Annotated in this window: 54 protein-coding genes and 1 other RNA gene (2 of these 55 only partly in view); 23 read left to right on the top strand and 32 right to left on the bottom strand. The window is 60.2% G+C overall.

Going from position 1 to position 55,920, the window contains the following annotated elements; genetic code table 11:
• On the bottom strand, window positions 1-958 hold the 5' portion of the coding sequence (locus tag BLV61_RS16715; RefSeq protein WP_047534712.1) for a glutamine synthetase family protein. Its footprint begins 401 nt before the window's first position; only the first 958 of its 1,359 coding nucleotides appear in the window; the start codon lies at window positions 956-958; its stop codon lies off the left edge, out of view.
• On the bottom strand, window positions 951-1,364 hold the full coding sequence (locus BLV61_RS16710; RefSeq protein ID WP_081997962.1) for a gamma-glutamyl-gamma-aminobutyrate hydrolase family protein: 414 nt from the start codon (window positions 1,362-1,364) through the stop codon (window positions 951-953). Before BLV61_RS16710 ends, BLV61_RS16715 begins: the two co-directional genes overlap by 8 nt.
• A 278-nt stretch (window positions 1,365-1,642) precedes the next feature.
• Here BLV61_RS16710 and BLV61_RS16705 point away from each other — a divergent pair, with 278 nt between their 5' ends.
• The gene (locus BLV61_RS16705; RefSeq protein ID WP_090466477.1) at window positions 1,643-3,019 is read left to right on the top strand and encodes a glutamine synthetase family protein; all 1,377 of its coding nucleotides are present in this window, start codon (window positions 1,643-1,645) and stop codon (window positions 3,017-3,019) included.
• A gap of 227 nt (window positions 3,020-3,246) precedes the next feature.
• On the top strand, window positions 3,247-3,879 hold the full coding sequence (locus tag BLV61_RS16700; protein WP_047534717.1) for a TetR/AcrR family transcriptional regulator: 633 nt from the start codon (window positions 3,247-3,249) through the stop codon (window positions 3,877-3,879).
• Window positions 3,880-3,935: 56 nt separating this feature from the next.
• Here BLV61_RS16700 and BLV61_RS16695 read toward each other — a convergent pair whose 3' ends face one another.
• The 9 genes from BLV61_RS16695 to BLV61_RS16655 all read right to left on the bottom strand — a co-directional run bounded on the left by BLV61_RS16695 (window position 3,936) and on the right by BLV61_RS16655 (window position 13,151).
• Complete coding sequence (locus BLV61_RS16695) at window positions 3,936-4,151, bottom strand: TOBE domain-containing protein (protein WP_007967989.1); 216 nt, start codon at window positions 4,149-4,151, stop codon at window positions 3,936-3,938.
• A gap of 107 nt (window positions 4,152-4,258) precedes the next feature.
• A complete protein-coding gene (gene ssuB, locus BLV61_RS16690; RefSeq protein WP_047534729.1) occupies window positions 4,259-5,065 on the bottom strand; it encodes an aliphatic sulfonates ABC transporter ATP-binding protein in 807 nt (268 codons plus the stop codon).
• Window positions 5,062-5,844, bottom strand: coding sequence for an aliphatic sulfonate ABC transporter permease SsuC (ssuC, locus tag BLV61_RS16685; RefSeq protein ID WP_090466475.1), 783 nt, complete (start codon window positions 5,842-5,844; stop codon window positions 5,062-5,064). Before ssuC ends, ssuB begins: the two co-directional genes overlap by 4 nt.
• Window positions 5,845-5,852: 8 nt before the next feature.
• Window positions 5,853-7,001 carry an FMNH2-dependent alkanesulfonate monooxygenase gene (gene ssuD, locus BLV61_RS16680; protein ID WP_047534736.1) on the bottom strand — a complete coding sequence of 383 codons (1,149 nt, stop codon included), beginning with the start codon at window positions 6,999-7,001 and terminating at the stop codon, window positions 5,853-5,855.
• A gap of 25 nt (window positions 7,002-7,026) precedes the next feature.
• A complete protein-coding gene (locus BLV61_RS16675; protein WP_047534739.1) occupies window positions 7,027-7,992 on the bottom strand; it encodes a sulfonate ABC transporter substrate-binding protein in 966 nt (321 codons plus the stop codon).
• A gap of 89 nt (window positions 7,993-8,081) precedes the next feature.
• Entirely contained in the window at window positions 8,082-8,675 is a 594-nt protein-coding gene (ssuE, locus tag BLV61_RS16670; RefSeq protein WP_090466473.1) for an NADPH-dependent FMN reductase, read from the bottom strand.
• Between the two features lie 291 nt (window positions 8,676-8,966).
• Window positions 8,967-9,605 carry a peroxiredoxin gene (locus tag BLV61_RS16665; RefSeq protein ID WP_047534746.1) on the bottom strand — a complete coding sequence of 213 codons (639 nt, stop codon included), beginning with the start codon at window positions 9,603-9,605 and terminating at the stop codon, window positions 8,967-8,969.
• Window positions 9,606-9,971: 366 nt separating this feature from the next.
• A complete protein-coding gene (locus BLV61_RS16660; RefSeq protein WP_090466471.1) occupies window positions 9,972-11,309 on the bottom strand; it encodes an OprD family porin in 1,338 nt (445 codons plus the stop codon).
• A 501-nt stretch (window positions 11,310-11,810) separates the two neighbouring features.
• Window positions 11,811-13,151 carry an OprD family outer membrane porin gene (locus BLV61_RS16655; protein ID WP_047534750.1) on the bottom strand — a complete coding sequence of 447 codons (1,341 nt, stop codon included), beginning with the start codon at window positions 13,149-13,151 and terminating at the stop codon, window positions 11,811-11,813.
• Between the two features lie 366 nt (window positions 13,152-13,517).
• On the opposite strand from BLV61_RS16655, the gene tauA reads away from it, so the two are divergent.
• Window positions 13,518-14,504 (top strand): taurine ABC transporter substrate-binding protein, encoded by a 987-nt coding sequence (gene tauA / locus BLV61_RS16650; RefSeq protein WP_167361842.1) that lies wholly within the window; start codon window positions 13,518-13,520, stop codon window positions 14,502-14,504.
• A 109-nt stretch (window positions 14,505-14,613) separates the two neighbouring features.
• Here the strand turns inward: tauA and argA are convergent, their stop codons facing one another.
• Together argA and argE are read right to left on the bottom strand one after the other, a co-directional pair.
• Window positions 14,614-15,912: an amino-acid N-acetyltransferase gene (gene argA / locus BLV61_RS16645; protein ID WP_047534756.1), complete on the bottom strand. Its 1,299-nt coding sequence runs from the start codon at window positions 15,910-15,912 to the stop codon at window positions 14,614-14,616.
• Between the two features lie 244 nt (window positions 15,913-16,156).
• Complete coding sequence (argE, locus tag BLV61_RS16640) at window positions 16,157-17,317, bottom strand: acetylornithine deacetylase (protein WP_047534759.1); 1,161 nt, start codon at window positions 17,315-17,317, stop codon at window positions 16,157-16,159.
• A 157-nt stretch (window positions 17,318-17,474) separates the two neighbouring features.
• Between argE and BLV61_RS16635 the strand changes: the two genes are divergently transcribed.
• A complete protein-coding gene (locus BLV61_RS16635; RefSeq protein ID WP_090466467.1) occupies window positions 17,475-18,842 on the top strand; it encodes a CYTH domain-containing protein in 1,368 nt (455 codons plus the stop codon).
• 108 nt (window positions 18,843-18,950) lie between these two features.
• Here BLV61_RS16635 and BLV61_RS16630 read toward each other — a convergent pair whose 3' ends face one another.
• On the bottom strand, window positions 18,951-19,415 hold the full coding sequence (locus tag BLV61_RS16630) for an Lrp/AsnC family transcriptional regulator (RefSeq protein WP_047534765.1): 465 nt from the start codon (window positions 19,413-19,415) through the stop codon (window positions 18,951-18,953).
• Between the two features lie 125 nt (window positions 19,416-19,540).
• Here BLV61_RS16630 and BLV61_RS16625 point away from each other — a divergent pair, with 125 nt between their 5' ends.
• The 3 genes from BLV61_RS16625 to BLV61_RS16615 all read left to right on the top strand — a co-directional run bounded on the left by BLV61_RS16625 (window position 19,541) and on the right by BLV61_RS16615 (window position 22,143).
• Window positions 19,541-19,879 carry a hypothetical protein gene (locus tag BLV61_RS16625; protein ID WP_047534767.1) on the top strand — a complete coding sequence of 113 codons (339 nt, stop codon included), beginning with the start codon at window positions 19,541-19,543 and terminating at the stop codon, window positions 19,877-19,879.
• A gap of 90 nt (window positions 19,880-19,969) precedes the next feature.
• Window positions 19,970-21,754 carry a type IV pilus assembly ATPase TfpB gene (tfpB, locus tag BLV61_RS16620; RefSeq protein ID WP_090466465.1) on the top strand — a complete coding sequence of 595 codons (1,785 nt, stop codon included), beginning with the start codon at window positions 19,970-19,972 and terminating at the stop codon, window positions 21,752-21,754.
• 71 nt (window positions 21,755-21,825) lie between these two features.
• Window positions 21,826-22,143 carry a DUF2388 domain-containing protein gene (locus tag BLV61_RS16615; protein ID WP_047534773.1) on the top strand — a complete coding sequence of 106 codons (318 nt, stop codon included), beginning with the start codon at window positions 21,826-21,828 and terminating at the stop codon, window positions 22,141-22,143.
• A 90-nt stretch (window positions 22,144-22,233) separates the two neighbouring features.
• Here the strand turns inward: BLV61_RS16615 and gcvP are convergent, their stop codons facing one another.
• Window positions 22,234-25,107, bottom strand: coding sequence for an aminomethyl-transferring glycine dehydrogenase (gene gcvP, locus BLV61_RS16610; protein WP_090466464.1), 2,874 nt, complete (start codon window positions 25,105-25,107; stop codon window positions 22,234-22,236).
• A 153-nt stretch (window positions 25,108-25,260) separates the two neighbouring features.
• On the opposite strand from gcvP, the gene BLV61_RS16605 reads away from it, so the two are divergent.
• Window positions 25,261-26,400 (top strand): DegT/DnrJ/EryC1/StrS family aminotransferase, encoded by a 1,140-nt coding sequence (locus tag BLV61_RS16605; RefSeq protein ID WP_047534775.1) that lies wholly within the window; start codon window positions 25,261-25,263, stop codon window positions 26,398-26,400.
• A 47-nt stretch (window positions 26,401-26,447) separates the two neighbouring features.
• Here BLV61_RS16605 and gcvH read toward each other — a convergent pair whose 3' ends face one another.
• From gcvH to BLV61_RS16560, 9 genes are all read right to left on the bottom strand, one after another.
• On the bottom strand, window positions 26,448-26,831 hold the full coding sequence (gene gcvH, locus BLV61_RS16600) for a glycine cleavage system protein GcvH (RefSeq protein WP_047534776.1): 384 nt from the start codon (window positions 26,829-26,831) through the stop codon (window positions 26,448-26,450).
• Between the two features lie 47 nt (window positions 26,832-26,878).
• Window positions 26,879-27,961 (bottom strand): glycine cleavage system aminomethyltransferase GcvT, encoded by a 1,083-nt coding sequence (gene gcvT, locus BLV61_RS16595; protein WP_090466462.1) that lies wholly within the window; start codon window positions 27,959-27,961, stop codon window positions 26,879-26,881.
• A 156-nt stretch (window positions 27,962-28,117) separates the two neighbouring features.
• On the bottom strand, window positions 28,118-29,734 hold the full coding sequence (locus BLV61_RS16590; protein ID WP_090466458.1) for an ABC transporter permease: 1,617 nt from the start codon (window positions 29,732-29,734) through the stop codon (window positions 28,118-28,120).
• A gap of 196 nt (window positions 29,735-29,930) precedes the next feature.
• Window positions 29,931-30,935 carry an extracellular solute-binding protein gene (locus BLV61_RS16585; RefSeq protein WP_047534780.1) on the bottom strand — a complete coding sequence of 335 codons (1,005 nt, stop codon included), beginning with the start codon at window positions 30,933-30,935 and terminating at the stop codon, window positions 29,931-29,933.
• Between the two features lie 174 nt (window positions 30,936-31,109).
• The gene (locus tag BLV61_RS16580) at window positions 31,110-32,327 is read right to left on the bottom strand and encodes a 2-octaprenyl-3-methyl-6-methoxy-1,4-benzoquinol hydroxylase (RefSeq protein WP_167361841.1); all 1,218 of its coding nucleotides are present in this window, start codon (window positions 32,325-32,327) and stop codon (window positions 31,110-31,112) included.
• 9 nt (window positions 32,328-32,336) lie between these two features.
• On the bottom strand, window positions 32,337-32,822 hold the full coding sequence (locus tag BLV61_RS16575) for a DUF4442 domain-containing protein (protein ID WP_047534783.1): 486 nt from the start codon (window positions 32,820-32,822) through the stop codon (window positions 32,337-32,339).
• Window positions 32,815-34,002 (bottom strand): 2-octaprenyl-6-methoxyphenyl hydroxylase, encoded by a 1,188-nt coding sequence (gene ubiH, locus BLV61_RS16570; protein WP_090466454.1) that lies wholly within the window; start codon window positions 34,000-34,002, stop codon window positions 32,815-32,817. The genes BLV61_RS16575 and ubiH overlap by 8 nt, the downstream gene beginning before the upstream one ends.
• The gene (pepP, locus tag BLV61_RS16565; RefSeq protein WP_047534788.1) at window positions 33,999-35,333 is read right to left on the bottom strand and encodes a Xaa-Pro aminopeptidase; all 1,335 of its coding nucleotides are present in this window, start codon (window positions 35,331-35,333) and stop codon (window positions 33,999-34,001) included. Before pepP ends, ubiH begins: the two co-directional genes overlap by 4 nt.
• Window positions 35,334-35,359: 26 nt before the next feature.
• Window positions 35,360-35,920: a YecA/YgfB family protein gene (locus BLV61_RS16560; RefSeq protein WP_047534790.1), complete on the bottom strand. Its 561-nt coding sequence runs from the start codon at window positions 35,918-35,920 to the stop codon at window positions 35,360-35,362.
• Window positions 35,921-36,113: 193 nt separating this feature from the next.
• Here BLV61_RS16560 and BLV61_RS16555 point away from each other — a divergent pair, with 193 nt between their 5' ends.
• From BLV61_RS16555 to BLV61_RS16540, 4 genes are all read left to right on the top strand, one after another.
• On the top strand, window positions 36,114-36,323 hold the full coding sequence (locus BLV61_RS16555) for a TIGR02449 family protein (protein WP_007982902.1): 210 nt from the start codon (window positions 36,114-36,116) through the stop codon (window positions 36,321-36,323).
• Window positions 36,320-36,637 carry a cell division protein ZapA gene (locus tag BLV61_RS16550; RefSeq protein ID WP_007899404.1) on the top strand — a complete coding sequence of 106 codons (318 nt, stop codon included), beginning with the start codon at window positions 36,320-36,322 and terminating at the stop codon, window positions 36,635-36,637. The genes BLV61_RS16555 and BLV61_RS16550 overlap by 4 nt, the downstream gene beginning before the upstream one ends.
• A gap of 30 nt (window positions 36,638-36,667) precedes the next feature.
• A non-coding RNA gene (gene ssrS / locus BLV61_RS16545) (6S RNA) lies at window positions 36,668-36,846 on the top strand.
• A gap of 86 nt (window positions 36,847-36,932) precedes the next feature.
• Window positions 36,933-37,538 (top strand): 5-formyltetrahydrofolate cyclo-ligase, encoded by a 606-nt coding sequence (locus BLV61_RS16540; protein WP_047539134.1) that lies wholly within the window; start codon window positions 36,933-36,935, stop codon window positions 37,536-37,538.
• Window positions 37,539-37,572: 34 nt separating this feature from the next.
• Here the strand turns inward: BLV61_RS16540 and BLV61_RS31325 are convergent, their stop codons facing one another.
• Window positions 37,573-37,728, bottom strand: coding sequence for a hypothetical protein (locus BLV61_RS31325; protein ID WP_090466451.1), 156 nt, complete (start codon window positions 37,726-37,728; stop codon window positions 37,573-37,575).
• Window positions 37,729-37,924: 196 nt separating this feature from the next.
• Here BLV61_RS31325 and BLV61_RS16530 point away from each other — a divergent pair, with 196 nt between their 5' ends.
• From BLV61_RS16530 to BLV61_RS16515, 4 genes are all read left to right on the top strand, one after another.
• Window positions 37,925-38,374, top strand: a complete 450-nt coding sequence (locus BLV61_RS16530) for an EVE domain-containing protein (protein ID WP_047534809.1) — start codon at window positions 37,925-37,927, stop codon at window positions 38,372-38,374.
• 133 nt (window positions 38,375-38,507) lie between these two features.
• The gene (locus BLV61_RS16525; RefSeq protein ID WP_090466449.1) at window positions 38,508-39,473 is read left to right on the top strand and encodes an HlyD family secretion protein; all 966 of its coding nucleotides are present in this window, start codon (window positions 38,508-38,510) and stop codon (window positions 39,471-39,473) included.
• Window positions 39,470-42,193 (top strand): ribosome-associated ATPase/putative transporter RbbA, encoded by a 2,724-nt coding sequence (gene rbbA / locus BLV61_RS16520; protein WP_090466446.1) that lies wholly within the window; start codon window positions 39,470-39,472, stop codon window positions 42,191-42,193. Before BLV61_RS16525 ends, rbbA begins: the two co-directional genes overlap by 4 nt.
• Window positions 42,193-43,311, top strand: coding sequence for an ABC transporter permease (locus BLV61_RS16515; protein WP_090466444.1), 1,119 nt, complete (start codon window positions 42,193-42,195; stop codon window positions 43,309-43,311). Before rbbA ends, BLV61_RS16515 begins: the two co-directional genes overlap by 1 nt.
• Before the next feature lie 88 nt (window positions 43,312-43,399).
• Here BLV61_RS16515 and BLV61_RS16510 read toward each other — a convergent pair whose 3' ends face one another.
• Entirely contained in the window at window positions 43,400-43,807 is a 408-nt protein-coding gene (locus BLV61_RS16510; protein WP_047534823.1) for a flagellar basal body-associated protein FliL, read from the bottom strand.
• A gap of 150 nt (window positions 43,808-43,957) precedes the next feature.
• Between BLV61_RS16510 and BLV61_RS16505 the strand changes: the two genes are divergently transcribed.
• The gene (locus BLV61_RS16505; RefSeq protein WP_090466442.1) at window positions 43,958-44,935 is read left to right on the top strand and encodes an NADPH:quinone oxidoreductase family protein; all 978 of its coding nucleotides are present in this window, start codon (window positions 43,958-43,960) and stop codon (window positions 44,933-44,935) included.
• Window positions 44,936-45,047: 112 nt separating this feature from the next.
• Here the strand turns inward: BLV61_RS16505 and BLV61_RS16500 are convergent, their stop codons facing one another.
• Window positions 45,048-45,716 (bottom strand): gamma-glutamylcyclotransferase, encoded by a 669-nt coding sequence (locus BLV61_RS16500; protein ID WP_047534829.1) that lies wholly within the window; start codon window positions 45,714-45,716, stop codon window positions 45,048-45,050.
• A gap of 374 nt (window positions 45,717-46,090) precedes the next feature.
• On the opposite strand from BLV61_RS16500, the gene BLV61_RS16495 reads away from it, so the two are divergent.
• Window positions 46,091-46,543, top strand: coding sequence for a sn-glycerol-3-phosphate transporter (locus BLV61_RS16495; RefSeq protein WP_425272102.1), 453 nt, complete (start codon window positions 46,091-46,093; stop codon window positions 46,541-46,543).
• 34 nt (window positions 46,544-46,577) lie between these two features.
• Here the strand turns inward: BLV61_RS16495 and BLV61_RS16490 are convergent, their stop codons facing one another.
• The 5 genes from BLV61_RS16490 to BLV61_RS16470 form a co-directional block, all read right to left on the bottom strand.
• Window positions 46,578-47,546, bottom strand: coding sequence for a CDP-6-deoxy-delta-3,4-glucoseen reductase (locus BLV61_RS16490; protein WP_047534833.1), 969 nt, complete (start codon window positions 47,544-47,546; stop codon window positions 46,578-46,580).
• Window positions 47,546-49,012 (bottom strand): 4-hydroxy-3-polyprenylbenzoate decarboxylase, encoded by a 1,467-nt coding sequence (gene ubiD, locus BLV61_RS16485; protein WP_090466438.1) that lies wholly within the window; start codon window positions 49,010-49,012, stop codon window positions 47,546-47,548. Before ubiD ends, BLV61_RS16490 begins: the two co-directional genes overlap by 1 nt.
• Before the next feature lie 142 nt (window positions 49,013-49,154).
• Complete coding sequence (gene rho / locus BLV61_RS16480; protein ID WP_017845130.1) at window positions 49,155-50,414, bottom strand: transcription termination factor Rho; 1,260 nt, start codon at window positions 50,412-50,414, stop codon at window positions 49,155-49,157.
• 248 nt (window positions 50,415-50,662) lie between these two features.
• The gene (trxA, locus tag BLV61_RS16475) at window positions 50,663-50,992 is read right to left on the bottom strand and encodes a thioredoxin TrxA (protein WP_003206727.1); all 330 of its coding nucleotides are present in this window, start codon (window positions 50,990-50,992) and stop codon (window positions 50,663-50,665) included.
• Between the two features lie 119 nt (window positions 50,993-51,111).
• Window positions 51,112-51,819, bottom strand: coding sequence for a FadR/GntR family transcriptional regulator (locus BLV61_RS16470; protein ID WP_047534860.1), 708 nt, complete (start codon window positions 51,817-51,819; stop codon window positions 51,112-51,114).
• A gap of 256 nt (window positions 51,820-52,075) precedes the next feature.
• Between BLV61_RS16470 and BLV61_RS16465 the strand changes: the two genes are divergently transcribed.
• The 5 genes from BLV61_RS16465 to ppx all read left to right on the top strand — a co-directional run.
• Complete coding sequence (locus BLV61_RS16465; protein WP_047534861.1) at window positions 52,076-52,861, top strand: transporter substrate-binding domain-containing protein; 786 nt, start codon at window positions 52,076-52,078, stop codon at window positions 52,859-52,861.
• Between the two features lie 22 nt (window positions 52,862-52,883).
• Window positions 52,884-53,564 (top strand): amino acid ABC transporter permease, encoded by a 681-nt coding sequence (locus BLV61_RS16460; RefSeq protein WP_090466436.1) that lies wholly within the window; start codon window positions 52,884-52,886, stop codon window positions 53,562-53,564.
• Window positions 53,561-54,211, top strand: a complete 651-nt coding sequence (locus tag BLV61_RS16455; protein WP_090466433.1) for an amino acid ABC transporter permease — start codon at window positions 53,561-53,563, stop codon at window positions 54,209-54,211. Before BLV61_RS16460 ends, BLV61_RS16455 begins: the two co-directional genes overlap by 4 nt.
• Window positions 54,198-54,935 carry an amino acid ABC transporter ATP-binding protein gene (locus BLV61_RS16450; protein ID WP_047534868.1) on the top strand — a complete coding sequence of 246 codons (738 nt, stop codon included), beginning with the start codon at window positions 54,198-54,200 and terminating at the stop codon, window positions 54,933-54,935. The genes BLV61_RS16455 and BLV61_RS16450 overlap by 14 nt, the downstream gene beginning before the upstream one ends.
• Before the next feature lie 128 nt (window positions 54,936-55,063).
• A protein-coding gene (ppx, locus tag BLV61_RS16445; protein ID WP_047539137.1) for an exopolyphosphatase crosses the window boundary here: on the top strand, window positions 55,064-55,920 show its 5' portion. The gene runs 646 nt beyond the window's last position; 857 of the gene's 1,503 nt are visible here — the first part of the coding sequence; its start codon is at window positions 55,064-55,066; the stop codon falls past the right edge of the window.

Genomic DNA, 55,920 nt, shown 5'->3' with positions numbered 1-55,920 from the left:
AGGTGTCCGGCAGGAAACGGCGGAACGAATTGACGTTGGGCGCAAACAGCGGCAACAGCTCAGGAATGAGTTTCTGCAAGCCACCGATGTGGTGCAGGAACAGCTGGCTCATGGTCCCGTCTTCATTGGAGAAGATGTTCTTGCCGGTCTCGATGTCGATGATGCTCTGGTGCAAGTGCATGGCACTGCCGGGCTCGCCGGTCATGGGCTTGGCCATGAAGGTCGCCGCCACGTTGTGCTTGAGCGCGGCCTCGCGCATGGTGCGCTTGAACACCAGGATCTGGTCGGCCAGGGACAAGGCATCGCCGTGACGGAAGTTGATTTCCATCTGCGCCGTGCCGTCCTCGTGGATCAGCGTGTCGAGGTCCAGCTCCTGCAATTCACACCAGTCGTAGACGTCTTCGAACAGTGGGTCGAATTCGTTGGCGGCTTCGATGGAGAACGATTGGCGACCGATTTCAGGGCGACCGGAACGGCCGATCGGCGGCTGCAACGGGTAATCCGGGTCATCGCTGCGCTTGGTCAGGTAGAACTCCATTTCCGGCGCCACGATAGGCTGCCAGCCCTTATCGGAATAGAGTTTCAGGATCTTCTTGAGCACGTTGCGCGGCGACAGCTCGATCGGGTTGCCTTGCTTGTCGTAAGTGTCGTGAATCACCTGCGCCGTTGGCTCGATGGCCCATGGCACCAGGAACACCGCGTTCTGATCGGGACGGCAGATCATGTCGATGTCGGCCGGGTCGAGCAGTTCGTAATAGATGTCGTCTTCGACATAGTCGCCGGTCACGGTCTGCAACAGCACACTCTCTGGCAGGCGCATGCCCTTTTCGGCGATGAATTTGTTGGTCGGCGAGATCTTGCCCCGGGTAATCCCGGTCAAATCGCCAATCATGCATTCGACTTCTGTGATCTTGTGGTCTTTCAACCAATCGGTGAGCTGGTCGAGGTTGTTACTCATAAATGCCTCTAGGCTTTGAGTTTCCTGACTCTTGCAGGAGTCGGGCAATGTTTGACGCATCGGCGCCGCGTTGAAATTCAGGTGTACGAAAGGCTATCGTGTTTTTATTGCACCACGCGGCAAATGCCGGGCGTGCAGAATCGCAAGCGGTGCCCAAGGCAATGGAGGCGCCACTATTATTGTGAATCGGTTCTATATTGAATGGAGTAACCGTAATGGGGGTGCCATCAAGGCCGTCCAGAATATCGGACGCAAAGGGTCGATTCGCCAGGGACGGAAAGATCACCGGCACGCCGGGAACCGCGAAGGCTGCGACGCTGACGTAGATATCGCCACTGATGTGATAAGCATGCAGACCGTTCTGCTGACCGCAGTCGGTGATGCCGATTAACGACAGGCGAGACATGTAGCACCCCGGTATTATTGCTGTTATGGGTTTGATTCGAGCTTAGCCTTGTTCATTTTTTTACACAACACCCCCGTAAAAAATACAACACGGCCCGCTCAAGCATGCAGACGGTATAGCGTTCAGGGGCATAAAAACGCCCCAAAGTGCCTCAAAAAAGCCGCATGAGCGCTTTTTTGGGGCAAAAACGGCCTCGCTTGACTTCGGCATGCCGTTCGGGTTGACTGGAATCCGAAGAGATCAATGATTGATATTTTTAACAACAAAGGTGTTGCATCATGTCGGTACCCCCGCGTGCCGTTCAGCTTAACGAAGCGAACGCGTTCCTTAAGGAACATCCTGAGGTTCTGTACGTTGACCTTCTGATTGCGGATATGAATGGTGTGGTGCGCGGCAAGCGCATCGAACGCACCAGCCTCCACAAGGTTTACGAGAAAGGCATCAACCTGCCGGCCTCTCTATTTGCTCTGGATATCAATGGTTCGACGGTGGAAAGCACCGGCCTGGGCCTGGACATCGGCGATGCTGACCGAATCTGCTATCCAATTCCCGACACCCTGTGCAACGAGCCATGGCAGAAGCGCCCGACCGCGCAACTGTTGATGACCATGCACGAACTCGAAGGTGATCCTTTCTTCGCCGACCCGCGCGAAGTGCTGCGACAAGTCGTCACCAAGTTCGATGAGATGGGCCTGACCATCTGCGCCGCGTTCGAACTGGAGTTCTACCTGATCGACCAGGAGAACGTGAACGGCCGCCCACAACCACCGCGCTCGCCGATTTCCGGCAAACGCCCGCACTCGACACAGGTTTACCTGATCGACGACCTCGACGAATACGTCGACTGCCTCCAGGACATTCTGGAAGGTGCGAAAGAGCAAGGCATCCCGGCCGACGCCATCGTCAAGGAAAGTGCCCCGGCGCAGTTCGAAGTGAACCTGCACCACGTGGCCGACCCGATCAAGGCTTGCGACTACGCGGTCCTGCTCAAGCGCCTGATCAAGAACATCGCCTACGACCATGAAATGGACACCACCTTCATGGCCAAGCCTTATCCGGGCCAGGCGGGCAATGGTCTGCACGTCCACATCTCGATTCTCGATAAAGACGGCAAAAACATTTTTGCCAGTGAGGATCCCGAGCAGAACGCCGCACTGCGTCACGCGATCGGCGGTGTGCTCGAGACCCTACCGGCGCAAATGGCGTTCCTCTGCCCGAACGTCAACTCCTACCGTCGTTTCGGCGCACAGTTCTACGTGCCGAACTCGCCGTGCTGGGGCCTGGACAACCGCACTGTCGCCCTGCGCGTGCCGACCGGTTCCGCCGACGCGGTCCGCCTGGAACACCGCGTGGCCGGTGCCGACGCCAACCCCTACCTGCTGATGGCTTCGGTCCTGGCAGGCGTGCACCACGGTCTGGTCAACAAGATCGAACCGGGCGCTCCAGTGGAAGGCAACAGCTACGAGCAGAACGAGCAGAGCCTGCCGAACAACCTGCGCGATGCACTGCGCGAGCTGGACGACAGCGAAGTCATGGCCAAGTACATCGATCCGAAATACATCGATATCTTCGTAGCCTGTAAAGAGAGCGAGCTGGAAGAGTTCGAACACTCCATCTCCGACCTCGAGTACAACTGGTACCTGCATACCGTGTAAGCGGTTGCAGTAAAAAGGAACGCCGTTGGCTGCTGAAGCCTGCGGCGTTTTTTTATGGCCGCCTGCGGCGGATCGCTGGCAAGCCAGCTCCCACAGTTGATCTCCAGTGAACATAAATTCCGTGTACACCGGAAATTTCTGTGGGAGCTGGCTTGCCAGCGATGGCGGCCGACGAGACAACACGCAACCCCGCTCGTACAATGCCCGCTGCCCCGCAGGAGACTTCAATGACACGCGTAGCCACCCCCCGCAAACCCCGCGCACGCAGCCAGGCCCGAATCGATTCGATACTCGATGCGGCGCGCACACTGCTGGCCGCCGAGGGCGTGGCCAGCTTGTCGATCTACAGCGTGGCCGAGCGCGCGGAGATCCCGCCCTCCTCCGTCTACCACTTCTTCGCCAGCGTTCCGGCCCTGCTCGAAGCCCTGACCGCCGACGTCCACGCTGCCTTCCGCGCCTGCCTGCAAGCACCCATCGACCACCAAGCCCTCACCGGCTGGCGGGATCTGTCGCGCCTGGTGGAGCAACGCATGCTCGAGATCTACAGCGAAGACGCCGCCGCCCGCCAACTGATCCTCGCCCAACACGGCCTGACCGAAGTTACCCAGGCCGATCGTCAGCACGACATCGAACTGGGCGACCTGATGCACAAACTGTTCGACCACCACTTCGAGCTGCCGAAGCTGCCGAGCGATGTCGATGTGTTTGCGCTGGCCATGGAGCTCGGTGATCGGGTCTATGCGCGTTCGGTCCAGCAGCATGGGCAGATCACACCGCGCATGGCTGAAGAAGGGATGCGGGTGTTTGATGCCTACCTTGGCTTGTACCTGCCGCCCTATCTGCCCAAGCGCGATCTTTAAAGAACAAAAACCCCGAAGGGCTAAAACCCTCCGGGGTTGTCGTTTACGCGCACGGCTTACAACTTGGCGATCGACACCTCGGTGGATTTCACAAATGCAATCACTTCGCTGCCCACTGCCAGCTCCAGTTCTTTCACCGAACGCGTGGTGATCACTGAAGTGACGATGCCGGAAGCGGTTTGCACGTCGATTTCCGACAGCACGTCGCCGAGCACGATTTCCTTGATGGAGCCTTTGAACTGGTTGCGAACGTTGATGGCTTTGATGGTCATATTGATTTCTCCTGAGGTCGAAATGAGCTGTAAGCGGCAAGCCACAAGCTGCAAGTCAAAGCGCTGTGCTTCTTCTCGCAGCTTGAAGCTCAAAGCTCGCAGCTGCCTTACTGAGCCCAACGCAACTGCGTAGGCAAGGGTGAAACAGGTTCCGGCTCCGGCGGTTGGCCGGGCAGTGACAGCACACGGTTGAGGACTTCGGTTTCCAGCGCCGCCAGTCGATGGGAACCGCGGACCCGAGGGCGCGGTAACTCCACATGCAGGTCGAGGCCGACTTCGCCGTCTTCGATCAGAATCACCCGATCGGCAATCGCCACCGCTTCACTGACGTCGTGGGTCACCAGCAACACAGTGAAACCGTGCTGTTGCCAGAGCCGTTCGATCAGTTGCTGCATTTCGATTCGGGTCAGCGCATCCAGCGCGCCCAATGGTTCGTCGAGCAAGAGCAGACGCGGTTGATGGATCAGCGCGCGGGCCAGGGCCACACGTTGCTTCTGCCCACCGGACAGCGCGGCTGGCCACTCATTGGCGCGATCCGCCAGACCGACCGCTTCCAGGGCTTCCAGCGCTTGCGGCCGCCAGTTGCCCTTGAGCCCCAGGCCGACGTTATCGATGATCTTTTTCCATGGCAGCAGACGCGCTTCCTGGAACATCAAGCGGGTGTCTTCCCGCGCCTCACTGAGCGGCGCGGCGCCGGCCAGCAGCTCACCTGCGGTGGGTTGATCAAGGCCCGCGAGCAAGCGCAGCAAGGTGCTCTTGCCGCAGCCGCTACGACCGACCACCGCGACAAACTGGCCTGCCGGAATGTGCAGGTCGATCTCACGCAACACTTGCCGCGAACCGAAGGTTTTTTGCAGATTGCGCACCACCAGCGGAATCCCGCGCAGCAGGCGTGGAGGTTGTTGAGCCGTCATGCAGCACCTCCCTTGGCGACTTGATAGGCCGGATGCCAGCGCAGCCACACACGTTCGAGCCCACGGGCGGCGAGGTCGGCCAGCTTGCCGAGCACCGCGTACAGCAGAATCGCCAGCACCACCACGTCGGTCTGCAGAAACTCCCGGGCGTTCATCGCCAGGTAGCCAATGCCGGAACTGGCGGAAATGGTCTCGGCGACGATCAGCGTCAACCACATGAAGCCCAGTGCGAAGCGCACGCCGACCAGGATCGAAGGCAGCGCCCCCGGCAGGATCACCTGACGGAACAGGCTGAAACCGGACAAACCATAACTGCGCGACATCTCCACCAACGCCGGATCGACGTTGCGGATACCGTGGTAGGTGTTGAGGTAGATCGGAAACAACGTGCCCAGCGCCACCAGGAAAATCTTCGCCGACTCGTCGATACCGAACCACAGGATCACCAGCGGAATGAGCGCCAGGTGCGGCACGTTGCGGATCATCTGCACCGAGCTGTCGAGCAGGCGCTCACCCCATTTCGACAGGCCGGTGATGAAGCCCAAAGTCAGGCCGATGCTGCCACCGATGGTGAAACCCAGGGCAGCACGCCAACCGCTGATCGCCAGATGCGTCCAGATCTCGCCGCTGCGCACCAGGCTCACACCGGCTTCGACCACGGCGATCGGTGCCGGCAGAATCCGTGTCGACAACCAGCCCGCCGACACCGACAACTGCCACACCGCCAACAACAACACCGGCAACGCCCAGGGCGCGAGGCTGTGGATGATTTTCTTCATGGCGCGCCTCAGCTCTGGGACGCGGCTTTGGGAAGAATGTCGTTGGCCACCATCTCACCGAACGGGCTGACGTAACCGGCGCTTTTCGGCAGTTCGGGACGTTCGATATCGAGGTGCGGGAACAGCAACTCGGCAACGCGATACGACTCTTCCAGGTGTGGATAACCGGAGAAGATAAAGGTGTCGATGCCCAGGTCCGCGTACTCTTTCACGCGAGCGGCCACGGTCGGACCATCGCCCACCAGCGCCGTACCGGCACCGCCGCGCACCAGGCCAACGCCGGCCCACAAGTTGGGGCTGACTTCCAGGTTGTCGCGACTGCCGCCGTGCAGCGCAGCCATGCGTTGCTGGCCCACCGAATCGAAGCGCGCCAGGGAAGCCTGGGCGCGAGCGATGGTGTCTTCATCCAGGTGCGAAATCAGGCGGTCCGCCGCTTGCCAGGCCTCGGCGTTGGTTTCACGCACGATCACATGCAGACGAATGCCAAAACGTACGGTACGACCGAGCTTCGCGGCCTTGGCGCGGACTTGTTCAATCTTCTCGGCAACGGCGGCGGGTGGTTCGCCCCAGGTCAGAACCATTTCAACCTGCTCTGCCGCCAGGTCCTGCGCCGCTTCCGAGGAGCCACCGAAATACAACGGCGGACGCGGTTGCTGAATCGGCGGATACAGCAATTTGGCACCCTTCACGCTGATGTGCTGACCGTCGTAATCAACGGTTTCGCCTTCCAGCACGCGGCGCCAAATACGGGTGAACTCCACCGAAGCCTGGTAGCGCTCGTCATGGCTGAGGAACAGACCATCGCCGGCCAACTCTTCCGGATCACCACCCGTCACCAGGTTGAACAGCGCACGACCGCCGGACAGGCGATCCAGAGTCGCAGCCTGACGCGCGGCCACCGTCGGGGAAATGATCCCGGGGCGCAGGGCGACAAGGAATTTCAAACGCTGGGTGACCGGGATCAGCGACGCCGCCACCAGCCACGAGTCTTCGCAGGAGCGACCGGTGGGGATCAGCACCCCGCCGAAGCCCAGACGATCCGCCGCTTGCGCGACTTGTTGCAAGTAACCGTGGTCAACGGCGCGAGCGCCTTCGGCGGTGCCAAGGTAATGGCCGTCGCCGTGGGTAGGCAGGAACCAGAAGATATTGAGGCTCATGGAGTGGTCTCCTTGGGGAATTGAATTACTGTGCTTTGGCAACGGCTGCCGGTGGCGTCCAGATCACGTCTTTGATGCTCAACGGTTTCGGAATCAACTTGAGCTGGTAGAAGCTGTCGGCGATTTTCTGTTGCGCAGCGACCACGTCCGGGGTCAGGAACAAGGCGCCGTAGCCCTGGCGTTTCACCGAGGTCAGGGTGATGTCCGCCGGCAGGCCGAGCAGTGGCGACACTTGTTGCGTCACCTCTTGTGGATTGGCCTTGGACCACTCACCGACGGCACGCACTTCTTCCACCAGGGTCTTGATCACCTCAGGGTTTTTCTGTGCGTAAGGCTTGGTCGCCAGGTAGAACTGATGGTTGTCGACGATGCCTTGGCCATCGCGCAGGGTGCGCGCTTGCAGTTGCTGTTCGGCGGCTGCCTGGTACGGGTCCCAGATCACCCAGGCATCGACGCTGCCACGTTCGAACGCGGCGCGGGCATCGGCTGGCGGCAGGAACACGGTCTGGATATCGGTGTACTTGAGGCCGGCGTCTTCCAGTGCGCGGACCAGCAGGTAGTGCACGTTGGAGCCTTTGTTCAGGACGACTTTCTTGCCCTTGAGGTCCGCCACCGATTTGATCGCCGAGTCCTTCGGCACCAGGATCGCTTCACTGTGAGGGGCTGGGGGTTCGTAGGCGACGTAAAGCAAATCAGCGCCCGCCGCTTGAGCGAACACGGGCGGGGTTTCGCCGGTGACGCCGAAGTCGATGGAACCGACGTTCAGGCCTTCGAGCAGTTGCGGGCCGCCGGGGAATTCAGTCCATTGCACGTCCACGCCTTGGGCGGCGAGGCGTTTTTCCAGAGTGCCTTTGGCTTTGAGCAGCACCAGGGTGCCGTATTTCTGATAGCCGATTCGGAGTGTTTCAGCTTGGGCTTGAGTAATGGCGCCGAAGGCTACAGCCGCTGCAAACAGAGCGACCAGACCACGACGCAAAATAACAGGGCGCATGGCGCTCTCCTTTTTGCAGTTGGGTTTTGGCTGCACCTGCTTGCCCGTTAGCGGGCGAGTAAGGCCAGTACATCAATTTGGGACAGGGCTTAAATGCTCCAGCGAGCACTCAACAAACGTTCATTCAACAGGTTCGGATCGAGCGGCTTGGGCCGTCGGGCCATGGCGCTGAAAAACAGCTCCAGCGATTCATTCAGTCGTTGCTCCAGCTCCGGCGCCAACTGCGCCAGCGCGCTGCCTTCGCCGTATGCGATCTGGCTATCCACCGCGAAAATGCCGTGGAGCATTTCCTGGGCCTTGAGTGCCGACAACACCGGTTTGAGTGCGTAATCCACCGCCAGCATGTGAGCGATGCTGCCACCGGTTGCCATTGGCAGAACCACCTTGTGGCTCAGCGCGCGCTCGGGCAGCAGATCCAGTACCGTTTTCAACGCGCCAGAGAACGACGCCTTGTACACCGGTGTGGCAATCAGCAGGCCGTCGGCGTTTTCAATCTGTTGCAGCAGGTCGATCACCTTGGGACTGTCGAAGCGCGCATGCAGCAAGTCTTCGGCCGGGAAGTCCCGTACCTGGTAACTCACCACTTCCACGCCTTGCTCTTGTAACCAACGCTGGGAGCGATCCAGCAGTACCCCGGAACGGGAGCGTTGGCTGGGACTGCCACCGAGTGAGACGACCAGCATTCAGACAATTCCTGAGTGGGGGCGATTCGCGGTTTGCGATCTCGCTTCGATGGAGAGACCTTAACAGTTGATTAATATATCCATAAATCATATTTATTCATTTGGTTATGCGATTTGGAGATATGAAAATCCACTTCTTCCAGGCGAAAAAAAAGGCCGTCGAAACGGCCTGAAATCCCCTGCTTTGTGGATCTGCACAAACCCCTGTGGGAGCTGGCTTGCCAGCGATGGCGGTTTGACTGACAGACCGCGTCGCTTCAATCGCGAACAAGCCGGCTCCTACAAAAGCGATTAGCGATTGGGCTGCGGCGTCAGGCGCAGGTATGGCTTCACCGCACGGTAGCCCTTGGGAAAGCGTTGCTTGATTTCATCTTCATCCTTGAGCGAAGGTACGATCACCACCTCATCACCGTCCTGCCAGTTGGCTGGGGTGGCCACCTTGTAGTTATCGGTGAGTTGCAGCGAGTCGATGACCCGCAGGATTTCATGGAAGTTGCGGCCGGTGCTCGCCGGGTAGGTGATGGTCAGCCGGACCTTTTTGTTCGGGTCGATCACGAACAGTGAGCGCACCGTGAGGGTGTCGTTGGCGTTGGGGTGGATCAGGTCGTACAGGTCCGAAACCTTGCGGTCGGCATCGTCGAGGATCGGAAAGGTGACAACGGTGTTCTGGGTTTCGTTGATGTCTTCGATCCATCTGTGATGCGAATCCACCGGGTCGACGGACAGCGCAATGGCCTTGACCCCACGCTTGTCGAATTCATCTTTGAGCTTGGCCGTGAAGCCCAGTTCGGTGGTGCACACCGGCGTGAAGTCCGCCGGATGGGAAAACAGCACGCCCCAGCTGTCGCCCAGCCATTGATGGAACCGGATGGTGCCGGCGCTGGAATCCTGTTCGAAGTCGGGGGCGATATCGCCGAGTCTGAGGCTCATGGTGCTGCTCCTTGTGAGTGCTTGATGAGCTCAACTGTGCCTGTGTTTTTTATCTATTAAAAAGAATAAATATCGATTTATTTAGACCCGGAAGGAATATTAAAGATCTGTTCACTGGACGCGCCTGCACATCCCGCCGACCATCGTCAACGAGGTTCGAGAAGGCCTTGAGTTGCTGCAAAAAGGGGAGTTTCAAGGCGGGTTTACGGGGGTGAGCCCGCCTTGAAAACGCAAAAGCCCCGTCCGGCGAGATGCCGGGCGGGGCTTTTTTTTGGTTCATCGCGGCTTACTCCCGAAGGCGTGTGTCATTCAGCACGTTCGTGGCTGGGATGACGCCTTCGCGAGCAGGCTCGCTCCCACGCGCTATTACAACAGCGGGATCGAGTAGCTGACGATCAGACGGTTTTCGTCCTGCGAACGAGTGTTCGGCAGGTCGGTACGCCAGCTGGCGTTTTTCCACGCCAGGCCCAGGTTTTTCAGTGCGCCAGACTGGATCACGTAACCGACGTTCAAGTCGCGTTCCCACTCGGAAGCGCCGTTCGCCGCTTGGGCACCACGCGCGTTCACGGTGTCGATGTTATCGCCATGCAGATAAACCACACCCGCCGTCAGGCCAGGTACACCGACTTTGGCGAAGTCGAACGAGTAACGTGCTTGCCAGGTACGCTCGCCGGCACGGGCGAACTTCTGGATTTGCGAGTCGGTGATGGTGTAGTTCGACGAACCGTCGCCCTGGTTCAGCCACGGGAAGTCACTGCTGCCGTTGCTGACCTGGTAACCGCCACCAAAGGTGTGACCGGCAACGCTGTACAGGAACAGGCCGCTGTAGAGGTTGTTGTCGACCTTGCCTTTACCGTTAGCCACGCCGCTGTAGTTGCCGGTGCTGTAGTAAAGCGGATTGCTGCCATTGGCACCGTCGTCGGAGCTGTTGAAATAACGGAAGTCAGACTTCAACACGCCCGGACCGATTGCCCAGTTGTGAACCAGACCCAGGAAGTGTTGCTTGTAGAAGTCTTCCAGGTTGCCGTAGTAGTACTGGGCCGTCAGGTCTTTGGTGATTTTGTAGTCACCGCCAGCGTAGATGAACTTGTTGCTATTGATGGTGCGTGGGGAAGCGCCGTTGATAGCCAACTGTTCATTGTTGCTGGAGTTACGGCCTTTAACGTGCTCGATCTGGCCGCCGACCAGCGTCAGGTCCTTGATGTCACCGGAGGTGAGCTGACCACCTTCCCAGGTTTGCGGTAGCAGGCGACCGTCGTTGGTCACGATGACCGGCAGTTTTGGCTGCAGAGTACCGAGCTTCAGCTCAGTCTGGGAAACCTTGGCCTTGGCGGTCAGACCCAGGCTGGAGAAGTCATCAACCGCTTCACCATTGGATTTGCTTGGGAAAACAGTGCCGCCATAAGCCGCACTGTTAGCTGCGCCGTTGGTGCCGCCGCCCGAATCCAGCTTTACACCCAACAAGCCGATCGCATCGATACCGAAACCGACGGTGCCCTGGGTGTAACCGGAGATGAAACGCAGATCGAAGCCTTGGCCCCATTCTTCGTTTTTGTTCGGACCAGTACCGTCACGGTAATCGGTGTTGATGTAGAAGTTGCGCAGGCCCAAGGTCGCCTTGCTGTCTTCGACAAAACCGGCAGCACTCGCCTGCTGCGCCAAAACCCCTGCAGCGATGGCCAGGGCCAAGGTGGACTTGTTCATTGTTTCGCTCCTATCGTTTCTAATTCTTTTGGTTCCGGGTCGAGTGCCCTGAATCCTTGATTCGCCTGGCTTTCGCCATAGAGACCCTCGCACTGAAGATCTCCCCCCCGTCATTTGGGCGGCGCAGCATACCTTTTCATAAATCCGAAAAGAATCACTTAGTGTTTTTTGATATCCAAATGGAATATCGATGTGTACACGTCACAAGAACGAGATATCGGTGTTGAAACCGATTCCTGTGGTCGTGGTTATCGGAAGTTGAACGGGCTGAGCGTAAAGCGAGGGGGCCTGTAGGTCAGGTGGGGCCAACTGTAGGCGTTTGCGGAAAAATCTAAAAAGAATAAAAAACGATTAGAAGCAATCTTTTAGAAATATAGAAACGGAAGGCATATGAAGAAGCGAGCGGGCTCGCGATGGTCGTTAACGATGACGCGTTTTTATCGGGTAAACGCGTCGTTCTCGAGTCCATCGCGAGCCAGCTCGCTCATACAGATCTACTGCTTACAGGAAGCTGTAGGTGTAGTTGAAGATCAGACGGGTCTGGTCCTGGTTAGCGGTGCTGGTGTTACCGCCGTAAGTACCGTGACGCAGGGTCGTACCAAACCCTTTGAGTGGGCCGGTTTGAATCACGTAGTCCACACGCGCGTCGGTCTCGTGCTCATTCAGGTCTTTACCCACGCCGCTGGTAGCCTTGATGTCGCGGCCATCCAGGTAAGCAATCGAAGCTTTCAAACCTGGCACGCCCAGTGAGGCGAAGTCGTAGGAGTACTGACCATACGTGGTGTTTTCACCGGCACGGATAAAGCTGCCCACGGTGGCGTCGGTGAAGGAGTAGAAGCTGGCGCCGCCGGCACCCTCAGCATTACCGTTGTCATTAACAAGGCTGCCTTGGTTCAAGAAAACAAAGCCGCCGTCATCGCTGACACGCTGATGGCCAAGCAGGAACGCACTGCCACCCAAGGTGTAGGTGAACGTCGCACTCCAGGTCTTGTTATCGACCTCGCCTGGATTCTTGGCGTAGCCGTTGTTGTTGTTGAAGCGGTAGCCGACATCGCCGTTCTTGCCGTCGGAGCTGCTGTCGAAATAACGAAGATCGGTCTTGAACGACTGGTTCGGGGCGATCGGGTAGACGTGCACCAGGCCGAGGAAGTTCTGCTTGTAGTAGTCTTCCAGGTTCGCGTAGTAGTACTGCAGCAAGAGGTCTTTGGTGACCTTCCAGTCAGCACCGGCGTAACGGAACTTGTTGCTGTCCTGAGCACCGCCAGCCACTGCCATGCCAGTGTCGTTGGAGGAGGCGCGACCCGAAGCGTGCTCCAGTTGGCCCAGGTTGAAGGTCACGTTGTCGATTTCCTTCGAGGTGATGGTGCCACCTTCAAAGGTCTGCGGCAGCAGACGGCTGTCGTTCGCGATCAGGATCGGCAGGCTAGGTGCCAGACCGCCACCCAAGTGGGCCTCTGTCTTGGAGAAACGCGCCTTGACGTTGGCATCCAGACGACTCCACTCGTCGGCGGACCGGTCGCCGTCGCTCGGGAAGAAGGAGTTGCTGTTACCCAGCGGGTGATGCCCTCTGCCGCCATCCAGATGAATGCCGACCAGTGCCTGAGCGTCGATACCGAAACCAACAGTGCCTTGAGTGAAACCGGACAGGTAATCGAACTTGAGGCCTTCAGCGGTTTCTCGCTGACGGTTTGCGGCCGTCTTGGCGCCTTCACGGACATCGGCGTCGTAATACATGGTGCGGGAACTAACGGATGCCTTGCTGTCTTCGATAAAACCGGCGGCGCCTGCCTGCTGCGCCAAAACCCCTACAGCCACGGCCAGGGCCAAGGTGGACTTGTTCATTGTTTAGCTCCTCTCGTTTCTAATTCTTGTATTCCTGGTCCCGAATCGAATGCCCGGAATCCTAAGATGCGCGATTAGCGCCGCAGCGTGACTCACAAGTCAATCGTAACATTGTGTGTCTACGACCATGGTCTAATCCCACTTTTTTGGCTTACTCAGGGTCATGAACGTGTCACAAACCTGAAAAGAATGACTGGATTCCTTTCTCATTCCATTTAGGAATTAAGCCCGCCTTCGCGCATCCCCTCAGAATAGAGCGGCTTGCTCATAAGCTAATTCATAAATGTTATTTATTTTGCGTTTTTTAGATCGATTAGGTTTAGAAGCAATTCTGAAACAAAACCTGTCGAAAGGAACAACGCCATGATGATCAAACGCGCACTATCCAGACCAATTGTTACAGTTTGTGTATCGCTCGTCCTTTCTTTTTCCGCCCATGCGACGAACCTCACGGTCGGCTACCAGACCGGTATCGACCCCAGCAAAGTTCCCCAGGCGGACGGCGTTTACGAAAAAACCATCGGCGAAAAAATCGACTGGCGTCGCTTCAATAGCGGCCCGGAAGTGGTCACCGCGATTGCGTCCGGCGACGTGCAGATCGGCAATCTCGGCTCCAGTCCTCTGGCTGCGGCCGCCTCGCGCCATCTGCCGATTGTCGCGTTCATTGTGTCCGCGCAAATCAATGCCGCCGAAGCCTTGGTGGTGCGCAATGGCAGCGGCATCGATAAACCGCAAGATCTGATCGGAAAAACCATCGCCACGCCGTTCGTCTCGACGTCTCACTACAGTCTGTTGGGCGCCCTGAAGCATTGGGGCCTGGACGCTTCAAAAGTCAAAGTGGTGAACCTGCAACCGGCGGAGATCGCCGCCGCGTGGAAACGTGGGGACATCGACGGCGCGTTTGTCTGGTCGCCGGCCCTGGGTGAGATTCGCAAGACGGGCAAGACCTTGACCGATGCCGCCCAAGTCGGCCAATGGGGTGCGCCGACGTTTGAAGTCTGGGTGGCGCGCAAGGATTACGCCGAGAAACACCCGGAGGTCGTGGCCAAATTCGCCAAGGTCACTCTGGACTCGTTTGCCGACTATGCAGCGCATAAGGACAGTTGGACCGAGCACTCGTTACCGGTGCAGAAAATCGCCAAATTGACGGGTGCCAACGCCGCTGATGTACCGGAGCTACTGGCCGGGTCCGCGTTTCCGGATGCCAAGGCGCAACAGTCCAGCGCGTTGCTGGACGGTGGCACGGCCAAGGCGATTGGCGAAACGGCGAAGTTCTTGAAGGAGCAAGGGAAGGTCGAAACGGTACTGCCGGATTATTCGCCGTATGTGAGCGCGAAGTTTGTCACCGAGTAACTGCTGAACAGGGCTGTTCAGCCCATCGCGAGCAAGCTCGCTCCCACAGGGTTCTCTGTTGTCCGCAGAACTTGTGGGAGCGAGCTTGCTCGCGATAGGACCACCACGGTCAAAGGGTCTTTTCGAAGATCTTCGAATTACGCTGATAGTTGTACAACGACGCCCGCGCCGACGGCAGGCGTTCGACGCTGCTCGGCTCGAAGCCACGCTCGCGGAACCAGTGCGCAGTGCGGGTCGTCAGTACGAACAGCGTCTTGAGCCCTTGCGCCCGGGCGCGGGTTTCAATGCGCTCCAGCAGCTCATCCCCGCGACCGCCATGACGGTATTCCGGGTTCACCGCCAGGCAGGCCAGCTCACCGGCATCGGAATCGGCAATCTGATACAGCGCCGCACAGGCGATGATCATGCCTTCGCGCTCGACCACACTGAACTGCTCGATCTCACGCTCCAGCACCTCGCGGGAACGCCGCACCAGAATCCCCTGCTCTTCCAGCGGGCTGATCAAATCCAGTAAACCACCAACGTCTTCGATGGCCGCTTCGCGCACCACTTCGAATTGTTCCTGGGCGACCAGCGTGCCGCCACCGTCGCGGGTGAACAGCTCGGTCAGCAGAGCGCCGTTTTCGGCATAGCTGACGATATGACTGCGCGCTACGCCGCCACGGCAGGCTTCAGCGGCGGCATCCAGCAGTTCCGCCTGATAATTGCTGCCCAGACGCTGCAAGTGCGCAGGCACCTGTTGCGGACGCAATTCACGAACCAGACGGCCATGTTCATCGATCAAGCCAAGCTCGGCGCCAAACAACAGCAGTTTGTCCGCGCCCAGATCAATGGCTGCACGGGTGGCGACGTCTTCGCAGGCGAGATTGAAAATCTCACCGGTCGGCGAGTAACCCAATGGTGACAACAGCACGATGGAGCGCTCGTCCAGCAGGCGATTGATACCCTTGCGGTCGACCCGGCGGACTTCGCCGGTGTGGTGATAGTCGACGCCTTCAAGCACGCCGATCGGCCGGGCTGTCACGAGGTTGCCGCTGGCCACGCGCAAGCGCGAGCCCTGCATGGGCGACGAGGCCATGTCCATCGACAAACGCGCTTCGATGGCGATGCGCAATTGGCCGACGGCATCGATCACGCACTCAAGCGTCGCGGCATCGGTGATGCGCATGCCGTGGTGGTAATGCGGGGTCAGGCCACGGGCAGCGAGGCGCGCTTCGATTTGCGGACGCGAACCGTGAACCAGCACCAGCCGCACGCCCAGGCTGTGCAACAGCACCAGGTCGTGGACGATATTGCCGAAGTTGGGGTGTTCAACGCCGTCGCCGGGCAGCATGACGACAAAGGTGCAATCGCGGTGGGCGTTGATGTAAGGCGAAGCGTGACGAAGCCAATTGACGTATTCGGGCATGAACCTGGGCCTGTAATAAATAGCAGCCGAAGAAAGGGCGAAACAGAAAACGCACAGCGGGCTGATGGTTATCGTCGGAACAGGCTTGGCGACACGCGAACTCTCCTCATGAATACGGGTTTGGTACCGGCAATTTAACCGCAAACACCTGTAGGAGCGAGCTTGCTCGCGATGGTAGTCGAGCTACCGCGTTCCTCCAGGCAGCCCTCGTCATCGTTTACGTCCATCGCGAGCAGGCTCGCGCCTACAGGGGGTTGTTTGCCGGTGTCAGGCAGTAATGTTCAATCAACTGACGTAATAGATGCACCGTAGGCTGCAAACGTGACATTTCGAGGTATTCCCCCGGTTGGTGGGCGCAGGCGATATCGCCAGGGCCGAGCACCAGTGTTTCGCAGCCAAGTTGCTGAAGATAAGGCGCTTCAGTGCCGAACGCCACTGCTTCGGCAGCATGGCCGGTGAGCTTTTCAGCGATCCGTACCAGTTCCGCGTCTTCGGCCTGCTCGAACGGCGGCACTGCGGGGAACAGCGGCGCGTAATCGATCTTGACCTGATGCCGTTCGGCAATCGGGTTGAGCTTCTGCAAAATCGCCGCGCGCAACGCTTTGGGGTCCATGCCCGGCAATGGCCGCAGGTCGAATTCCAGCGAACACTGTCCGCAAATCCGGTTGGGGTTATCGCCGCCATGGATGCAGCCGAAATTCATCGTCGGCTGCGGCACGCTGAACTGCGGATTACGGAACTCACGCTGCCACAACAGGCGCAGTCCACGCAATTCGCCAATGGCATCGTGCATGGCCTCCAGAGCGCTGTGACCCAGGCGCGGGTCCGAGGAGTGACCGCTCTGCCCGAGGATGTCGATGCGCTCCATCATGACGCCTTTGTGCATGCGGATCGGCTTGAGCCCGGTCGGCTCGCCGATGACAGCTGCTCGCCCCAACGGCCGTCCGGCTTGCGCGAGGGCGCGAGCGCCAGACATCGAACTCTCTTCATCGCAGGTGGCCAGGATCAGCAGCGGTTGCTTGAACGGCTGATCGAGCAGCGGCTTGACCGCCTCGATGGCCAGGGCGAAAAAGCCCTTCATGTCGCAACTGCCCAGGCCGACCCAGCGGCCGTCGACTTCAGTCAGCTTCAGCGGGTCGGTCTGCCACAGCGCGCCATCGAACGGCACGGTATCACTGTGGCCGGCCAGCACCAGGCCGCCGGGGCCGGAGCCGAAACTGGCCAACAGGTTGAATTTGCCGGGACTGACCTGCTGGATATCGCAGGCAAAACCCAGATCGCCGAGCCAGGCGGCCAGCAGGTCGATCACCGGGCGATTGGATTGATCGAGGCTCGCTTGGGTGCAACTGACCGACGGTGCAGCGATCAATGCAGCGAATTGATCTTTCATGGATGGCAAAGGCATCGCTGGCTCCAACTCGCGAATTGAAGTCCATCATAGAACCATCCGGCGACAGGAATAAACCGTCGCAGGGCGGAGCAAGGACGAGTCCTGTACACTGCACGACCTTGGCAGCCACACATTCCCCCCGGCTGCGCTCCCGATCCTGGATTTTCCGGCCATGCAGAAAGAAACCGAAATCAAACTCCGCGTCAGCCGCGAAACCCTCGCTGCCCTGCGCGAGCACCCGCTACTGAAAAAACGCAACAAAAGTGGCTGGGAACGCCGTGAGTTGATGAACCAGTACTTCGACACGCCTGAGCGCGACCTGGCCCGCGCCAAGGTGGCCCTGCGCCTGCGCAAGGATGGCGAAGAAGTCATTCAAACACTCAAGACCCGCGGCCAGAGCGTCGCCGGCCTGTCCGAGCGTAACGAGTACGACTGGCACCTGCCCAAGGCCAAGCTCGACGTGAAGAAACTCGACGGCGAATGCTGGCCCGAAGCACTGGCCGAACTGGACAAGAAAACCCTGAAACCGATATTCACCACCGATTTTGTCCGCGAACGCGCCGAAATCGCCTGGGGCCGCGGCAAGACCAAAGTGGTCATCGAAGCCGCGCTGGACCTCGGCCACGTGGTGGTCGGCAAACAGAAGGAAGAAATCTGCGAGCTGGAACTGGAACTGCGCGAAGGCGAACCGGCCGCGTTGCTGGAACTGGCCGCCGAGCTGGCCGCGACCCTGGCCCTGATGCCTTGTGACATCAGCAAGGCTGAACGCGGCTATCGCCTGTACGACGCCAACAGCTATTCGCTGAGCCTGCCGGCACCGCAGATCAGCGCCGAAACGCCGCTGGACGACGCCTTCGCCGCTTTGAGCTGGCACTTGTTGGGCAGCAGCCAGCGTCTGGCCGAGCAATATCGTTTCAATGGCCACTGGCGCCTGCTGCAGGACTGGGTGGAAAACCTCGCCGAATTGCGCGCGCTGGTCAGCAGCCTCGGCCAGGCCGCGCCGCGGCAATCGACCCACGACCTGCGCGTCGCACTCGATGCCCTGCTCGAAGACTGGCGTCCGCTGGTCCAGGCCGGTCTGGATGACGAGGACGTGCGCAAAGCCGCGCCGGAACAGTTCCTTGAAGAACTCGAAGACCCGCGCTGGGGCCTGTTCTCCCTGAACACCTCGCGCTGGTTGCTCGCTCGCACCTGGACCGCCGACCGCAACACCCGTGGCAATCGCCAGGGCGCCGCGCAACTGGGCAGCTGGTTGCCGCGCCTGTTGGGCGAAGAAGCCAACTCACTGCAATTGCAGCGTTACCAGCAGCAACCGGAAGACCTCGCGGAACAACTGCCGCGCATCGAGCGTATCCAGGCCTGGCTGCACCACGCGCGCCACGTGCTGGACATCCCGGAAATGGATCGCCTGTATGGCGAGCTGAACAAGCTGGCGCAACTGGCCAACGAGCCGATCACCGACGAAACCCTGGATGCGCGCAAGCAGCAGGCGATTGCGGTTTATCAGAATCGTGCGTGGAAAATGCTTCTGCGTCTGTAATACCGCCATCGCCAGCAGGCTGGCTCCCACCTTGGTTTTGTGTACGCCACAAAGCCCCTGTGGGAGCCAGCCTGCTGGCGATGAACCCCGCGTTATTACCGCAGACTTTCAGACCGGCAAACTGGTCGTCGACTTGATCTCCGACAACGCCACCACCGAGTTGACCTCCTGAATCCCCGGCACCAGCGACAGCTTCTCGAAGAAGAACCGCTCATACGCCTCGATGTCCGCTGCGACGATCCGCAGCATGAAATCCACCGCGCCCATCAGCACATAACACTCCAGCACTTCGGGAAAGCCGCGAATGGCCTCGGTGAATTCGGTGAAATTCGAACGTCCGTGGGCGTTGAGTTTGACCTGCGCGAATATCTGCGTGTTGAGGCCGATTTTCTTGCGGTCGAGCAGCGTCACCTGGCCACGAATGATCCCCTCCTCCTTCATCCGCTGAATCCGCCGCCAACACGGCGACTGCGACAGTCCCACCTGCTCCGCGATCTGCGCGCTGGAGAGCGAAGCGTCCTCTTGCAGAAGCGCGAGAATCTTGCGGTCGTAGCCATCCAGCTCGCTGTGCATAAAAAAACCCTTGATTACCGATAATCTGAATTAAACGATTCGATACAACCGTAATACGCCCCATCATAGATAAGAAATACCCGGCCACGAATGTAAAAATTTCTCCAGTGATTTGGAGATCGACCATGCCACACCTGGAAGCCGTGAACACCCCGCCCACCCGCGCCGATGTCTGGAACATCAGTAACACCCATTGCCGCGTTCGCTATCAGTTGCTGGCCGAAGCCGAGCCCGACCTGCTTTGCCGCGCACTGAATCTGTTCGCCCTGCAGTTTCTGACGCCGGAACAGGTCAACGTGCAGCGCCAGGAAGAGCTGCTGGACATCGATGTCGTCATCGACGGATTGAGCTGGCACCGTGCCCAAGTGATTGCGGAAAAACTGCGTAATCTGGTCAGCGTTTGCTCGGTCGAGCTGCAATCGGCGGATGCTGCCTGGGGCGATACGGCTCAGGCGGCTGGCTGAAAAAAGTCGATACGGCTTCGTCGGGTAGTGGCCCAACGGTCGGTGGGGTCACGACTATCCTTTGCGAACGGTTGTTCACAAGGAGCCCGCATGTCCGTTCAACTCGCCCTTCAGGACCGCTGGCTGGATCTCAGTGATTTGCTGCGTGAACTGGTCGCCCAGGGCTTTATCAGCCAGGATTCGGCCGAACACGCGCTCAATGCCCGCCGCCGCCACGTCGCCAATGGCCAGATGCACCCACTGGAGTTCATCGCCAGCCAACAGCTGGAAGACCTCAGTCGGCCCGGCAAGCACCTCGACCTCGAAAGCCTCACATTGTGGCTGTCCCAACAGGCCGGCCAGCCTTACCTGCGTATCGACCCGCTGAAAATCAACGTCGCGGCCGTCACGCCACTGATGTCCTACGCCTTCGCCCAGCGTCACAAGATTCTCGCGGTATCCATCGATCGCGATGCGGTGACCGTGGCCAGCGCCCAACCCTACGTCACCGGCTGGGAGGCCGACCTGACCCATGTGCTGAAGCTGCCCATCAAGCGGGTGGTGGCCAATCCGGTGGACATTCAGCGCTTCAGCGTGGAGTTCTTTCGCCTGGCCAAATCGGTCACCGGCGCGAATAACGCCGATCAGCCATTCAACACCCTGGGCAACTTCGAACAGTTGCTCAACCTCGGCGCCAGCGATCAGGAGCCGGACGCCAACGATGCGCACATCGTCAACATTGTCGACTGGCTGTTCCAGTACGCGTTCCAGCAACGCGCCAGCGATATCCACATCGAACCCCGGCGCGAACAGGGCACCGTGCGCTTTCGCATCGACGGCGTGCTGCACAACGTCTACCAATTCCCGCCACAGGTCACCATGGCCATCGTCAGCCGCCTGAAAAGCCTGGGGCGAATGAATGTCGCGGAGAAACGCAAACCCCAGGACGGGCGGGTGAAGACCAAGACCCCGGAAGGCGGCGAAGTCGAGTTGCGGCTGTCGACACTGCCGACCGCCTTCGGCGAAAAAATGGTCATGCGGATCTTCGACCCCGAGGTGCTGCTCAAGGACTTCGATCAGCTCGGCTTTTCAACCGACGATCTGCGGCGCTGGCAGGACATGACTCGCCAGCCCAACGGCATCATTCTGGTGACCGGGCCGACCGGGTCCGGCAAGACCACCACGCTCTACACCACGCTGAAAAAGCTGGCGACGCCGCAGGTCAACCTCTGCACCATCGAAGACCCGATCGAAATGGTCGAACCGGCGTTCAACCAGATGCAGGTCCAGCACAATATCGACCTGACCTTCGCCGCCGGCGTGCGCGCACTGATGCGGCAAGACCCGGACATCATCATGATCGGCGAGATCCGCGACCTCGAAACCGCAGAAATGGCCATTCAGGCGGCGCTCACCGGGCACCTGGTGCTGTCGACCCTGCACACCAACGACGCGCCCGGCGCCATCAGTCGCCTGCTGGAACTCGGCGTACCGCATTACTTGATCAAGGCCACGCTGCTGGGCGTCATGGCCCAACGCCTGGTGCGCACCTTGTGCCCGCACTGCAAGGCTGCGCAAACCTTGGGCGAAGAGGACTGGCAGACCCTGACCCGACCCTGGCAAGCGCCGCTCCCCACCCATGCCCAACGCGCCATCGGCTGCCTGGAATGCCGCGACACCGGCTATCACGGCCGCGCCGGGGTCTACGAAATCATGCAACTGAGCGATGGTCTCAAGGCGCTGATCAACCCCGACACTGACTTGCTCGCCGTGCGACGTCAGGCCTTCAAGGAAGGCATGCGCAGTCTGCGATTGTCCGGCGCACAGAAAGTGGCGGCCGGTTTGACGACGATCGAGGAGGTGCTGCGAGTGACGCCGCAGAGTGAGCAAAAGTAGATTGGCCGCTATGGAACTCGATTGGGGGAATCGCTATCAAACACCGGAGTTAACCCTGTGGAGTCACTTTTATGCGTCTCAAACTTGCTGTCGCTACCATTGCCCTGTTGTCCCTGCCTGTCGGTTCGGCGATGGCCGATAGCTTTTGGCGTAACGTCCTTTCCTCCGGTGCCACCACCGGTTCGACTTACCTGACGTTCAAGGATCACAAACTGATCGTCGCCGCCCAGGACGATGCCGGCAGCTTCGTCGCCAGCGACGGCGGCATCCGCGGCCCGTACCTGGAAGCCGCCATGCAGAAAGTCCGCGCCGACAACCCTGGCCTGCAGGCGACGGACATGGAACTGGCGAATGCGATCCTGGCGAAGAATGCCGTGGCTTCGGAATAAGCCCTCGGGTTGAACAAAAATGCCGCTCAAATGGAGCGGCATTTTTTATGTTCATTGCAAACCCCTGAAGGGTCAGGAGTGACCGGTATTTCAACGGTACTCATCCAGCGGCACACAGGCACAAAAGAGGTTTCGGTCGCCGTAGACATTGTCCACCCGGTTTACCACCGGCCAATACTTGTGGGCCTTGGTGTGGGCGTCCGGTGTAACCGCCTGTTCGATGCTGTAAGGCCGCTCCCAGACACCGGTGATGTCGGCCAGGGTATGCGGCGCACGTTTCAACGGGTTGTCCTCGGCCGGCCAGTTGCCGTTCTGCACCTCAGTAATTTCCGCGCGAATGCTCAGCATTGCTCCGATAAAGCGGTCCAGTTCTGCCTTCGATTCACTTTCGGTGGGTTCGACCATCAAGGTACCTGGCACCGGGAACGACATGGTCGGCGCATGGAAGCCATAGTCCATCAGGCGCTTGGCCACGTCCTCTTCGCTGATACCGGTCAGCGCCTTGAGGGGGCGCAGGTCAAGAATGCATTCGTGGGCCACCCGCTCGTTGCGCCCGGTGTAGAGCACCGTGAACGCCCCGGACAGGTGTTGCGCCAGGTAATTCGCGGCGAGGATCGCCACTTCACTGGCGTCCGCCAGTTGCGGCCCCATCATGGCGATGTACATCCAGCTGATCGGCAGAATGCTCGCGCTGCCCCAGGGCGCGGCACTGACGGCACCGTTCTGCGGCAGCGGCCCGTCGATCGGCACCACCGGGTGATTGGCCACAAAGGGTGCCAGGTGCGCGCGCACGCCAATCGGCCCCATGCCGGGCCCGCCGCCGCCGTGGGGAATGCAGAAGGTTTTGTGCAGGTTCATGTGTGACACATCCGCACCAATGTCCGCCGGACGGGCCAGCCCGACCTGGGCATTGAGGTTGGCGCCGTCCATGTAGACCTGGCCGCCATGGCTGTGGATCACTTCACAGATCTCGCTGATGCCTTCCTCGTACACACCATGGGTCGAAGGATAAGTCGCCATCAGGCAGGCAAGTTTGTCCCCGGCCTGCGCCGCTTTGTCTTTCAAGTCATCCAGATCAACGTTGCCCGCCTCGTCGCACTCGACAATGACCACACGCATCCCGGCCATCTGCGCCGAAGCCGGGTTGGTGCCATGAGCGGAAGACGGAATCAGGCAGATGTCCCGCCCCCCCTGATGCCGGCTCTCGTGGTATTTGCGGATGGCCAGCAACCCGGCGTACTCGCCCTGTGCACCGGAGTTGGGTTGCATGCAGATCGCATCGAAACCGGTGATCGCGCACAGCCAACGCTCCAGTTCTTCGATCATCAGCGCATAACCGGCTGCCTGCTCTTTCGGTGCGAACGGATGCAGATTGGCGAATTGCGGCCAGGTAATCGGGATCATCTCGCTGGTGGCATTGAGTTTCATGGTGCAGGAGCCCAACGGGATCATCGATTGATTGAGCGCCAGGTCTTTGTTTTCCAGCTGCTTGAGGTAGCGCAGCATCTCGGTTTCGCTGTGATGGGCGTTGAATACCGGATGGCGCAGATAAGGCGAGGTGCGCGCCAGCCCCCCCGGAATGCCGGGGCTCAGGGTTTCGGCGTCCAGTTCTTCGACGTTGAACCCATGGTCGACGCCCAAGAACACATCGAACAATTTCGCCACCGTGGCTTCGTCAGAGGTTTCGTCCAGGCTTAGGCCCAATCGCCCGCGCCCCAGAATGCGCACATTGATCTGCGCAGCCTGGGCGCTTTCGATGATTGCAGTCTGGGTGCCGCCGACGTCCAGGGTCAGGGTGTCGAAGAAGTGCTGATTGACCCGGGTCAGGCCCTTGCGCTCAAGGCCGGCGGCGAGGATGCAGGTCAGGCGGTGCACGCGTTGGGCAATCCGCTTCAGCCCTTCAGGGCCATGATAGACCGCGTAGAAACTGGCGATATTGGCCAGCAGCACCTGGGCCGTGCAGATGTTCGAGTTGGCCTTCTCCCGGCGGATATGTTGCTCACGGGTCTGCAGCGCCATGCGCAGGGCCACGTTGCCACGCGCGTCCTTCGACACACCGATGATCCGCCCGGGTATCGCACGTTTGTATTCGTCGCGGCTGGCAAAAAAAGCGGCGTGAGGCCCGCCGTAGCCCATGGGCACGCCGAAACGCTGGGATGAGCCGAACACCACGTCCGCGCCCAGCTCCCCCGGCGGGGTCAGCAACAACAGACTCAACAGATCGGCAGCAACACACGCCAATGCGTGCTGGGCATGCAGGTGATCAATCAAGGGTCGCAGATCGCGAATCTCGCCGTGAGTATCGGGATATTGCAACAGCGCACCGAACACCTGGTGCTGCTGCAAGTTATCCACAGGGCCGATGACCAGCTCAAATCCAAAACCTTCGGCGCGGGTCTGCACCACGGAAATGGTCTGCGGATGACAGTTTTCGTCGACGAAGAACACATTGCTCTTGGACTTGGCCACCCGTTTGGCCAAGGCCATGGCTTCCGCTGCCGCCGTGGCTTCGTCGAGTAACGAGGCATTGGCCAGCTCAAGGCCCGTGAGGTCGATGGTCAGTTGCTGGAAATTCAACAACGCTTCGAGACGTCCCTGGGCAATTTCCGGCTGATAAGGCGTGTACGCGGTGTACCAGCCGGGATTTTCCAGCACGTTGCGCAGAATGACGGTGGGTGTGAGCGTGCCGTGATAGCCCATGCCGATCAGGCTGGTCCAGACCTGGTTCTGCTCAGCGTAGCCCCGCAGCTTGGCCAGCGCGGCCTCTTCATCGAGGGCAGGCGGCAGGTCGAGCATCCGGTTCAGGCGAATACCCGGCGGCACCGTTTGCTCGATCAACTCGACCCGACTGCCGAGGCCGAGGCTGTCGAGCATCGCCTGTTGCTCGGCGGCATCCGGCCCGAGGTGACGGCGAAGGAAGGCATTGGGATCGCGTAACTGACTCAGGGACGGCATCTGGGACATGACGGGCTCTCTCTGGACTGGCGCTCAGCGTCGATGCAACACGGTCAAACCAGCATAGCAGCCAGCGCCGACACGGAGAGCATGGCGCCGCCGGGCATTACGGATCATCATGCTCGTCGCGTACCCAATATCCGCTGATGAGGTCCCTGTTTTATGAGCCAACTGCCTTTCCTGCCCTTCTCCAAACCCACTATCGACGAAGCCACCATCGCGGCCGTCGGTGAGGTCCTGCGTTCGGGCTGGATTACCAGCGGCCCCAAGGTTCAGGCCTTTGAAGCGCAACTGTCGGAGTACTTTGGCGGACGCCCGGTGCGCACGTTCAACTCCGGCACCTGCACCATGGAAATCGCCTTGCGCATCGCCGGCATCGGAGCGGGTGACGAAGTGATCACCACCCCGATTTCCTGGGTCGCCACCGCCAACGTCATTCTGGAAGTCGGCGCCACACCGGTGTTCGCCGATATCGACCCGGTGACCCGCAATATCGATCTGGATCAGGTGGAAGCCGCGATCACCCCACGCACCAAAGCCATCATCCCGGTGTATTTGGCTGGCTTGCCCGTGGACATGACTCGCCTGTACGCCCTGGCACACAAGCATGGCCTGCGGATCATCGAAGACGCGGCGCAAGCGTTGGGCTCAAGCTGGAAAGGCCAGCGCATCGGCGCGACCGGCGATTTCGTTTCCTTCAGCTTTCAGGCAAACAAGAACGTCACCTCGTCGGAGGGCGGCTGCCTGGTGCTGAACAATGCCGAAGAAGTGAAGCTGGCAGAAAAATACCGCTTGCAGGGCGTTACGCGCAGCGGCTTTGATGGCCTGGATGTCGATGTGCTGGGCGGCAAGTTCAACATGACCGATGTCGCAGCGGCCATTGGCTTGGGGCAATTCGCCCATCTCGAAGCGATCACCGCGCATCGGCGCGAACTGGCCAAACACTACTTCAGTTGCTTTGGCGAAGATTTTGAAGCGCAGTACGGGGCACAACTCCCTCCGGCGGACTTCGAGAACAGTAACTGGCATTTGTTCCAGCTGGTATTGCCTGAACGCCAGGATGGCAAACCGGCCCGAGCCACTTTCATGGAACAGATGCAGGCATTGGGTATCGGTATCGGCTATCACTACCCGCCGATTCACTTGCTGAGTCTTTACCGCGAGCGCGGTTTCAAGGAGGGGATGTTCCCGACAGCCGAACGGGTGGGACGCTTGATTGTCTCGCTGCCGATGTTTACGGCGATGACCAAAGCGGACGTCGAACGCTCGGTGGCAGCGGTCAAAGCCGTGCTCAAGCCTTGAGTCCACCCTCGCAGGAGCCGGGTTGCCGGCTCCTGCGAGGTTGCACCTTACTCGCCGATGGCGGCCTTGTAGCCCGCTGCGTCGAGCAGCTTGTCCAGGTCAGCGGCGTTGCCTGGCTTGAGTTTGAAGATCCATGCGCCGTACGGGTCGGAGTTCAGCAGCTCTGGCGAGGCGCTCAGCTCTTCGTTGATCGCGATCACTTCACCGGCAACCGGGGAGTAGATGTCGGACGCGGCTTTTACCGATTCCACCACACCGGATTGATCACCGGCAGCAAAGACTTTTCCGACTTCGGTCAGCTCGACGAACACCACATCACCCAGCGCTTCCTGCGCGTGATCGCTGATGCCCACGGTGACGGTGCCATCGGCTTCCAGGCGTGCCCATTCGTGACTTTCGGCAAAACGCAGGTCGGCAGGGATATCGCTCATGTTCTGTATCCTCAGGAATTGTCAGCGGTCGATGCCGCCAGAATAGGTTAAATCAAGGTTTTGCCATGGCGTACGAAGGTCGGTTTGACCACTCGGACCGGGTACCACTTGCCACGGATTTCCACTTCTGCGCGGTCGGCAGTTGCCATCGGCACGCGCGCCAGTGCAATCGACTTGCTAAGCGTAGGAGAGAAACTACCACTGGTGATCTCCCCTTCGCCAACATCGGCGATACGGACGACTTGATGAGCGCGTAAAACCCCGCGCTCCTCGAGCACCAGACCGACCAGTTTGTGCTGTATGCCGCCGCTCTGCTCGGCTTCCAAAGCCGTGCGACCGATGAATTGGCGACTGGCCGGTTCCCAGGCGATGCTCCAGGCCATGTTGGACGTCAGCGGCGAAACCGCCAGATCGATGTCCTGCCCGTAAAGATTCATCCCGGCCTCGACCCGCAAGGTATCCCGAGCGCCAAGGCCAATCGGGGAAATGCCCGCGCCGACCAGATCATTGAAGAATCCTGGCGCCTGATTGGCTGGCAAGATGATCTCCAGGCCGTCTTCACCGGTATAACCGGTGCGCGCGATGAACCAGTCACCGTCGGGGTGCCCTTCGAAGGGTTTGAGTAGCTGGATGAGGTTGCCACGGGACTGGGTCACCAGCTCGGCCACTTTGTGCCTGGCGTGGGGACCTTGAATGGCCAGCATCGCCATTTCGGAACGTTCGCTGAGCTTTACATCGAAGCCGTCGAGATGGGCCTGCATCCACGCCAGATCCTGATTGCGGGTAGAGGCATTGACCACCAGGCGATAACCGTCGTCAAGGCGATACACGATCATGTCGTCGACGATGCCACCTTGCTCGTTGAGCATGGCGCTGTACAAGGCACGGCCCGAGCTGTGCAAACGTTCGACGTCATTGGTCAGCAAATGCTGAAGCCAGGCCTTGGCCTGGGAGCCGCCGACATCGATCACGGTCATGTGGGATACATCGAACACACCGCAATCGCGGCGCACCTGGTGGTGTTCCTCGACCTGCGATCCATAATGCAGAGGCATATCCCAACCGCCAAAATCGACCATCTTCGCGCCGAGAGCGAGATGAAGGTCATACAGAGGCGTACGCTGTCCCATGGGTTTCTCCTTCCGGGCGTGGCGAAGGCGCGGTTGAGTGTCTATTTGAGTGAAAGCCTTGAAACAAAAGGCTTCCAGCCGATTTTCACTACCTTGTCTGTCAGACGGACCGCACCGAATGCCGCGCATTGTAGCTGCAAGGTGTAGGACTGACACCTAGCTGTTTCGATGTGCCGAACGTCGTATCAATCCGATGACCGGTAGCAGCCCTACCAATACCAGGGTCAACGCCGGTAAAGATGCCCTCGCCCACTCACCCTCGCTGGTCATTTCAAAGATCCGTACCGCCAGCGTATCCCAGCCAAACGGGCGCATCAGCAGGGTCGCGGGCATTTCCTTGAGCACGTCGACAAAGACCAGCAGCGCCGCGCTCAATGAGCCGGGCAGCAACAGCGGCAGATACACTTTGAAAAACAGTCGCGGCCCACTGACGCCAAGGCTACGTGCCGCTTCGGGCAAAGAAGGCCGTATACGCGCCAGACTGCTTTCCAGCGGCCCATAGGCCACGGCAATGAAGCGCACCAGATACGCCAGCAACAACGCCGACAGACTGCCCAGCAGCAGCGGCTTGCCGGCCCCGCCCAGCCATGCGGACAACGGAATCACCAGCTCGCGGTCCAGGTAACTGAACGCCAGCATGATCGACACCGCCAGCACCGAACCGGGCAAGGCGTAGCCCAGGTTGGCCAGACTGACCCCGGCACGGATCCCTTGGGTGGGCGCCAGGCGCCGGGCGAATGCCAACACCAGAGCGACACTGACCGTGATCAGCGCTGCCATGGCGCCCAGGTACAAGGTGTGGACGATCAGCCCGGCGTACCGCTCATCCAGATCGAAGCGCCCACGCTGCCAGAACCACACCAGCAATTGCAGCATCGGAATGACGAAGGCACAGGCAAAGACCAGCCCACACCAACTCATGGCCAGCAGCGCTTTGAAACCTCGCAGGTGATACAAGGCCTTGACCCGTGGCCGTTCATTGCTCGCCCTGTTGGCGCCCCGCGCGCGACGCTCGCCGTACAGCACCAGCATGACCACCAACAGCAACAGGCTGGCCAGTTGCGTGGCGGTGGAGAGGCTGAAAAACCCGTACCAGGTCTTGTAGATCGCCGTGGTGAAGGTGTCGAAGTTGAACACTGACACCGCGCCGAAATCCGCCAGTGTTTCCATCAGTGCCAATGCCACGCCCGCGCCGATGGCCGGTCGCGCCATGGGCAACGCCACCCGCCAGAATGCCTGCCAGGGCGATTGCCCGAGGACGCGTGCCGCTTCCATCAAGCCCTTGCCCTGAGCCAGGAACGCCGTACGTGCCAGCAGATAAACGTAGGGATAAAAGACCAGCACCAAAACCAGAATCACCCCGCCCGTGGAACGCACCCGAGGCAAGCGCATGCCCGTTCCGAACCACTCGCGCAGCAGGGTTTGCACGGGGCCGGCGAAATCCAGCAGCCCGACGAAAACGAACGCCAGCACATAGGCCGGAATCGCAAACGGCAGCATCAGCGCCCAATCCAGCCAACGCCGGCCGGGGAATTCGCAGAGGCTGGTGAGCCAGGCCAGGCTCACGCCCAGCAACGTGACGCCGATACCGACGCCAAGCACCAGCGTCACCGTGTTGCCCAGCAAGCGTGACATCTGCGTGTCCCACAAGTGGGACCAGATCTGCTGGTCGATGGTTTGCCAGGAAAGCAGCAAAACGCTCAGGGGGAGCAGGACCAGCGCAGCAATGGCGAAGACCAGCGGGTACCAGCGGCGTTGGGCGGGATGGGCCAAGGAAGATCTCTAGAATGATGGGAGCCACCGTCATTCGACAGTGGCGCCAATGTGTGGCGAGGGAGCTTGCTCTCGCCGGCCGATCAGCGCCCGGACGTAGCGGCCGCAAAGGTTATCAGATCAACTTGATCATGATCCGTCTGGCGCCATCAGGGCTGCTTCGCAGCCCAGCGGGAGCATGCTCCCTCGCCACAACTCAGTTCCAGCCAGCGCGATCCATCATGCGAATTGCTTCGGCCTGACGCTTGCCGGCGACTTCCACCGGCAAGGTATCGGCCACGAACTGACCCCAGGCAGCGACTTCAGCCGATGGCTGTACGGCGGGGTTTGCCGGAAACTCCTGGTTGACGTCGGCGAAGATTTTCTGTGCCTCAGGCGTGGTCATCCACTCCACCAGCGCCTTGGCGGCTTCCGGATGCGGGGCATGCCTGGTCAGACCGATGCCGGACAGATTGACGTGCACGCCTCGATCCGCCTGGTTCGGCCAGAACAGTTTTACCGGCAGATCAGGTTTCTGTTTGTGCAGACGTCCGTAGTAGTAGGTATTGACGATGCCGACGTCGCACTGACCGGCGTTGATGGCCTCCAGCACCGCGACATCGTCGGAGAACACGTCGGTGGACAGGTTGTTGACCCAGCCCTTGAGGATCTTCTCGGTTTTCTCGGCGCCGTGCACTTCGATCAGGGTGGCGGTCAGGGACTGGTTGTAGACCTTCTTCGCCGTGCGCAGGCACAGGCGACCTTCCCAGTTCTTGTCGGCCAGGGCTTCGTAGGTGGTCAATTCACCCGGTTTCACACGCTCGGTGGAATAGGCGATGGTCCGCGCCCGCAGGCTCAGGCCGGTCCAGGCGTGTGACGATGCGCGGTACTGAGGCGGGATGTTGGCATCGATGGTTTTCGAGGTGAACGGCTGGAGGATGCCCATCTGCTCGGCTTGCCAGAGGTTGCCGGCGTCGACGGTCAGCAGCAGGTCGGCGGTGGCGTTCTCGCCCTCGGCCTTGATCCGCTGCATCAGCGGTGCTTCCTTGTCGGTGATGAACTTCACCTTGACCCCGGTTTTCGCGGTGTAGGCATCGAACACCGGTTTGATCAGCTCATCGATACGCGAGGAGTAGACCACCACCTCGTCGGCAGCCTGGGCGGCGGTGCTGCCTATCAGGGTCAGGGCCAGTGCGGTCAATAGACGCTTTGGTGCCAACATGGGAGCAGTCTCTCGATTGAAAAAGTGAGGCCAAATGATAAGGACTCACATTTAGCTTCTCAATCGAACAGTTTGCGGAGGAGTTACCAGATGTTGCACCGCAGGATCCACGGTGGATGTTCTGGCCCCATCGCGAGCTTGCTCGCGATGGGGCCATTAGCCTCGGTAAAAATCTCAGGCCTTGGCCAGCGCCGGCAAGTCCCCGGTCAAACCAAGGGCCTCGCGCACGAACAACGCCTTGGCCTCGGGCATCTGCTCGACCATTTTCAACCCGGCATTACGCAACCAGCGCACAGGCAACGGATCGGCCTGGAACAAGCGCTCAAACCCTTCCATCGCCGCCATCAGCGCCAGGTTGTGAGGCATTCGCCGGCGCTCGTAACGACTCAGCACTTTCACATCCGCCAGGCGCTCACCCCGGCTCGACGCTTGCAGCAGCACTTCGGTCAGCACGGCGGCATCGAGAAACCCGAGGTTCACGCCCTGCCCGGCCAACGGGTGAATGGTATGGGCCGCGTCGCCGATCAACGCCAGGCCCTCAGCGACGTATCGCTTGGCATGGCGCTGACGCAGGGGTACGCACAGGCGCGGGTCGGCGCTGAGCACGGTGCCGAGCCGGCCCTCGAAGGCCCGCTCCAGTGCGCGACAAAAGCCTTCGTCATCCAGCGCCATCAGCTGTTCAGCTTCGCTCGGCGTGGTCGACCAGACGATCGAACACCAATCCTGCTGACCGTCCCGTTCCAGCGGCAGGAACGCCAACGGGCCATTGTCGGTAAAGCGCTGCCAGGCGGTCGTTTGATGAGGTTTTGAGCTACGCACACTGGTGACGATTGCATGGTGCATATAATCCCACTCGCGCGTCGCGACACCGGTCAGGCGCCGCACCGCCGAATTGGCGCCATCCGCCGCGATCACCAAGGGCGCGCGCAGGGTACGGCCATCGGCCAGGGTCAGCAGCCAGTCGTCGCCAGAGCGGCGCATTTGTTCCAGACGAGCGTTGGCCAGCATGCCCAGGTCGCAGTCGTGCAAACGGTCGAGCAAGGCGTCCTGAACCACGCGGTTCTCGACGATATGGCCCAGTACCTCGGCATGCACGCTGGCGGCCGAGAAGTGGATTTGCCCGGTGCCACTGCCATCCCAGACCTGCATGTCGCTATAAGGACTGCTGCGGCGACTGACGATGCCGTCCCACACACCCAGCCGCTCGAGAATCCGCTGACTGGCGGCAGACAAGGCGCTGACTCGCGGTTCGAACGGTGCCTGGACGTCAAAGGGTTTGACACTCAAAGGGCTGCCGTCCAGCAACAGGACTTCCAGCCCGCTGTCCTGCAACGCCAGCGCCAGGGCGCTGCCGACCATTCCGGCTCCGACAATCAGCAGATCTGCGCGCATTTCCATGCTTTAAGCCTGTCTCGCTTGCGGCTTGAGCCGCACGTAAAGGGTTTTTCCGACGCGCGCCACCAGATGGCCAGCACCGTCGTGAATATCGACCTGCAATTGCGGCAGGTACTTTTCGCCACCCGCGGTCTGCCGACGGATCTCGTCGAGCAAGGTGTCGTCGATGTTGAAACGGGCATACACCGTGCCTTTGCCTGGCGCGATGAAATCGATGTCGGCGGCCTTGTCCCAGACGATGTAGTCGCGCCCGAGATTTTCCATGAGCATCAACATGAAGAATGGGTCGACCATCGAATACAGGCTGCCACCGAACTGGGTGCCGACGTAATTGCGGTTGTACCAGCTCAACCCCATGGACACCTGGATGTCGCGAAAGTCATCGCTGATGTGCCGCACTCGAACCCCGGCACCGAGGTACGGCGGATAGAGGCCCATGAACCAGCGCATCAGCCGCGCCTTGCCGAATTGTTGGGTCAGCCACTTAAACATCGGGACGCGTACCCAGGCCCATGGCCTGCCGGGCGAACCAGCGCTTGGCCGGTGGCAACAGATCGAGGCCCAGCAGGCCCAGGTTACGGCCCATGGAAACCAACGGCTGAGTGCTGCCGAACAAGCGCGTGACCTGATCGGAGAAGCCCACGGTGAGGTTCTGATCCAGGCGCTGGCGTTCGCGGTAGGCCTGCAAGGTCGCGAAATCCCCCAGCACCTGTTCGCTGGCGAGCAACGCATCGGCCAACGCCTGGGCATCGCGCAGAGACAGGTTGAAACCCTGGCCGGCAATCGGATGCAGGCTGTGAGCGGCGTTGCCGAGAATCGCCAGATGCGGGCGCACCTGCTCTTCGGCCTCCACCAGCGACAGCGGATACAGATGCCGGGCGCCGACCTGCTTCAGGGTGCCGAGGCGATAGCCGAACACACCCTGCAATTCACTGAGAAAACTGCGTTCATCGAGGGCGGCCAGCCTTTGCGCGTCCATGCCCTGGCGAGTCCAGACCAGCGCACAACGGTTATCCTGCAGCGGCAGCAACGCCATCGGTCCATCGTCGGTGAAGCGCTCGAATGCCATGCCGTTATGGGCTTCGCTCGGCGTAATGTTGGCGATCAGCGCACTCTGGTTGTACGGGCGTTTCTTGACGCCGATGCCCAACTGCTCGCGCAGGCCGGAACGGCCGCCGTCAGCGAGCACAGCCAGGTCGCACTCCAGAGTGGTTTCGTCATTGAGGGTCAGGCGATAGCCATCGGTCAGCGGCTCCATGCGCGTGACTTCCGCCGGGCAGCGCCAACTGACCACGTCAGTGTCCAGGCCTTGCCACAGGCATTGCCCGAGCCAGGCGTTTTCCACCACGTAACCCAGCGCGGGAACGCCCTCTTCCATCGCCGACAGCCGCGCCGTGGAAAAGCGCCCACGGTCGGAGACGTGAATCTGTTTGATCGGCTCGGCTCGGCGGGAAATCTCCTGCCACACGCCCAAACGCTGATAAATCTGCCGGGCGCCAAAGGACAACGCCGTGGAGCGCGCGTCGTAGCTGGGTTGCCAGGTGTGACCGGGAGCGAAAGGTTCGATCAACAGGATCTTCCAGCCACGGGCCTTGGCCCCGGCCTGCAAGGCCAACGCCAGGCTGGCACCGACCAGGCCACCACCGATAATCGCCAGATTGACTCGACTCATGCCGCTTGTGTCCGTGCTTCGGCCATCAGGGCCTCGATCTCGGCGACCGTTTTCGGCACGCCTTTGGTCAGGATTTCACAGCCGCTTCTGGTCACCACCACGTCGTCCTCGATGCGCACGCCAATGCCACGCCATTTCTTTGCCACGCTCTGGTTATCCGGGGCGATGTAAATCCCCGGCTCCACGGTCAGCGCCATGCCGACCTCCAGCACGCGCCATTCGCCGCCGACTTTGTATTCGCCGACGTCATGCACATCCATGCCCAGCCAGTGCCCGGCACGGTGCATGTAAAACGCCTTGTAGGCTTCGCTGGCAATCAGTTCGTCGACATCGCCCTGCAGCAGCCCCAACTCGACCAGACCGGCAGTAATCACCCGGACCGTGGCCTCGTGGGCCTGATTCCAATGCTTGTTCGGGGCGATCTCGGCAAACGCCGCTTCCTGCGCCGCCAGCACCAATTCGTAAATGGCCTTCTGTTCCGCGGAATACTTGCCGTTGACCGGCCAGGTGCGCGTGATATCGCTGGCGTAGCAGTCAATTTCGCACCCGGCGTCGATCAACACCAGATCGCCGTCCTTGAGCACCGCGTCATTCTGTTGGTAATGCAGGATGCAACTGTTGCGCCCCGCCGCAACGATCGAACCGTAGGCCGGCATCTTCGCCCCGCCCTTGCGGAATTCGTAATCAAGCTCGGCTTCCAGACTGAATTCGTGCAACCCGGCACGGCTGGCCTGCATCGCACGCACGTGGGCCTGGGCGGAAATCCGCGCAGCTTCGCGCATCACTTTCACTTCTGCCGCTGATTTATACAGGCGCATGTCGTGAAGCAAATGATCCAGGGCAACGTATTCGTTCGGTGGCTGGGCGCCAAGATTGGCTTTGGAGCGAATCACGTTGATCCACTCCATCAGATGCCGGTCGAATTCCGGGTTGCTGCCCATGGCCGAATACACCCGGTCACGACCCTCGATCAGGCCTGGCAGGATGTCGTCGATGTCAGTGATCGGAAAGGCGTCGTCGGCGCCGAAGTCGCGAATCGCGCCTTCCTGCCCGGCACGCAGGCCGTCCCACAACTCGCGTTCGGCGTTGCGTTCGCGGCAGAACAGGATGTACTCACCGTGCAATCGCCCCGGCATCAACACCAGCACGGCCTGAGGTTCGGGAAAACCGCTCAGGTACTGGAAATCGCTGTCCTGACGGTAAACGTGCTCGACATCGCGGTTGCGGATGGCCACTGCGGCGGCGGGCAGGATGGCGATGCTGTTGGGTTCCATCTGCGCCATCAAGGCCTTGCGGCGACGGCTGTATTCCGATTTCGGGATATGGATCATGGGCAGATGGCGTTCCCTGGCGTTGATCAGTGCAGCGACGGTTTGGCGGCAGCAGGCGCGTCCGGCTTCCTGGTTTCGGAAAACAGCAGCAGCGGCGCGACGCGCAGGTACTCCATGACTTCCATGTAGTCGCTTTCACCGTCGTCGGATTCTTCCAGAGCATCTTGCACTTGGGAAATCGCCGCCAGATCCTGCAGCACCTCGGTCGCCTCAGTGCTCAGCATGCTGCTGTCGCGGCAGTTCAGACCGAAACCGCTGAGGAAACCCTGACACCACTGACCCAGTGCCGCGGCACGTTCGGTAAGCGGGGTCTCATCGGTTGGCAGCAGCAGAACGACGGTCACGTCGTCGCCGGTGAGTTCGCCCTTGACCATCTCTTGCAGGCCGATCAAGGCATTGCGGACGTTGTCCTGTGGCTCGGTTTCCAGCAGCTCGGCGGCATCGATCAGCCAGCCTTCGACATCAAAACCGGCACCGGCGCAACTGCGGCCGAGCAGCAGGCCGTGCAATTCGGCAGGCGAGACGTTATGACCGCTAGATGTCAGCAGGGTGGCGAAGGCTTGGTACGGGGAATTCTGAATGGGCATGGGTAGCTAGGCGCCAGACGGCGCTATGTCTAGAATGAAGGCCTTGTATCCTACATCGACTCCTCTGTAGGAGCGAGCTTGCTCGCGATGAACCCGAGAACGCCATAGGGTGTCAGGGACCCAGCGGTAACGTTGGCGACCATCGCGAGCAGGCTCGCTCCTACAGCTCGCCCCCCATCAGACAGTGAAGACAATGGAAGACACCGACCTGCAAGCGCTGATGGCCAGACTCGAACTGCTGATTACCCGCGTCGAGCAACTAAAGAGCCAAAACGGACTCTTACTAGCTCAGGAAAAGACCTGGCGCGAGGAACGCGCTCACCTCATTGAAAAAAACGAAATCGCCCGGCGTAAGGTCGAATCGATGATTTCGCGCCTCAAGGCCCTGGAGCAAGACTCATGAGTTCAAGCAATAGCGTCACCGTGCAGATCCTCGATAAAGAATATTCGATCATCTGCCCCCAGGAAGAACGCAGCAACCTGGTGAGCGCCGCTCGCTACCTGGACGGCAAGATGCGTGAAATCCGCAGCAGCGGCAAAGTCATCGGCGCCGATCGCATTGCCGTCATGGCCGCGTTGAACATCACACACGACCTGCTGCACAAGGAAGAACGCCCGGATGTTCAGGCCAGCGGCTCGACCCGCGAACAGGTGCGAGACCTGCTCGATCGTGTCGATTTGGTGCTGTCGACCGATCCGGACGTCACCAAAGGCTGATTCGCGCCAACGCTTGCGGTATACTCCCAACACTCCCTGGGGTGCTTGCCAGTTGGCGATGTCCCTGAGCCGATTTGCTATACCCTGGAGGTTGCACGTTGGGCTGGTGTGCATGTCCGCTAGACGGAAAGCCTTAAAGCCTACTGCATCTTCCACCTTGAACTTTCGGGTTCAAGGGCTAAGTCGACAGCGGTTCACCCGGGGAGCCTGATTGCAGTCCGATGCCGGTTTTAATACCGGCATCGGCGTTTTTACGGGTACGCTTCACGTATCCGATCTGCTGAAGCCCGAATCCATGACCGAACCTGCGCTGCTTCCCCGCCCGCAACTTCGACGCATGCTGCGCAAGGCCCGCCGCGCACTGACAGCCAGTCAGCAGCGCCAGGCCGCTCGCGGGCTGTACAAGCAATTGGCCCAGCAACCGCTGTTTCGCCGCGCCAGACACATCTCTCTATACCTGCCCACCGACGGTGAAATCGATCCGCGCCTGCTGCTGCGTGCCGCCCAGCGTCGGGGCAAGGCCACCTATCTGCCGGTGCTCAGCGCCTGGCCGCGAACCAAAATGGTGTTCCAGCGCATTCGCCCCGGCGAAAAACTCAAACCCAATCGCTTCCGGATTCTCGAACCCAGGCATAACCTCGCCCGACAACGCAAAGTCTGGGCGCTGGACCTGGTGCTGCTGCCGTTGGTGGGGTTTGACGATGTTGGCGGACGCCTGGGCATGGGCGGCGGCTTCTATGATCGCAGCCTGGCTTATCTGGCCCGCCGTCATGACTGGCGCAAGCCGACGCTACTGGGACTGGCCCACGAATGTCAGAAGGTCGAGCGCTTGGCTCAGGCGAGCTGGGATGTGCCGTTGCAGGGAACGGTGACGGACAAGGCCTGGTATTACGCAGGCTAGACGCCACCGGGATCAGCGGCGTCGAAAGACAGGTTCAGCGTTTGAAAGCGGTCGACTGTTGTTGCAACGGTGCGACCTCGACCGGTGCATCGGTCTTGTTGGTCCACAGGCTTTGGGCATAGCCGGTGGTCACGACCCCAAGGCCGAACAAAATAACCAAAATCCATAGTAAATCCGGTTTGCGTTTCATCGATTGCCCCCCAAAGGCACATCAACACGATGACAGCAGCGGTTTCCGTTTGTTGGCCGTGCAGCAGCGTCAAGCTTTAAAGGCCGGCATTTTGCGACAACGTGAACCGGCACGCAAACGCTGACGTCAACCGACTGTCGGTTTGTCATAAAATGGCCGGACCACCTGTCCACTCACCTCGCAAGGAGCAAAAAACATGGCCTATTGGCTGATGAAATCCGAGCCCGACGAACTCTCGATCAAAGGTCTGGAGAAGCTCGGCAAAGCTCGCTGGGACGGGGTTCGCAACTATCAGGCGCGTAATTTCCTGCGGGCCATGGCAGTGGGGGACGAGTTCTTCTTCTACCATTCCAGCTGCCCCGAGCCGGGGATTGCCGGGATTGGCAAGATTGTCGAAGCGGCGTATCCGGACCCCACGGCACTGGAGCCTGAAAGTCATTATTACGATCCAAAGGCAACCGCGGAGAAAAACGCCTGGAGCGCAATCGATGTCGCCCATGTCGAGACGTTCTCCAGGGTGTTGAAACTCGATTACCTGAAACAGCAAAGCGCATTGGCGCAACTGCCACTCGTGCAGAAAGGCAGTCGGTTATCAGTGATGCCGGTGACTGCCGAGCAATGGGCGGCAGTGCTCGATTTACGTTAAATAAAGCAGAAAGCGCCGATCGCCCCCCATTTGCCTGGCCAATCAGATTAGTCTTGTCCCTCAGTTGACGGGTATCAAATCGCCTCGGTGCTCGATCAGTCAGACTAGGACGCAACAGTCGCAGGATGCCCGCATGTCTACACACAGTCGCTCTTCGATTTTCTTCGCCAGCTCGTTGATGGTTTTGCTGATGGCCGCCGGAGGCTTCGGTTACTGGAAGTCAATGCATGACCGCTTGCCTGAAGGCTTGTACGTCGGCAATGGCCGCCTCGAAGCCACCGAGGTACAGATCGCCAGCAAGACACCCGGACGACTGGCAGAGGTGCTCGTCGATGAAGGCGACAAGGTCACCAAGGGCCAACTGTTGGCCCGCATGGATACCCGCACCCTCGAAGCACAGCGCAACCAGGCTGAAGCCGAGGTGTTGCGTGCCCGGGAAAACCTTTCCGCCGCCCAGGCCAACGTGCAACTGCGCCAGAGCGAACAACTGCTGGCTCAACAGGAGCTCAAGCGCTCTCAGGAATTGATCAAACACGGTTTCGTGAGTGGCCAGATCCTCGATCAACAACAGGCGCGCCTGGACACCGGCGTCGCTGCAGTCGCCGCGTCCAAAGCCCAGGTCTCGGCGGTCGGTGCGACGATTGGTGCGGCCCAGGCCCAAGTGGCGATGTTGACCAGCGAAATTGATGACGCCAGCCTGCGCGCGCCCATTGATGGGGTAGTCCAGTTGCGCATGGCCGAACCCGGCGAGGTGCTGGGTGCCGGCGGGCGCGTGCTGTTGCTGATAGACCCCAGCGACCAGTACATGAACCTCTACCTCCCTGCCTCCGTTACCGGACGCCTGGCGGTTGGCGATGATGCGCGAATCCTGCTCGATGCCCTGCCCGACCGCCCGCTGCCAGCCAAAATCAATTTCGTCGCCGCCAAGTCGCAATTCACTCCCAAGGAAGTCGAAACCCGTGACGAACGGCAAAAACTGGTGTTCCGCGTCAAACTGCGCCTGACCGATCCAGGCGCCCTGCCCCAGGCCAAGCCGGGCATGCCCGGTGCCGGTTATGTGCGCACCGCACCGATTGACTGGCCGGCCAAACTGCAATGAACGGCCTGGCGCTGCAAGCCACCGGCATCAACCACCTGTATGGCAAACAGCAGGCCCTGACCGACATCAGCTTCAGTCTGCCGACTGGCACACGCTGCGGCCTGATCGGACCGGACGGTGCAGGCAAGTCGAGTTTGCTGGGTTTGATCGCGGGCGTTAAAACCCTGCAACAAGGGCAATTGGAGGTGCTCGGCGGCTCGATCCAGGATCGTCGCCATCGCAATAGCCTCTACCCGCGTATCGCCTTCATGCCTCAAGGCCTGGGCGGCAACCTGTACCCCGAGTTGTCGATCAGCGAAAACATTCAATTTTTCGCCACGCTGTTCGGCCTGTCAAAAGCCGAATGCGACCAGCGCAGGCACAGCTTGCTGTTGGCCACCGATCTGTTGCGCTTCGCCGATCGCCCGGCCGGCAAACTGTCTGGCGGCATGAAGCAGAAGCTTGGCCTCTGCTGCGCGCTGATCCACGAGCCGGACCTGCTGATCCTCGACGAACCGACCACAGGCGTCGATCCCTTGTCCCGGCGGCGCTTCTGGGAACTGGTGGACGATGTACGGCGTCAACGCCCGCAACTGACACTGCTGGTGGCTACCGCGTACATGGAAGAGGCCGAGCAATTCGAACATTGCCTGATGCTCGACGGCGGTCGTTTGATCGCGACGGGCCTGAGCAGCGAATTGGCGGCCGTCACGCCCGGCGGCAAACTCGACGAGGCGTTCACCCATTTCCAGGGCGACAGTGGCCACGATAACCAGCCACTGGTGATTCCCCCCCGGCCCGGCTCCACCACCGACATTGCCATCGAGGCTCACGACCTGACCCTGCGCTTCGGCGATTTTACCGCCGTGGACAAAGTCAGCTTCGCCATCGGTCGCGGCGAAATTTTCGGTTTCCTCGGCTCCAACGGCTGCGGCAAAACCACCACCATGAAAGTCCTCACCGGACTGATGCCGGCCAGCGAAGGCAGCGCCACGTTGCTGGGTAATCCGGTGAACGCCAAGGACCTGGCCACGCGAAAACGGGTCGGCTTCATGTCCCAGAGCTTCTCGCTGTATGGCGAGCTCAGCGTGCGACAAAACCTCGACTTGCACGCCCGCCTGTTCGATTTGCCCAAGGCCGATAGCGTCCAGCGCATCGACGAACTGATCCAGCGCTTCAACCTGGGCAATGTGGCCGACCAACAGTCCGGCGCCTTGCCTTTGGGCTTGCGCCAACGGCTGTCGCTGGCCGTCGCGGTGCTGCATCGTCCGGAAGTCCTGATCCTCGACGAACCCACTTCCGGGGTCGACCCGGCCGCGCGGGACGACTTTTGGCGACTGCTGATCGAACTGTCGCGCGAACAAGGCGTGACGATTTTCCTCTCCACCCACTTCATGAACGAGGCCCAGCGCTGCGACCGTATCTCGCTGATGCACGCTGGCAAGGTGCTGGCCTGCGACACCCCGGCAGCGCTGCAACAACAGTTCAACGGCGAAACGCTGGAAGCGGCGTTTGTGACCTGCCTGGAACAGGCTCAGGGAGCGCCCGAAACACCGGCTCCGCCCGCCCCGGACCATGCACCTGTCACACCGGCCAAGCCGATGAAGGAGCGCAGTTTCAGTGTCGGGCGCCTGGTGGCTGTGGCCACCCGCGAAGGCAAGGAGTTGCTGCGCGACAAAGTGCGAATGGCCTTTGCCATGCTCGGGGCCATTTTCATGATGGTGATCTTCGGCTATGGCATTTCGCTGGATGTGGAAAAACTCGCGTTCGCCGTATTCGATCAAGACCAGACGCCGCAAAGTCGCACCTATCTGGAGGCGTTTCGCAGCTCTCGCTACTTTGCCGAACAATCCCCCATCCACGACACGAAAGAACTGCACCGACGCCTTCAACGCTCGGAAATCAAACTCGCGCTGGAGATCCCGCCGGGTTTTGGTCGCGACCTGTACGCCGGACGTCAGCCCGCCGTAGCAGCCTGGCTGGATGGCGGCATGCCGTTTCGTGCCGAGACCAGCCGTAACTACGTGGAAGCGGTGCACCAGTCAGTCCTGGAACGACTGGCCGAACAGAGCAGTCGCGCACGGAATGCCCCCGCAGCGGCCAAACTGGAAACCCGATTCCGCTACAACCAGGACGTGGTCAGCGTCAACGCCATCGGCCCCGGGGTGATGGCGCTGATCCTCGCGTTCATCCCGGCCATGCTGACGGCCCTGGGGATCGTGCGGGAGAAAGAACTGGGATCGATTACCAACTTCTACGCCACGCCACTGACCCGACTGGAGTTCCTGCTGGGCAAACAGGCGCCGTATCTGGCGATCAGCCTGATCAATCTGGCCGTGCTGACGGCGATGAACCGCTGGCTGTTCGGCGTCCCCTTCAAGGGCAGCGGGCTCACCCTGGCCTTCGGCGGACTGCTGTACGTACTGGCGACGACCAGCATGGGCCTATTGATCTCGGCATTCACCCGCACCCAGATCGCCGCGATCCTCGGCACCATGATCATCACCAGTCTGCCGACCATACAGTTCTCCGGGCTAATCGTGCCGCGCTCCTCCCTTGAGGGTGCGGCGGCGGTGATGGGGATATTGTTTCCGGCCGGTTATTTCCTCGATATCACCGTCGGCACGTTTACCAAAGCGCTGGACCTGCGGCAGCTGTGGCCGCAATGCCTGGCGCTGTTCGGGTTCTTTCTCGGGTTCACCGGGCTGAGCCTGATCATGCTGAAAAAGCAGGAGGCCTGATGCACAAGCTCGCTCACATCTTGCGTCTGGGCATCAAGGAGCTGACCAGCCTGCGGCACGACAGCGTGTTGCTGGTCTTTCTGTTCTACGCCTTCACCGTGGCGATCTATATGCCGGCGGCCGGCTCGGTGATCGGCGTGCACAACGCCAGCGTGGCGATGGTGGACGAAGATCACAGCCACCTGTCACGACAACTGGCCCAGGCCCTGCAACCACCAGAGTTTCAGCACCCTGTAGCGCTGCCTTATGGGCAACTCGATCAAGTCCTGGACAGTGGCCGGTACACCTTTGTGATCAACGTGCCGGCGAATTTTCAGACCGATTTGCTGGCCGGTCGCCAGCCTGCGGTGCAGGTGAACGTCGATGCCACGGCCATGAGCCAGGCGTTCATGGGGGCCGGTTACATCGGGCGGATATTCCAGCGCGAATTGCTGACCTACAGCGGTCAGAGCGATCCCGCCAGCCAGACCCCCATCCTGCTGACCACCCGTTCGCTGTTCAATACGAATCTGGAAGGTGGCTGGTTCCTGGCCGTGATTCAGATCGTCAACAACATCACCATCCTCGCCATCATCCTCACCGGCACGGCTCTGCTGCGTGAGCGCGAACACGGCACCCTCGACCATTTACTGGTGCTGCCGCTGACGGCGCTGGAGATCATGCTGGCGAAAATCTGGAGCAACATGCTCGTCGTCGTGGTGTGCACCTGGATTTCACTGGAAGTGATCGTCAAAGGCGCGCTCGGCGTACCGCTGGCCGGTTCCATGAGCCTGTTTTTGATGGTGACGGCCGTTTATCTGTTCGCCAGTACGGCACTGGGGATTTTTCTCGCGACCCTGGCCCGCTCGACACCGCAGTTCGGTCTGCTGGCCATTCCGGTCATCATTCCCATGCTGCTGCTGTCCGGCGGCAGTACGCCGCTCGACAGCATGCCGCAGTGGTTGCAGTGGGTGATGCAGGGTTCGCCGTCGACACACTTCGTCAGCCTTAGCGCCGCGATCCTGTTTCGCGATGCGGGGCTGAGCGTGGTGTGGCCGGACTTGCTCGCGCTCACCGCCATCGGCCTGCTGTTCTTTGCGATCGCGCTGATGCGGTTTCGAAAGAGTCTGGCGTCCTGAAACGATGCTCCTGCCAGCCCCATGGCTGGCTGGTGATCGCGCACCCGAAGGCGCGATCACCAGTAACCCAGCGCCTGTAGATCCGGCGTTACTGGATGATCAGGTTGTTGAACAACAGATCCTCAACCACCGGTTTGCCGGTTTCGTCAGTCATGACCTGCTGGGTTTGCTTCAGGGCTTCCTGACGCAATTTTTCCTTGGCTTCGACGTTATTCATCGTCTCGGTGGTCTGCTGGGCGAACAGCGCCACCAGTTGATTGCGGATCAGCGGTTCATTGGCTTTCACCGCTTTGGTGGCCTCGTCACCGGTCACGCGCAATGCCACGTCGGCCTTGTAGACCTTGAGCTTCGGCGTACCGTCCAACCCATAGTTGCCCACGAACGGCGGGCTGAGGGTGATGTAGTTGACCTTCGGAGCCTCACCTTCTTTTGCCTCTTCGGCCACCGCTGCCACAGGCAGAGACAGGGCCAGCATCAACACGATCCACGCTTTCACAATTCACTCCTTATCCGGTTTGCGGCCTAGCATAACGACCCGCCGCTCAAGCACAAGCTTATGGCTGACTATCAGGGCCGGGCATGCTCGTTGACCCCTCGACTCACACACCTACACTTATCGGCCATCACTCCCAAAGGAATAGCCCTGATGAAAGCCGTGCTGTGCAAAGCCTTCGGCCCTGCCGAATCGCTGGTGCTGGAAGACGTCGCCAGTCCTGTCGCGAAGAAGAACGAAATCCTGCTGGACGTGCACGCCGCCGGGGTGAATTTCCCGGACACGCTGATCATCGAGGGCAAATACCAGTTCAAACCGCCCTTCCCGTTTTCCCCAGGGGGCGAGGCAGCTGGCGTGGTGAGCGCGGTGGGCGAAAAGATCAGCCACCTGAAGGTCGGTGACCGGGTCATGGCCCTGACCGGTTGGGGCAGCTTCGCCGAACAGGTCGCGGTGCCGGGCTACAACGTGCTGCCCATCCCGCCTTCCATGGACTTCAACACCGCCGCTGCCTTCAGCATGACCTACGGCACCTCGATGCATGCGCTCAAGCAACGGGGCAACCTGCAACCGGGTGAAACCTTGCTGGTACTCGGCGCCTCCGGCGGTGTCGGTCTGGCCGCCGTGGAAATCGGCAAAGCCATGGGCGCCCGGGTCATCGCCGCCGCCAGCAGCGCCGAAAAACTCGCCGTGGCCAAGGCCGCCGGTGCCGATGAACTGATCAACTACAGCGAAACCAGCCTCAAGGACGAAATCAAACGCCTGACCGATGGCCAGGGCGCCGACGTGATCTACGATCCGGTGGGCGGCGACCTGTTCGACCAGGCCATCCGCGCCATCGCCTGGAATGGTCGCCTCCTGGTGGTGGGCTTCGCCAGCGGACGCATCCCCGAACTGCCGGTAAACCTTGCCCTGCTTAAAGGTGCCGCCGTGGTCGGCGTGTTCTGGGGCTCATTTGCCCAGCGTCAGCCACAGGACAATGCGGCGAACTTCCAGCAATTGTTCGGCTGGTTTGCCGAAGGCAAGTTGAAGCCACTGGTATCGCAGGTCTACCCGCTGAGCAACGCCGCACAGGCCATCAATGACCTCGGCCAGCGCAAGGCCGTCGGGAAAGTGGTGGTGCAGGTTCGCTGAGCCTTCACCGGACACAAAAAAGGCCAGAACAACTGACGAGGTTGTTCTGGCCTATTCACTCATAGCTCTAAAGCAAAGAAGCGGGTGTGCAGGTAATGTTTCCTGCGCCCGCTCACATCGGCGGTGCATCCGCCTGATCAGACTTTGCCTTGCAGCGCTTGAGTCGCGCTTCCAGATTCCGATCGGGCATGGCATGGCTGCGCAGGGCGTGGGCGGTCTGCTCGACATAATCGCGAGTGGTGCCGTAGCGCCCGCACGCGTTTTCGAACACATGACTGAGCACGTGATCCGGCAAGTTACCGGCATAGCTGGGCAGGTGACGCTCCAGGACAAAACCCAACGCCTGAACCTGGCTGCCGTCTTCAAGGCGGCAGTTGAGCCAGTGCGGACGATAGGACGGAAAAGGCATTTCCCTTTTCCAGAGCGCATACAGCGAGGCCTCCAATTGCTCTTCCGGCAGTCGGTAGGCAAAGCCACTGCAAGAGCCGCCACGATCCAGGCCAAACACCAGCCCAGGCATTTCCGGCGTGCCGCGATGTTCGTGGGACCACAGGTACAAGCCGCGATGGTAGCCGTGCACCCGCCCGCGAACCCGCTCAACCGCCGTGCATTCGGGACGCCAGATCAGTGACCCATACGCGAACAACCAGACCGGGCCGCCCTTGTGGCGTGCCATGGTCGACTGCATCGAGCTGAGCAATTGTTCGTGAGTGAGCTGCGGCCCCAGATCGAGCCGCGGAGGGTAAGCCAGATTCAGAAGAGTCGATTCAATGGCTGTCATGGCGGAAGTGTTCGGCCCCACAAGTATTACAAGATGCAGCAAATTTCGTTACATAGAACATATAGCAGTAACCGTAAAACGAAAAGTGCTAAGGGATGTATGACACTCGTGATACCTCTAATTTTCGGTTATCACCGCAGCCATCCCGTTTTATATAGCCTAATACTATTTTTCAAATGCCTTAAATACCCGAATGACATATGCATAAGCATTCGGCCTGTTCAGGGCAGGTTCATAATACGCAGGAAATTTCCTACTAAACTCTCAGATTTTCTACCTTCCCCGTTGCCGGACGCCCACGTATAACGACCTCCCCAGGCGCAAGCCGTAGTGTTTAACAGAGGCTGATGATGAAAAAAATGGGGCTTGTCGCCATGTTGTTAATGATCCAGGCCAGCCATGTAATGGCGACGGATGACGCACAACAAGACAAAGGCTTCTGGTATGCGCAGACCAGCGTCTACACCAAACATTACTCGCCTGATCCCGACCACAATAACAATCAGGACCTGATTGGCATTGAACGTAATCAAGCGTCTGGCTGGGTATTTGGCGGGGCAACTTTTCGCAACTCGTTCCGCCAGCGCTCCAACTATGCCTATGCCGGCAAACGCTATGAGAGCACCGAGTATCCGGTGTATCTGAAATTGACCGCCGGGCTGCTCCAGGGCTACAGCGGCCAGTACAAGGACAAGATTCCGATCAACCACTTCGGCATTGCGCCGGTGATCATTCCATCCATTGGCGCGCACTACGGCCCGCTGGCCGCCGAGTTGGTGTTCCTCGGCGCCAACGCGGCCATGGTGACGACGGGCATACGCTTCTAGAAAGGGGCTGCCGGGCGGCGATCAAAATCGCGGCTCAAGATCGCGGCGCGTACGCAAATACGTCGGCGCGCATCTGATGAGCGTCCATCCCGGCCTCGACCAGCGCATCCAGCGTGCCGTAGACCATCGCCGGCGAGCCACTGGCGTACACGTGCAGCGCCTTGAGATCGGGAAAGTCTTCGCAAACGGCTTCATGCAACATGCCGCAGCGCCCCTGCCATCCGCATTGATCGCTAACGACTTTATGCAGGAACAGGTTGGGCAACTTCAGCCATTCGTCCCAATGCTCGATTTGATAAAAGTCTTCGGGACGACGCACCCCCCAATACAAATGCACAGGATGCTTGAAGCCGGTGGCGCGACAATGTTCGATCAGGCCGTGGACCTGGCCCATGCCGGTGCCTGCGGCAATCAATACCAATGGGCCGTCCGGCAACTCGGCCAGGTGCGTGTCGCCGAACGGCATGTCGATCCGCACCATCGCGTCGCGTTGCAGTTGCTTGATCAGGTTTAGCGCACTGGCTTCACGCGCCAGCACGTGGATTTCCAGATCACGCCCGGAGGAAGGGGCCGAGGCCAGGGAAAAGGACGACTTTTCGCCGTTGTCCCGATGAATCATCAGGTACTGGCCCGCATGATAGCGCGGCGGCTTGCCGGCCGGGGCCCGCAGTCGGACCCGCCAGGTATCACCGCCGACGTCGGTACAACTGATGACCTGACACGAAAGACTGCGCACCGGCAATTCTCCCAGCGCGAGCACGCCATCCCACAGCACGATGCAGTCTTCCAGCGGCTCTGCTATGCAAGTGTAGAACTCGCCATGGTCGCGCACACCGCCGTCCTGTTCGACACGCCCTTCCACCAGCAGCGCGGCACACACGTGGCAATTACCGTTACGACAGCTTTGCGGGCATTCATAACCCAGACGGCGTGCGCCATCGAGAATCCGCTCGCCGGGCAGAATATCCAGCACTGCTCCGGAGGGCTGCAAAGTTACACGCATCAATCTATTCCTAACTGATTCCAGATGGCATCGATCCGTTTGGTCACGGCTTCGTCCTTGATGATGACCCGACCCCACTCCCGCGTCGTTTCGCCCGGCCACTTATGCGTGGCATCGAGTCCCATCTTCGAGCCCAGGCCGGACACCGGAGAGGCGAAGTCGAGGTAGTCGATCGGCGTGTTTTCGATCATCACCGTGTCGCGCTTGGGGTCCATGCGCGTGGTGATGGCCCAGATCACGTCGTTCCAGTCCCGTGCGTTGATATCGTCGTCAGTGACGATAACGAACTTGGTGTACATGAACTGTCGCAAAAACGACCAGACGCCGAGCATTACCCGCTTGGCGTGGCCCGGATACGACTTCTTCATGGTCACGACGGCCATGCGATACGAGCAACCTTCAGGCGGCAGGTAGAAATCGGTGATCTCCGGGAACTGCTTCTGCAGGATCGGCACGAATACTTCGTTCAGCGCCACCCCGAGAATCGCCGGTTCATCCGGTGGACGCCCGGTGTAGGTGCTGTGGTAAATCGGCTTGACGCGGTGGGTAATGCGCTCGACCGTGAACACCGGGAAGCTGTCGACTTCGTTGTAGTAGCCGGTGTGGTCGCCATACGGACCTTCGTCTGCCATTTCGCCTGGATGAATCACGCCTTCAAGGATGATTTCAGCCGTGGCCGGTACTTGCAGGTCGTTGCCACGGCACTTCACCAGCTCGGTTCGGTTACCGCGCAGCAGGCCGGCAAAGGCGTACTCTGAGAGGCTATCGGGCACCGGGGTCACGGCGCCGAGAATGGTCGCGGGATCGGCGCCCAGGGCCACAGCTACAGGGAACGGCCGGCCCGGATGCTTCTCGCACCATTCACGGTAATCCAGCGCGCCACCACGATGGCTCAACCAACGCATGATGACCTTGTTGCGGCCAATCACTTGCTGGCGATAGATACCGAGGTTCTGGCGATCCTTGTTCGGGCCCTTGGTGACGGTCAGGCCCCAGGTGATCAGCGGGGCAACGTCGCCAGGCCAACAGGTCTGTACCGGCAACATGGCAAGATCGACATCGCCGCCTTCAATGACCACTTCCTGGCAAATGGCATCTTTGACGACTTTGGGCGCCATCGAGATGATCTTGCGGAAGATCGGCAGCTTGGACCAGGCATCTTTCAGCCCCTTCGGCGGCTCGGGCTCCTTGAGGAACGCCAGAAGCTTGCCGATTTCGCGCAGCTCGCTGACCGCCTCCGCGCCCATGCCCAGTGCGACGCGCTCAGGCGTCCCGAACAGGTTGCCGAGCACTGGAATGTCGTAACCGGTTGGTTTTTCGAATAACAGTGCCGGGCCCTTGGCACGTAGCGTACGGTCACAGACCTCGGTCATTTCCAGCACAGGGGACACCGGAACCTGGATGCGCTTGAGTTCTCCGCGCTGTTCCAGGCCGCTGATAAAGTCGCGCAAGTCGCGATACTGCATGCGTGAGCCTCGTTTTGGCCGTGGCGTTCGGGGGCTGGCAGTTTAGCGCCGAACCCTTCGGTTCAGAACCACGAACTGGCGTTTGATCAAAAATCAGATAGCAAAAAGCCGGGTTTCCCCGGCTTCTGCAGACCTGACCGACTTACTTGCGCTTCATCGACAAGAAGAACTCATCGTTGGTCTTGGTCGTTTTCAGCTTGTCGATCAGGAACTCGATGGCAGCCACTTCGTCCATCGGGTGCAGCAGCTTGCGCAGGATCCACATGCGCTGCAACTCGTCGTCTGCGGTCAGCAACTCTTCGCGGCGGGTGCCGGAACGGTTGATGTTGATCGCCGGGAAGACGCGTTTTTCGGCGATACGGCGATCCAGAGGCAGTTCCATGTTGCCGGTGCCTTTGAATTCCTCGTAGATCACTTCGTCCATCTTCGAACCGGTTTCAACCAGTGCGGTGGCGATAATGGTCAGCGAGCCGCCTTCTTCGATGTTCCGTGCGGCACCGAAGAAACGTTTCGGTTTCTCCAGGGCGTGGGCATCGACACCACCGGTCAGCACCTTGCCGGAGCTCGGGATCACGGTGTTGTAGGCACGGGCCAGACGGGTGATGGAGTCGAGCAGGATCACCACGTCTTTCTTGTGCTCGACCAGGCGCTTGGCCTTCTCGATCACCATTTCGGCAACCTGCACGTGGCGGGTTGGCGGCTCGTCGAACGTCGAGGCAACCACTTCGCCGCGCACGGTGCGCTGCATTTCGGTGACTTCTTCCGGACGTTCGTCGATCAGTAGCACGATCAGATGAACTTCAGGATTGTTGCGCGCGATGTTGGCGGCGATGTTCTGCAGCATGATCGTTTTACCGGCTTTCGGCGGTGCAACGATCAGACCGCGCTGGCCTTTGCCGATCGGGGCGCACAGGTCGATGACACGACCAGTCAAGTCTTCGGTGGAACCGTTACCGGCTTCCATCTTCATGCGCACGGTCGGGAACAGCGGGGTCAGGTTCTCGAAGAGAATCTTGTTTTTCGCGTTTTCCGGACGGTCGAAGTTGATCGTATCGACCTTGAGCAGCGCGAAATAACGCTCGCCTTCCTTCGGAGGACGGATCTTGCCAACGATGGTGTCACCGGTGCGCAAGTTGAAGCGACGGATCTGGCTCGGCGAGACGTAGATATCGTCTGGGCCGGCGAGATAAGAGGCGTCTGCAGAGCGGAGAAAGCCGAAGCCGTCCTGGAGAATCTCCAGCACGCCATCACCGGAGATTTCCTCGCCGCTTTTCGCGTGCTTTTTCAGCAGGGAGAAAATCACGTCCTGCTTGCGCGAACGGGCCATATTTTCTATGCCCATCTGTTCGGCCAATTCGAGCAGTTCGGTAATCGGCTTTTGCTTGAGTTCAGTCAGATTCATATAGGAATGACGTAATCATTTATGGAGGGGGGAAATTAAGCTTTTGGCTTAATGAGGCCGCGCCGCAGAGAAGGCGACAGGATCGCGTACTTATTCGAAAAGGAGAGCGTCGGCGACGGCTAGCAGGGGGCACTGGAGAAACCAGTGCGGGGCCGAATGTAACACCTGAGTTTCGGAGCGTCTAGCCCTCAGCAACGAAAAAGGCCCCGCAATTTGCGGGGCCTTTTTCAATAACACGACATCGACGCTTAGATGTTGGCGTCGAGGAAGGCCGCCAACTGCGACTTCGACAGCGCGCCGACCTTGGTCGCTTCAACGTTGCCGTTCTTGAACAGCATCAGGGTCGGAATGCCACGCACGCCATGCTTGGCCGGGGTTTCCTGGTTTTCGTCGATGTTCAGTTTGGCAACGGTCAGCTTGCCTTTGTAAGTCTCGGCAATTTCGTCCAGAACAGGAGCGATCATTTTGCAAGGGCCACACCATTCAGCCCAGTAATCGACCAGTACAGCGCCTTCAGCCTTGAGTACGTCGGCCTCGAAGCTAGCGTCGCTAACGTGTTTGATAAGATCGCTGCTCATGGAATTCTCCGGGGTTGTAAGCAAAAACGTGGCCCATCATAGCCGCCCTTCCCGTGTTCAGGAAGCCGCAGATGATTGAGTCTCGCTATGGTGTTACATGAGTTTGGGTATAGCCCAAGTCACGTCATGGCGGGAGCGACGAAAGCGATTCCAGTGCGCAGGGCGGCATTGCGCACATGCTCATGCATGGCTTTCTGGGCGGCGCCCGAGGCCCGCCGGGCCAGCGCACGAAGGATTTTACGGTGCTCCTGCCAGGTCTCCATGGCCCGCTCGGCCCGGATGAACGGTAGTTTCTGGCTTTCCAGGAAGATGTCGGCACTGGCGGTCAGGATGCTCAGCATCGCCTGGTTGCCGCTGGCGAGCAGAATGCGCCGATGGAATTCGAAGTCCAGGCGCGCCGCGGCCTCAAAGTCCCCGGCCTTCAGTTCGTTGCGCATGGCGGCAACATTATCTTCCAGCACATCAAGCTCATCGGTGCTCAAGGTCACGGCAGCCAGCCCCGCAGCAAACCCCTCCAGCGCATAGCGCAATTGAAAGATATCCAGCGGCGAAGCCTGGGCCGCGAACGGCCAGCTCGGCGCGCCCTCGCCTCGCGGCAGTTCCACGGGCGACTGCACGAACACGCCTTTGCCCGGCTGGATGCTGATGACCCCCAGCGCACTGAGCGACGATAACGCCTCGCGCAACGACGCCCGACTGACCCCCAATTGCACCGCCAGGTCCCGTTGCGAGGGCAAGGCATCGCCCGGACCGAAACCCTGTTCGGTGATCAGTTTGCGGATGGCTTGCAGCGCCACTTCAGGTACGGCGCGGGAGATCGAATTCATGGTTTTCCAGACGAACCAGGCCAATGTGCGGGTAGTTGTAAAGCTATTCACGGCGTCCGGCAAGTCGTGCCCCATGGGGGTTCGGCGATTTTCACAGATGCGCCATCGAGGTGCGAAACAACACCTGACTGTTCAGACCAGTAAGACCTTGCCAGACCAGTAAAACCGCGGTCTGGCAGCCGGAAAACCCTATCTTGGCATGCCCCGTGCTCTGTCGAATCGCAGAAATTACTCCTCGCCGATTCGGAGATTTGCCATGATCCAGCGTTACAGCGCCCTACTCGCTGCCCTGTTTGCCAGCCTGATGCTGAGCCAGGCACCCGCCCACGCCGACGGCCTGGAAGATGTGCTCAAGCGTGGCGTCCTCAAAGTCGCCGTGCCTCAGGACTTTCCGCCCTTCGGCTCAGTCGGCCCGGACATGAAGCCACGGGGCCTCGACATCGACACCGCGAAGCTGCTGGCCGACCAGCTCAAGGTCAAACTCGAGCTGACGCCGGTCAACAGCACCAACCGGATCCCGTTCCTGACCACCGGCAAGGTGGATCTGGTGATCTCCAGCCTCGGCAAGAACCCCGAACGTGAAAAAGTCATCGACTTCTCCCGGGCCTACGCGCCGTTCTACCTGGCCGTGTTCGGCCCGCCAGACGCCAACGTCAAGAGCCTGGACGATCTCAAGGGCAAAACCATCAGCGTCACCCGTGGCGCCATCGAAGACATCGAACTGACCAAGGTCGCCCCCGAAGGCGTGACCATCAAGCGTTTCGAGGACAACAACTCGACCATCGCCGCTTACCTGGCCGGTCAGGTCGACCTGATCGCCAGCGGCAACGTGGTGATGGTGGCGATCAGCGAGAAAAGCCCGAAACGCGTGCCGGCGCTGAAAGTGAAGCTCAAGGATTCGCCGGTCTATGTCGGCGTGAACAAGAACGAGCCGGCACTGCTGGACAAGGTCAACCAGATCCTCGTCACCGCCAAGGGCGATGGCGCCCTGGAGAAAAACGCCCTGACCTGGCTCAAAGAACCGCTGCCGGCCGACCTCTGACTCTGCGTGCAGGAGCCCCTATATGGCTTATCAGTTCGATTTCCTGCCGGTGGTGCAAAACACCGATCTGCTGCTGCGCGGTGCGCTGTTCACCCTTGAGCTGACGGCCATCGGCGCGGTGCTCGGGGTGAGCCTCGGCATCGTGGGCGCGTTGGTGCGGGCGTGGAACATCCGCCCGTTCGCCGGGATTTTCGGCGTCTATGTCGAGTTGATCCGCAACACGCCATTCCTGGTGCAGCTGTTTTTCATCTTCTTCGGCCTGCCGTCGCTGGGCCTGCAGATTTCCGAATGGCAGGCCGCGGTGCTGGCGATGGTGATCAACCTGGGCGCGTACTCCACCGAGATCATCCGCGCCGGCATTCAGGCGATTCCACGGGGTCAACTGGAAGCCGCGGCGGCATTGGCGATGACGCGCTTCGAAGCCTTCCGTCACGTGGTGCTACTGCCCGCGCTGGGCAAAGTCTGGCCAGCCCTGAGCAGCCAGATCATCATCGTCATGCTCGGTTCGGCGGTGTGTTCGCAGATCGCTACCGAAGAGCTGAGCTTCGCCGCCAACTTTATTCAGTCGCGCAACTTCCGCGCCTTTGAAACCTATGCCCTGACCACGCTGATCTACCTGTGCATGGCCCTGCTGATCCGCCAGTTGCTCAACTGGATCGGTCATCGGTTTGTCGCAAGAAACAGCGCAAGGAGCCGCCGATGAGCGATTTCACCTTCCTGGACATCGTGCGCAACCTGCTCACAGGCCTGCAATGGACGCTGGCGCTATCACTGGTGGCGTTCATCGGTGGCGGCTTGATCGGGCTGCTGATCATGGTGATGCGCCTCTCGGACAATCCCCTGCCACGCAATTTCGCCCGCACCTACATCGAACTGTTCCAGGGCACGCCGCTGCTGATGCAGCTGTTTCTGGTGTTCTTCGGCGTGGCGTTGGCCGGGGTGGAGATTTCGCCGTGGGCGGCAGCAGCACTCGCCTTGACCCTGTTCACCAGCGCTTATCTGGCGGAGATCTGGCGTGGTTGCGTCGAGTCGATCCCCAACGGCCAGTGGGAAGCCTCGTCCAGCCTGGCGCTGAGCCGGCTTGAACAGTTGCGCTACGTCATCCTGCCGCAGGCACTGCGCATCGCCGTGGCGCCGACCGTGGGCTTCTCGGTGCAGGTGGTCAAAGGCACCGCCGTGACCTCGATCATCGGCTTCACCGAGCTGACCAAAACCGGCGGCATGCTCGCCAACGCCACCTTCGAACCGTTCATGGTCTACGGCCTCGTCGCCCTCGGCTACTTCTTGCTCTGCTACCCCTTGTCCCTCAGTGCGCGCTACCTGGAAAGGAGACTGCATGCCTCTGCTTAGAATTTCCGCCCTGCATAAATATTACGGCGATCACCATGTGCTCAAAGGCATCGACCTGAGTGTCGAGGAAGGCCAGGTGGTGGCAATCATCGGGCGCAGCGGCTCGGGTAAATCGACCCTGCTGCGCACCCTGAACGGTCTGGAATCGATCAACGACGGCGTCATCGAAGTCGACGGCGAATACCTCGACGCCGCCCGCGCGGACCTGCGCAGCCTGCGGCAAAAAGTCGGCATGGTGTTCCAGCAGTTCAACCTGTTCCCGCACCTGACGGTGGGCGAAAACGTGATGCTCGCGCCGCAAGTGGTGCAGAAAGTGCCGAAAGCCAAGGCCGCCGAGCTGGCGCGGCAGATGCTGGAACGCGTCGGGCTGGGAGAGAAATTCGATGCCTTCCCTGATCGACTGTCCGGTGGGCAGCAACAACGCGTGGCGATTGCCCGTGCGCTGGCGATGTCACCGAAAGTACTGCTGTGCGATGAAATCACCTCGGCGCTGGACCCGGAGCTGGTCAACGAAGTGCTCAGCGTGGTCCGGCAACTGGCCAGGGAGGGCATGACGCTGATCATGGTCACCCACGAAATGCGCTTTGCCCGGGAGGTTGGGGATAAGTTGGTGTTCATGCATCAGGGCAAGGTGCATGAAGTGGGGGATCCGAAAGTGCTGTTCGCCAATCCGCAGACGGCGGAGCTGGCGAATTTCATCGGGACGGTGGAAGCGGCTGGTTGAACTATCTGTGGCGAGGGGGCCTACCCCTTCGCCACAGGTATGCGCAGGATCAACGCTTTGATCACTGCGCGTTGGCGGCAGCCTTTGATCGTGGCACGATGGCAGGGTTATCGACCGAGAGCCTGACCATGCCGCAATCCCAAGCCAAGAATCTGTCCTTGATCGCCGCAATCGACCTGGGCTCCAACAGCTTTCACATGGTCGTGGCCAAGGCCCAGAACGGCGAGATCCGCATTCTCGAACGTCTCGGGGAGAAGGTTCAGCTGGCGGCCGGCATCGACGAGGAGCGCAAGCTCAGCGAAGAATCGATGCAGCGCGGACTCGATTGCCTGAAACGCTTCGCCCAACTGATAAACGGTATGCCACTGGGCGCTGTGCGCATCGTTGGCACCAACGCCCTGCGCGAAGCCCGCAACCGGGCTGAATTCATCCACCGCGCCGAAAAGATACTCGGCCATCCGGTGGAAGTCATTTCCGGCCGTGAAGAAGCGCGCCTGATCTATCTGGGCGTCTCCCACACCCTCGCCGACACCCCGGGCAAACGCCTCGTGGCCGACATCGGCGGCGGCAGTACCGAGTTCATCATCGGCCAGCGTTTCGAACCCCTGCTGCGCGAAAGCCTGCAGATGGGCTGCGTCAGCTTCACCCAGCGCTACTTCAAGGACGGCAAGATCACCCCGGCCCGCTACGCCCAGGCGTACACGGCGGCGCGGCTGGAGATCATGAGCATCGAACACGCCCTGCATCGCCTGACCTGGGATGAAGCCATCGGCTCCTCGGGCACCATCCGCGCCATCGGCCTGGCGCTGAAGGCGGGCGGTCACGGCACGGGGGAAGTGAACGCCGAGGGCCTGGCCTGGCTCAAGCGCAAACTGATCAAGCTCGGCGACGTCGATAAAATCGACTTCGAAGGCATCAAACCGGACCGTCGAGCCATTTTCCCGGCCGGCCTGGCGATTCTCGAAGCCATTTTCGACGCCCTCGA

Source organism: Pseudomonas mohnii (assembly GCF_900105115.1).
In the GTDB taxonomy this organism is placed as follows: Bacteria; Pseudomonadota; Gammaproteobacteria; order Pseudomonadales; family Pseudomonadaceae; genus Aquipseudomonas; species Aquipseudomonas mohnii.
This window is presented reverse-complemented; position numbering and strand designations above follow the sequence as displayed.

Bases quoted from the DNA above. Each gene is read 5' to 3' on its own strand.
- BLV61_RS16470 (WP_047534860.1), bottom strand. From the start codon at position 51,819: ATGAATTCGATCTCCCGCGCCGTACCTGAAGTGGCGCTGCAAGCCATC.
- BLV61_RS16450 (WP_047534868.1), top strand. From the start codon at position 54,198: ATGCCTCTGCTTAGAATTTCCGCCCTGCATAAATATTACGGCGATCAC.
- ssuE (WP_090466473.1), bottom strand. From the start codon at position 8,675: ATGCTGGTCGTCTCACTCGGTGGCAGTCCCAGCCAACGCTCCCGTTCC.
- BLV61_RS16700 (WP_047534717.1), top strand. From the start codon at position 3,247: ATGACACGCGTAGCCACCCCCCGCAAACCCCGCGCACGCAGCCAGGCC.
- gcvH (WP_047534776.1), bottom strand. From the start codon at position 26,831: ATGAGCGATATCCCTGCCGACCTGCGTTTTGCCGAAAGTCACGAATGG.
- rho (WP_017845130.1), bottom strand. From the start codon at position 50,414: ATGAATCTGACTGAACTCAAGCAAAAGCCGATTACCGAACTGCTCGAA.
- BLV61_RS16550 (WP_007899404.1), top strand. From the start codon at position 36,320: ATGAGTTCAAGCAATAGCGTCACCGTGCAGATCCTCGATAAAGAATAT.
- BLV61_RS16710 (WP_081997962.1), bottom strand. From the start codon at position 1,364: ATGTCTCGCCTGTCGTTAATCGGCATCACCGACTGCGGTCAGCAGAAC.
- ssuB (WP_047534729.1), bottom strand. From the start codon at position 5,065: ATGACGGCTCAACAACCTCCACGCCTGCTGCGCGGGATTCCGCTGGTG.
- tfpB (WP_090466465.1), top strand. From the start codon at position 19,970: ATGTCCGTTCAACTCGCCCTTCAGGACCGCTGGCTGGATCTCAGTGAT.
- pepP (WP_047534788.1), bottom strand. From the start codon at position 35,333: ATGATCCATATCCCGAAATCGGAATACAGCCGTCGCCGCAAGGCCTTG.
- BLV61_RS16495 (WP_425272102.1), top strand. From the start codon at position 46,091: ATGTTGTTAATGATCCAGGCCAGCCATGTAATGGCGACGGATGACGCA.
- ubiH (WP_090466454.1), bottom strand. From the start codon at position 34,002: ATGAGTCGAGTCAATCTGGCGATTATCGGTGGTGGCCTGGTCGGTGCC.
- ubiD (WP_090466438.1), bottom strand. From the start codon at position 49,012: ATGCAGTATCGCGACTTGCGCGACTTTATCAGCGGCCTGGAACAGCGC.
- BLV61_RS16505 (WP_090466442.1), top strand. From the start codon at position 43,958: ATGAAAGCCGTGCTGTGCAAAGCCTTCGGCCCTGCCGAATCGCTGGTG.
- tauA (WP_167361842.1), top strand. From the start codon at position 13,518: ATGATCAAACGCGCACTATCCAGACCAATTGTTACAGTTTGTGTATCG.
- BLV61_RS16605 (WP_047534775.1), top strand. From the start codon at position 25,261: ATGAGCCAACTGCCTTTCCTGCCCTTCTCCAAACCCACTATCGACGAA.
- BLV61_RS16490 (WP_047534833.1), bottom strand. From the start codon at position 47,546: ATGCGTGTAACTTTGCAGCCCTCCGGAGCAGTGCTGGATATTCTGCCC.
- BLV61_RS16500 (WP_047534829.1), bottom strand. From the start codon at position 45,716: ATGACAGCCATTGAATCGACTCTTCTGAATCTGGCTTACCCTCCGCGG.
- BLV61_RS16580 (WP_167361841.1), bottom strand. From the start codon at position 32,327: ATGCGCGCAGATCTGCTGATTGTCGGAGCCGGAATGGTCGGCAGCGCC.
- argE (WP_047534759.1), bottom strand. From the start codon at position 17,317: ATGCCTTTGCCATCCATGAAAGATCAATTCGCTGCATTGATCGCTGCA.
- BLV61_RS16660 (WP_090466471.1), bottom strand. From the start codon at position 11,309: ATGAACAAGTCCACCTTGGCCCTGGCCATCGCTGCAGGGGTTTTGGCG.
- BLV61_RS16555 (WP_007982902.1), top strand. From the start codon at position 36,114: ATGGAAGACACCGACCTGCAAGCGCTGATGGCCAGACTCGAACTGCTG.
- BLV61_RS16675 (WP_047534739.1), bottom strand. From the start codon at position 7,992: ATGCGCCCTGTTATTTTGCGTCGTGGTCTGGTCGCTCTGTTTGCAGCG.
- rbbA (WP_090466446.1), top strand. From the start codon at position 39,470: ATGAACGGCCTGGCGCTGCAAGCCACCGGCATCAACCACCTGTATGGC.
- BLV61_RS16705 (WP_090466477.1), top strand. From the start codon at position 1,643: ATGTCGGTACCCCCGCGTGCCGTTCAGCTTAACGAAGCGAACGCGTTC.
- trxA (WP_003206727.1), bottom strand. From the start codon at position 50,992: ATGAGCAGCGATCTTATCAAACACGTTAGCGACGCTAGCTTCGAGGCC.
- BLV61_RS31325 (WP_090466451.1), bottom strand. From the start codon at position 37,728: ATGAAACGCAAACCGGATTTACTATGGATTTTGGTTATTTTGTTCGGC.
- argA (WP_047534756.1), bottom strand. From the start codon at position 15,912: ATGCCCGAATACGTCAATTGGCTTCGTCACGCTTCGCCTTACATCAAC.
- BLV61_RS16585 (WP_047534780.1), bottom strand. From the start codon at position 30,935: ATGTTGGCACCAAAGCGTCTATTGACCGCACTGGCCCTGACCCTGATA.
- BLV61_RS16460 (WP_090466436.1), top strand. From the start codon at position 52,884: ATGGCTTATCAGTTCGATTTCCTGCCGGTGGTGCAAAACACCGATCTG.
- BLV61_RS16515 (WP_090466444.1), top strand. From the start codon at position 42,193: ATGCACAAGCTCGCTCACATCTTGCGTCTGGGCATCAAGGAGCTGACC.
- BLV61_RS16575 (WP_047534783.1), bottom strand. From the start codon at position 32,822: ATGTTTAAGTGGCTGACCCAACAATTCGGCAAGGCGCGGCTGATGCGC.
- gcvP (WP_090466464.1), bottom strand. From the start codon at position 25,107: ATGTCCCAGATGCCGTCCCTGAGTCAGTTACGCGATCCCAATGCCTTC.
- BLV61_RS16695 (WP_007967989.1), bottom strand. From the start codon at position 4,151: ATGACCATCAAAGCCATCAACGTTCGCAACCAGTTCAAAGGCTCCATC.
- BLV61_RS16655 (WP_047534750.1), bottom strand. From the start codon at position 13,151: ATGAACAAGTCCACCTTGGCCCTGGCCGTGGCTGTAGGGGTTTTGGCG.
- BLV61_RS16630 (WP_047534765.1), bottom strand. From the start codon at position 19,415: ATGCACAGCGAGCTGGATGGCTACGACCGCAAGATTCTCGCGCTTCTG.
- ssuC (WP_090466475.1), bottom strand. From the start codon at position 5,844: ATGAAGAAAATCATCCACAGCCTCGCGCCCTGGGCGTTGCCGGTGTTG.
- BLV61_RS16635 (WP_090466467.1), top strand. From the start codon at position 17,475: ATGCAGAAAGAAACCGAAATCAAACTCCGCGTCAGCCGCGAAACCCTC.
- ssuD (WP_047534736.1), bottom strand. From the start codon at position 7,001: ATGAGCCTCAATATCTTCTGGTTCCTGCCTACCCACGGCGACGGCCAT.
- BLV61_RS16560 (WP_047534790.1), bottom strand. From the start codon at position 35,920: ATGCCCATTCAGAATTCCCCGTACCAAGCCTTCGCCACCCTGCTGACA.
- BLV61_RS16665 (WP_047534746.1), bottom strand. From the start codon at position 9,605: ATGAGCCTCAGACTCGGCGATATCGCCCCCGACTTCGAACAGGATTCC.
- BLV61_RS16615 (WP_047534773.1), top strand. From the start codon at position 21,826: ATGCGTCTCAAACTTGCTGTCGCTACCATTGCCCTGTTGTCCCTGCCT.
- BLV61_RS16525 (WP_090466449.1), top strand. From the start codon at position 38,508: ATGTCTACACACAGTCGCTCTTCGATTTTCTTCGCCAGCTCGTTGATG.
- BLV61_RS16625 (WP_047534767.1), top strand. From the start codon at position 19,541: ATGCCACACCTGGAAGCCGTGAACACCCCGCCCACCCGCGCCGATGTC.
- BLV61_RS16455 (WP_090466433.1), top strand. From the start codon at position 53,561: ATGAGCGATTTCACCTTCCTGGACATCGTGCGCAACCTGCTCACAGGC.
- gcvT (WP_090466462.1), bottom strand. From the start codon at position 27,961: ATGGGACAGCGTACGCCTCTGTATGACCTTCATCTCGCTCTCGGCGCG.
- BLV61_RS16530 (WP_047534809.1), top strand. From the start codon at position 37,925: ATGGCCTATTGGCTGATGAAATCCGAGCCCGACGAACTCTCGATCAAA.
- BLV61_RS16540 (WP_047539134.1), top strand. From the start codon at position 36,933: ATGACCGAACCTGCGCTGCTTCCCCGCCCGCAACTTCGACGCATGCTG.
- BLV61_RS16465 (WP_047534861.1), top strand. From the start codon at position 52,076: ATGATCCAGCGTTACAGCGCCCTACTCGCTGCCCTGTTTGCCAGCCTG.